We start from the raw sequence: 57,671 nt of genomic DNA, 5'->3' as shown, positions 1-57,671 counted from the left end.
GATTTAATTCCGCATTCAATTCATCCATCATCATTTCTATAGCGTCCTTTTTCGGGTGATTTTCAGACAAGTAAATAGGTTCGCCGTAAATAATCTTTGCTTTTTTCCGTTTAAATAGTTCCGTGAAATTATTTGGTCCAGTATAAGCAACAGGAACAATCGGAGCTTTCGAATGTGCCGCTATCGTTACTGCGCCTCTTTTTAATGGCGCTTCTTCACTTGTTCTCGTTCCACTAGGGAATATCCCAACTACTTTGTTATCCTTTAGTAATTTTCGAGGGATTTTTATCGAACTTGGACCAGGATTCTCCCGATCAACTGGAAAGGCATGTAAGTTTTCCATTAGCCATTTTGTAAAGCGCGTTTGGAATAATTCCTTCTTTGCCATATAATATATCTTGGTTGGTAATACCGATACGCCTAACCATAATATATCAACCCAACCTGTATGAGTGCATGCTATAATATATCCTCCGGACTGAGGTAAGTTTTCTTTTTGGTATACCTTGATTCTGCCAAATAAACTTAAAATGAACTTTAATAAATAAGCTGCGAAATAATACATGGCTTATTCCTCTTTTCTATATGAAGTCTACTTCTATTTTAGCATATAGTGTTAGGAACTGGTACTAATTAATTAATTTTATGACTAGATTTCTATCTCCTCCAATTTATTTTTAACATGAAAGTACTTTTTAGACTAGCGGATATGATTAATTTAGGTTATAAACTTTTTCAATTATGAAACACTTATAGTATAGTTATGGAAAAAGACTCGAAGATTGGAGCGTATCCATATGGCAACGATTGAAGACTTTCAAAAATTAGATATTCGTATTGGCACCGTCATTCATGCAGAGCCTTTTAAAGAAGCACGTAAACCTGCAATCAAGCTAGAAATTGATTTCGGAGCAGAAATTGGTACAAAAAATTCCTCTGCACAAATTACCGAACGGTATACTCCCGAGCAATTGATCGGCCGACAAGTCGTTGCAGTCGTGAATTTCCCACCAATGCGTATTGCCGGGTATAAGTCAGAAGTATTGGTTCTTGGTGGTGTTGCAGGGGAAAACGACGTCATCCTGCTTGCACCAGATGAGGCTGTGGAAAATGGTACACCCATGGGATAAAAGTCACTCTCCCCTCGGTTGATGTAGAGGGGAGAATCAGCTTAACAGCTTACATCTCATCCGGAGCCTTCACCCCTAACAATCGCAATCCTTCTTTTAAAACAATCGTTGTGGCTTTTACCAATGCAAGTCGGCTTTCTAGCTCTTCATCATCAGATAGAACTTTAACATTTCCGTAGTATTTATTAAATTCCTGCGATAGTTCAATGAGATATTTTGCGATTTGGGAAGGGGCATGGAATTCAAAGCTTCGTTCAATGACCGCCTGAAATTCCATTAACAGCTTTACAACAGACCAGCTATAGCCATCATTTAGCCCGGTTATTGCTACTGCTTCAAAACTATTTGCTTTTCTTAAGATCGAACAAGCTCTTGCATGTGTGTATTGCACATAAGGTCCAGTTGCTCCTTCAAATTTCAGCATATCTCCCAGTGAGAACTCGATATTATTTTGTCTATCATTCTTTAAGTCATGGAAAATAATCGCTCCAACTCCAACGGCTTCTGCTACAGCTGCTTTATTTTGTAAGCTTGGATTTTTATCTGCGATACTTTTTTCTGCCAGTTGAATTGCTTCTTGGATAACCTCTTCTAATAGAACGACCTTTCCTTTTCGAGTAGACATCTTTTTCCCATCTTTCAGAATAAAGCCGAATGGAATATGCACTAATTGCTTTGCCCAATTGTATCCAAGCTTCTGGAGTACTAAGAAAATTTGCGCGAAATGCAAGCTCTGCTCGTGACCAACCACATAATACGATTTTTCAAATTCATATTTTTCTTGCCTATAGATAGCAGCCGTTAAATCTCTCGTCGCATAAAGCGTTGCACCATCTGACTTCTTAATTAAACAAGGTGCTAAGTCATGCTCCGTTAAATCCACCACTTCTGCCCCATCGGATACTTGTAACAGATTGCTTTCCTGTAGAAGGCTAACGACTTGATCCATTTTGTCATTGTAAAAAGCTTCTCCGTGATACGAATCGAAATGAACACCTAATAAATCATAAATTTTGGCGAACTCTTTGAGAGATTCATCTCGAAACCACTTCCAAAGGGAGAGAGCCTCCTCATTTCCATCCTCTAATTTTTTGAACCAAGCTCTTGCATCATCTTCTAAGCTGGAATCGTTCTCTGCTTCCTTGTGAAACTGTACATAAAGCTTCAGCAGTTCTTGAATCGGTGCCTCTTTCACAAGCTCCTCATCGCCCCATAATTTATATGCCACGATGAGCTTCCCAAATTGTGTACCCCAATCACCAAGGTGATTAATTCGAATTGGATCATAACCGCATTTCTCCACTATATTTGCAAGTGAATTACCAATTACAGTAGATCGCAAATGCCCCATTGAAAATGGTTTAGCAATGTTTGGAGATGAGAAATCAATCGTAATATTCCCCCCTCGACCAAACTTCATCGAACCATAGCTTTCTCCTTTCTCTAAGATCGATGTTAAAACATGTTTACTGACCATTTCCTTATTTAAAAAGGCATTGATGTACGGACCATCTGCGACAACCTTTTCGAAAACAGGATGGTCTACTTTTCTCGCTAACTCCATCGCAATTTTGTTTGGAGCATTCCTCAACTTCTTAGCAAGAGTAAAACATGGAAAGGCTAAATCACCTTGCTCCTCAAACTTCGGCTTTTCGATTAAATTGACAACATCTTCCAGATTTAGTAAACCGTTTAATTGTAAGGTTATTTCCTCTGCATATGTTTTTACAACATCCACTACGCTCACCCTCCACTTTTTATAAATGCAAAAAATCCCGTCTCTTAATAGAGACGGGATTACCCGCGGTACCACTCTTATTGTTCATCATGAACCAGCTTCTGAATGAATAACGGTCATCACCCGACTACACCCTACTCTGTTACATTTCAGGCTGTTTCTCAGAAGTCCGCTTCATTATGATAGAACGATCGGGCTCACACCAATCCCCAACTCGCTTGCGTTACCATCATAACTACTCTCTTCATCATCGAATTCAATATAATTTTCGTTAGTATATATGATTTTCAACTGAAAATCAATATCCATTTTTTCAAAGGTTATTTTTTCATAAACATTTGTGTCCAGTAGTTACCAGATTTCACATAACCAACGCCGATATGTGTATAATCTTTACTTAAAATGTTCGCACGGTGTCCTGAACTGTTCATCCAAGCATTTACCACTTGCTGTGCAGTGCTTTGACCTCTTGCAATGTTTTCCCCAGCTGATTTATAGTTAATCCCGTAGTTTTTCATCATTGTAAACGGAGAACCATATGTAGGACTCGTATGACTAAAATATCCCTTGTCTTTCATATCCTGAGACTTATGCTTCGCAACTCTAGCAAGCTCCCAATCATACTTTAATGCAGGCAATCCAGCATTTGCTCTTTCCACATTAACGAGTCTGATCACTTCTTGTTCCACTTGATATTCACCATTTGTTGGAATCTGCAAGCTTTGCCCTGGATAAATCATATTTGGATTACTCAATTGTGTATTTGCTCCAATAATCTCACTAACTCCTGTTTGTGTTTTTAGAGCGATTTTCCACATCGTATCACCTGGAACGACGGTATAAGAACTAGCCGCAAACGTAGCTGTTGGTACTAGTAATGATAATGAAATAACTGATGCAATAACGAATTTGCTAATCTTTTTGAACATATTTACATCCTCCTCGTTTCTATGTTAATAGCATAATTAGTTTCATAGAAAAAGTCATTATAAAAAAATTGGATGCATTTTTACAGGAAGGTTACGGAAATATTACATCTCTATAAACAAAAAAGACCACACTCCAACTAGATTAAAATCTAATTGAAGTGTGGTCTTTATAAGATCCTACTTTTCCACGGTAATACCGCCATTATTAGTTGTTAGCTTAATAAGATTATCTCCATCACCGATAACTGTGTCCCAATTCGAATCTCCAAAGATCCTAACTTTTCCGTTATCAACCTTTACATCAAAGAGTACATTCGTCGGCTCATTTTCCGTTTGGATATTTATGCGCCCATTGCTTGTTCTAAATTCGATTGGACGGTCTAAATGTTCTGTAATGAGTGTAATTTTCCCGTTGCTTGTTCTTCCTATAAGCTTACCATCAACATTTTCTAACCGAATTTCACCGTTATCGGCTTCGCTCGTAACCACCGCACTCTTGATATCTTTCAATTCAATTCGTCCGTTATTCGTGGTTACTTGTAGTTCAGTTACATCTAAGTCACTCGCACTAGTCCGCCCATTGCTTGTTGTTAGACGCATTTCATTCGCTTCGAGTCCACGGGTATCGACACGACCGTTATCCGTATCGATTTGAATTGTCTCATACGCCTTTTCCGGCACATAAACAGTCAACGTTGGAGATGAAAGGGAAAAATCAAAGTTAAAAAATTTAAACCACTTTTCCTTTACAGTAACAGAAAGGGTATTCCCTTCTACATTTGCATTTACATCATACTTCTGCTCGTTTTTTCTGTTGCCTGTAAATTCAACGGTAGTCGTTTGATCGTCTGTTGGTAAAAGCTCTACCGTCGCATTATTCGTCTTAATAGCAATCTGTTCAAAAGCTTCATCATTTATTTCAATTGTTTCCGGTATAACATCTGATCCTACAGCCGACCTCACTGTGAAGATACTTCCGATTACGCCAATTAAGAGTAAAGCTAACGCAACAACAGCTATTTTTTTAATATTAAGCATCCTTCATACCTCCTTTAACAACACGCACATTAAATTTCAAATAACGAACAAATCCACTTGTTACAGCGCGAGTAGCAAAATACATTCCGATGGCAATAAATAGTCCAAGTCCAGTCAGTCCAATCGAGAAAAATAAATCAAAGAACTGGAATATTTCTGGATACATCACCGTGTTTATAATGACAAGTAATGGTGAAACAATAAAAGCGCCCGCAACAGTCCAGCCTGCAACGATCAGCGCTACTAGAGCAATAAATGGTCCCAATACAATTACCAGATTGAAAAATCCTAACCCGATCACAGCCCAAACCGCACGAAATATATTTGCCGTCGTTGCAGTTGCCTCTACTTTTTCCACATGGTAGGTGGCTATTAAATCTTTCGCAATTTGCGCCGGTGAACCAAGTGATTCTGCAATTTGTTCTTCGGTCTTTCCTTCCGCTAACCCCATTGCAAAATGCTCTTCAAAGTCTTGCAAAATATCTTGCTTTTCTTGGGAAGGAAGTTTATTTAAAGAAGCATCTAATTTGCTTAAAAATTGTTCTTTAGTCATCGATAACACCTTCCTTGATTAATTGATTAACTCCGTTCGTAAACTCTTGCCATTCCTCTAATAAGCTCTGATAATAGCTTCTCCCCACATCGGTTAGCTTATAATACTTACGTGGTGGTCCTTCCGTTGATTCCTTTAAATACGTTGTAAAGTATCCTTCTTTTGTTAACCTTCTTAACAACGGGTACACCGTTCCTTCTGATATATCAATCTGATCAGAAATTTTTTGCACCAGCTCATAACCATAACGATCTTTTTTATCAAGTAAAACCAATACACATAGCTCTAATACACCCTTTTTAAATTGTACGTTCATTGGTTATATGACACCTCGTTTCTTTCCACAGTACCGTTTAATGTATAGTACCAATCTTTAACTAGTACCTATCATAAAAAATATAACACACAGTACTGTTCATTGCAAGGTACTAAAATAATATATATGTAAAAAAATACAATATATGCCCACATAACAATGAGAACGCCTATTTTATCACTTTTCACTATGATAAAATAGGCGTTCCATTTAACAGCTACCCTTGAATGCCTCGTCGATTATACCCAATGAATCCAATAACAGTTAGTACAATCGCAATAACTACCAGAATTAAAACCCGCATATAGTCCATATCCATTGTAGGGATCTGTGGTATATGATGAAAGGCAGATAGATTGTTTGCCCACTCCGGGAATTCAAGCAATCCCCCAAGATAAATCACAACAAAACTATAAATGACATAGAGCCAGACAAACCCTGTTGCCTTTGGAGCAATGCCGATCAAGAATACTGCAACCCCCATCAAAATCCACATTGCTGGCAAATAAACAAGCGCTGAAGCAAACGTTGTGTCAAATGCTATTCCATCCTCCACAACCACCATCCCAACAGACCAAAGCCCAATCGCGACAAGCGCCTGCATAACAAAGCTTACAATCATACTAAGACAAACATAGCTTCCTAATAAGCGCGAACGTGAAACAGCACGACTATAATAATTTTCCGTCAGATGCTTATTCTCCTCACTTTTCAACTTCATCACTGCCATCACAACGGGAACCGTACTAATCAATGCCATAATTGCCATTAGCAGCACAATAAACTGTTCCATCATGGAAGTATCTCCGCTTTCAGCTAAGAAGGCTTGCACAAACTCATTATCGGTAAAATATACTTCTAAATCGCCTAAAATGGCGCCGAATGAAGCACTAAGCAGAAAAATACCAATTGCCCAAGCGATCAGGTTTGTTCGCTGTAGTCTAAAGGCCAGCCCCATTGTTGTTTGTAAAAAGGCAGACGCATTTCGTTTACCTGCTCGTTCTGGGATAAATCCAGATTCAAGATCACGAATCGCATTCAAATAAAAGGCTACCAGTCCTAAAACAATCGCAACAGCTAGCATGGCATAAACGGGCCACCAATAGTTTTCTACAAATACTTCCGTCCTTACTGTCCATCCAAGTGGAGATACAAGCGAAAGTGCCTCACTACTGACATCCCCACTTGCTCGTACGAGGTACGCCGCAATTAAAGTCCCAAACGAAAGCATCGTAGAACCTCTAGAAGTTTCAGAAAGCTGGGAGAATAGTGCAGTAAATCCTGCAAAAACAAGACCTGTCGCTCCTAGAATTGCTCCATACAAGTAGGCCCCTTCTGCACTCATTCCATCGATACCTAACAGAATGATGCCCGTTCCAATTAATACCGCTACTAAAACATTTGTTACAACTGCAACAATTGCCGCAGCATTCAAATAAGCTAAACGGCCAACTGGCAAGGAACGGATCAGCTCTACACGACCATCCTCCTCATCTGCCCGTGTACTTCGTCCGACGAGTAAAATATTCATGATTGCAACTGCAATCGCCGTAAAAAGTAACATTTCATGTGCAAATAAAGCCCCAATGGTTGCATAATCTTCATAACCAACTCCAAGCATTGCAATCATCGCTGGATTTTCCATTGTAAAAACAAAAGCAGCTCGAGCTTGTTCATCTGGGTAGATATCAGGATATGAAACAGCTGTCGCTAGCGTTACTGCAATTAATCCGACTAGCCATAAGAATAGCTTAAAACGATTTTGCCTCATCATTAATTTCGTTAAATAACCTGTTCCAGTAAAAAGCTTTTGAGACATTACCTGGACCCTCCTGTCCCTGAAGACGTTTGCTCCTCACCTTGATAATGGCGCATAAATAAGTCTTCTAAGGTTGGAGGTGCGCTTTCCAATTTAATAATCCCAAATTGACTAATATGACGGATTATGGCATCCATCTCCTCTGTATCAACTTGGAAGGATAGATTGTGCCCCTCTTTTTCCAGGTTATGAATCCCAACGAATTCATCCAAATTCGTAATCGTTTCCTTCGTTTGAATCGTTAAATTTGTCCGTGTAAGGTGCCGCAATTCATCTAATGTCCCTCGTTCAATTATTTGACCTTGCCGAATAATCCCAACTCGATCACATAATCTTTCTACTTCTGATAAAATATGACTCGAAAGCAGTACACTCTTCCCCGCATCTTTCGCTTCCTGCACACAATCTTGAAATATCCGCTCCATCAATGGATCAAGCCCTGATGTTGGCTCATCTAAAATATACAAATCCGCATCCGATGCAAATGCCGCAATCAACGCTACCTTCTGCCGGTTCCCTTTTGAATAGGTTCGGCTTTTTTTCGTTGGATCAAATTTAAACCGCTCAATCAGCTCTTCTCTTCTCCCTTGATTCGGAGCCCCGCGCATCTTCATAAAGAGATCAATTACTTCACCACCTGTTAAATTCGGCCATAGGTTTACATCTCCAGGAACGTACGCAATTTGCTTATGCAGCTCGACAGCATCTTTCCATACGTCTTTCCCAAAAATTTGTGCTTCCCCTGCTGTTGCCTTTAACATCCCAAGTAAAATTCGAATCGTCGTCGATTTCCCCGCACCATTAGGCCCAATAAATCCATATACTTCTCCTTTATTTAACTCCATATCTACCCCATCTAAGGCAGTAAATTTTCCAAATCGCTTCGTTAATCCCGTTGCTTTTAAAATTGGCATATTTCATTCTCCTCTTCTAGTTATGAAATATTTTAACTTATATAGTTCATAATATACATAAATAATCCATTACGCAACTAATTTATGAAAGATGTTTATTGTTTTATTACATAATTTTGATTACACTACTAATGAGGTGAACAACATGGACGGATTTGAACGCCGTAGAGAGCAGAAGAAAAAGGATATTATTGAAGCCGCAATCGCTTTATTTATAAAGTATGGGGTACAGAAAGTTTCTATAGCTGAAATCGCAAAGGAAGCTAGCGTTTCTCAGGTTACGATTTATAATTATTTTGAAAGTAAAAGCAACCTGGTTCAACACACGTTTCAGTATTATGTTGACCAAATATGGGATGAAATGAAGCATCTACTCACTAGTGAACTTCCCTATGAAGAGAAAATTAAACAATTGATTTCCTTTGAAAAAAATATGGCAAACAGTTCGACAAATAATCAATTTTACCAAGATCTTCTAAAGGATTATGCAACTGGACAAAGCTATGTGGAAGAGGTTTATATAAAAGAAGGATTACCACTCTTAATTGAATTTGTAAATGATGGAAAGAATCAAGGATTTATTGATCCATCTTTATCAAATGAAGCCATACTGTTTTATTTACAGATGTTTCAGGAGTATATGCAACGCGATGATATTGTCCATACACTACTCCCGATATCAGAGGATCTTACAAAGCTATTCTTTTACGGAATTGTTGGCGAGAGGAAAAACGATTATGAAAACACATAAAAAGCTCAGTGCATGCCCCTGAGCTTTTTAAAATTCAATAAGAAATGGATGCGTTTTTTCATCCAAGCAATATTCAATACGTTGTTTGAATTTATGCCAAGTCACCATGCCTAGAGCTTGTTCAATCGGGAAGAATCCTACTTCTAGGCTTTCTGGAGAGGTCGCTAATTTCCCACCGACTGGCTTTGCTAAAAAGAGCGTATTACAAATTGACTTTGTTACATTTTGAAAAATCCCACAGAATTTTATTATTTCTATATCAATCCCGGACTCCTCTTTTGTTTCTCGAATTGCAGCCACCTTTAAAGGTTCTCCTTCTTCAACTTGTCCACCAGGCATTTCCCAACCTCTTCTCGGCCCTTTAATTAATAAAATTTCCTGTTGATCATTGATTACAATTGTTGCTGCTGAAACGATATGCTTTGGTGGTGTATAAATAGATTGCTGTGTCTGTTCCAATATGCTCCCCCATTTTCGTTTATTACTATTTTCTAAGATTAACTCCACTAAACTAATAGTCCAATGGGCGTCCTGCATCTAAAACTCGCATTCGATATACATTCATCGCCGTTTCCGCCAGCTGATCCATCAGATTGTAATTGGCATAGGCACCGACAATTGCACCGAAGCCAGGAATTAATTGAAACATCTTAATTAAATCAATATGATCCCGATATTCTTGTTGGAAAACACGCCAGTCCATGTCAACAAGCTTTTCCTTTTGTTCATCCCAATTCTCTACAATAAATAATGTCTCTCTTCGCTTGTCTTCACTAGAGAATGCAAGCTGAAAAATATGGAGAAGAAATAAACGCTCCTCATATTTACTCGTATCAAATCCATAAACCGCTGCTGCCTCAAAAAGGAATTTCATTTTAATGGACAAGAGCAATGGAAAATCCGCAGCTCCAAGTAAAATTCCACCAGCCCCAGTGCCTGCCCCTTCAATTACTGCCGTTTTACGGTACGCAGTATGCTTTTCCTTTAAAAGCTCGTCCCGCTCATAAAGACCGCCAGTTATTGCAAGTTGCTTCTTCGTTGTCAAATTCGAACCGACTAATGTTGCCTTTACCATATGTTTAATACTATCTGTAACGATTAGATGTACTTTCTCTGGAATCCAACTATTTATTTTTTTTTGTGCTTGTTTCGATAATTTATTGAACATTCCAGACCGCTTCATTACTTTTAGACGCCATGTCTGGACCTCTTCGTATGCTTTCATTTCATAATCCTTTGTCATAAAACCATCCTCTTACACGTGTTATATATAATTATACGTACTTATGAGAAAATAGTTCCCTTTAGCTTCCCGAAAACTCCCGACTTTTACGTGCATATAGAAAAATCGTTACCATCACAATGAACTCAGCAAACGGTATCGAAAGCCATACACCATGAATCCCAAGAAATAGTGGCAGAATCAAGATAAAAATCATCATAAAAATAATTTCCCTTGAGGCAGTAATCCAAGTCGCCATTCGTATTTGTGCAATCGATTGGAAATAACTCATCATGACGAAGTTAATTCCCATAAAGAGATAAGCAATAAAGAATAGACGTACCCCAGTTATCGCAATATCCACAACTTCTTCTGAGAAATCACCAAAAATCCCGACGATCTGTCTTGCACCGATTTGACCAATAACAAATGCTACAAGCCCAGAAATACTAGCTACAACTAAAGCTATCTTCATTGTCTGACTTATTCTTTCTGGCATCTTTGCACCGTGATAATAACTGACGAGTGGTTGCACGGCTGCACCCATTCCTAGAAATAGCATGAGCATGACACTATGCACATAATTTAAGACAGAAAAAGCTGCAACTCCGGCCGTTCCAGCAATGCGTGCCAGCGTAACATTATAGGCGACCGTAAAGACAGAAATACCTACTTCTGCTAAAAAGCTTGGGAAACCCACTGTCATTGTATTTTTAATTAGTTTACGATCAAAACGAATCGAAACAAAACGTAAGTGATTATCTTTTCTAAAGAAGTGTGCCGCCATCACAAATAAACCAATTATTACTGAAATAATCGTTCCAAAAGCAACTGCCGCTACACCTAAATTTAATACATAGAGAATGTAATAGTTAATAGCTATATTGGAAACAGCCGTTACGACTAAAGCTACCATTGCTAAATTTGGATTTTGATCATTTCGAATAAAGGTGCTTAATGCATTTTCTACGGTAAAAACAAATCCAAATAAGAGCATCACTCTTAAATAATCATTAGCAAAAGGAAACGTTTCTTCGTTTGCCCCAAGCGCATACGTTAGGCTCTCTTGAAAAATAAAGGCGGTCAATCCAATAAGAAGCGTACATACAGCAATTAGAACAATGGAATGTGTAAAAATAAACTGTCCTTGTTTTACATTTCGCGCTCCCATTGCTTGTGAAAATAAAGTAGCACCACCTATTCCAATCCAAAGTGACATTGCAACAAAAATTGTATACACCGGCGAAGCAATTCCAACTCCAGCTAGCGCAACTGCTCCAAGACGATTTCCAACCATAATTCCATCAATAACTAAATTCAATGCCATAACTAGCATACCTATTAAAGATGGGATTAGGTATTTCATGAATATTTTGCCAACTGGTTCCGTATGTAAAAAATCCGTTTGCTTAGCTGTCATATTCCATCCCCTTCCGAATAGCGCGCAATTCCATCCCAGAAAATCTCCCATGATGGATTAACAACCTCACGCGCCCGTTCTACACCACCATAAACCAGTTCAACCGTTATCGCATTAAGTAAAGCGATAAACGCGATTGTAACATGCTCTGGTTTTCTATTCTTCAGCACATTATCATCTATTGCTTTTTTAAATAAGGATAAAAAAAGCTTCCTTTCTTCTGCATCATGTTGATAGATAGCATCATTTACTTTTTCATACAGATGCATTGGCGGATAATAGGACATACGTAACCAAAATTTCATATGCTCGCTATGTTCATACCTACTCATAAGATCCTCGATTAATTGATACAGTGTTTCCTTTAACGAGCTTGTACGAAGATGTTTTAATTTCGTATTTAAATCATGAATCTCTTGCTGCAATGTATTATCTAAAACTTGTAAAAACAGGTCATCCTTTCCACTAAAATGCGAATAGATGGACTGCTTTTTTATTCCTACTTTCTCGGCAATTTGCGATAAAGAAGTTCCCTCATAGCCTTGTGTCGCAAAATAGTGCATCGCAGCTTCTTTTATTTTTTCAGCAGACATCCTTTATCCCTCCTTCGACTCACGAACGGTCGTCAGTTAATTATTCTAGCAAGATTTCCTTTAAAACACAAGCCATAATGACTACACAAAAAAGCGGTCAAGTCATGTAATAACTTAACCGCCTACCTAAAAGTCTAACTAATAGATATTATTCTATTCGCGCTTTATTCTCCATGGTGTACCTAGCTTCGGCAATGCCCAGCGGTCTACACCATACCAACCAGCAACCTTCCAAGCCAACACTAATAGCATTGCAATCAGTAGCATCACTGGATTCGAACTAACTGTACCTGCGAGTAAGAAAGAAATGTTCATAAGTGCACCAAAAAACGCAGCAATTCCTGTTAAGAAACCAACAATTAATCCTAGTCCAACTAACAATTCTCCCCAAGCTACCATATAAGAAACTACTGTCGCATTCGGAATGACGAAACTCTCCAGGAACCAAGCATACCATCCTGCAACACCACCTTCTTCAGCTAGGGACATCACTCCTGTCATATAACCCTCAAGAGCAACACCTGCATTTGAACCTGTCCATGCATCATTTGTGACTTTTCCAAAGCCAGAAGTAACCCATGTGTAACCAATATAGATACGTAATATGAGCCAAATCCAAGCAGACTTCGTATTTGAAAATAACCACCGAGATAATGGATTTTCTTCAACATACACTTCTTTTCCATATTTTGCTTCTCTTAATTCGACCACTTCATCTCCTCCTAAAAATTTTAGACTTGCCTTTTTTATAATATCCCCAAACTACAATATTTGAAACTTAAATGCAGTATTTTATTAGAAAACTTTACATTCCCTAAATCATTTGATAATTATTCAATTGCAGGAAAAAGACTCTGGGGATTTATTACTCTTTACGAATTAGCAAAAAACTAACATCTATTACGACGATTGCATATACTAATCGATACAATCCTATTTCAAGACGATAAGGAAGCTAGAGTTTTAAAAAATACAATCCGAGAAAATAAAATTGAAGCCAGAGTCTTTTTTAATTATACTAAATGAAAGTGAAAGGAGATTTTACAATGGGACAAATAAACCTAGAATCAAAAGCATTTTCTATTTTAAAAGATAAAATTGAATTAATACGATCTGAGGATCGAGCTATATATTTAGTAGGACCTATCCAGCTTCCTGTGAATTTATATGGAGAAACTGTTATCTTTCAGTGGTACTGCTGGTTGAATTGCGAGGAAGTTACGGAGGATTACCAAAAAATAATGGATAAATTAGCTACCGCAAACCTAGCTGAATTCCAACAATCCAGCGTCCTTGTTTATGGTGATTTTGAGGGTGCAGACGATGCGCTAATCCGCATGCACTCCATTTGCCACACTGGTGATATTTTTGGCAGTAAACGCTGTGATTGTGGCTTCCAATTAAAAGAATCCTTGAAAAAAATTAAAGAGCACGGCACTGGGGCATTATTCTATTTAGCGAACCATGAAGGTAGAGGTATTGGTCTATTTAGTAAAGCAATGGCTTATGTTCTGCAGGAAAATGGTTATGACACGGTAGAAGCGAATGAACAGCTTGGATTTGTTAATGATTCAAGAAACTACGATGATGCTATTCGTGTTCTAAAAACATTACGTACAAAGCCAGTAACATTAATTACAAATAATCCATTAAAGTTAGAAGCATTGGAAAACGCTGGAATGCATGTATCTGGACGTACACCACTTTGGGGAGACGTTTCGGAGTACAATGAAAAGTACTTGCAAACAAAGGTTATAAAATCCGGACATCTCAAAGAAGAAAGGACTTGCTTGAATGACTAACGATGCATTTTATATGGATCTGGCCTTGAAAAATGCCCAAGCCATGAAAGGACAAACCGACCCAAATCCCCTTGTAGGTTCTGTCATCGTTAATGATAATCGTATCGTTGGTGTTGGAGCACACCTAAAGGCTGGCGAAGCCCACGCTGAAATAAACGCTTTGCGAATGGCTGGTGATCAGGCAAAAGGCGGCACTATTTATGTTACGCTTGAGCCTTGTTCCCATCATGGCAAAACTGGTCCATGTGCAGTCGCAATCGTCGAAGCTGGAATTAAGAAGGTCGTCATAGCAACACTTGACCCAAATCCGATTGTTGCTGGCAATGGTGTGAAAATTTTAGAAGATGCAGGAATCGAAGTCGTTACCGGTGTGATGAAGGACGAAGCACGTAAGATGAATGAGGTTTTTAATAAATTCATTGTAACGAAAAAACCGTTTGTCACATTAAAGGCTGGAATCACCTTGGATGGAAAAGTTGCTTCCCATACATTCAGCAGTAAATGGATAACATCCGAGGAAGCAAGATATGATGTTCATCAGCTGCGAAGCGAAAACATGGCTATCCTTGTTGGAATTAATACCGTACTTAAGGATGACCCTGCACTAACTGCCCGGATTCCAAATGGAAGAAACCCCATCCGTATCGTTATGGATTCCAGCTTAAGAATTCCACTGGAAGCTCAGGTTATCACGGACAAACAAGCAGAAACAATTATCTTTACTAGCCAGAGCTATGACAAAGAGAAACGCAAAGTGTTAGAGGACTTAAATATAATTGTTATAGAAACAAGTGGCACCGAACATGTAAATCCACTGGACGTTGTAACGATGCTTGGTGAAAAAGGGGTCTCTTCTCTATTTATTGAGGGCGGCGGCAATATAAATGCAGCATTTCTGGAGAATAAGCTTGTCGACAAAGTAATCCTCTATTTTGCACCAAAGTTAATTGGCGGTAAAAATGCGCCAACCTTTTTAGAAGGAACAGGGGTCGATCAAATGACCGATGCTGTTGACTTAATCGATACAGACATTCAGCGGATTGGACAGGATTTTAAATTTATCGGTTACCCGTACTACGATAATAAATAGCTAAGGAATGATAAGGTGAAATTTGGTTTTGATATTGATGATACACTCATTAATTTACGGGAGCATGCCTTCCATCTCTATAATAAAAAATTGAAACAAACGGTCGAACTTGATGTATTCCAAAACATTTCACGTGTAGAAATCCATGAAGCATTTGGATTAACGGACGATGAAGGAAAAGAAATGTGGAACAGCTCCTTGGAGGAAATCTACTATACGTCATGTCCGATTTTCCCTGGTGCTGTGAAAGCCCTGCAGGCACTTGTCAATGCTGGTCATGAAGTTTACTATATTACCGCAAGACCAAAAGAACATGGCGAACGAACGAAAGCCTGGATGAAACAGCAAGGATTCCCTGTTGATGACAAGCGATTTTTCTATGGCATGCAAGATGAAGAAAAGCTGGATATTATCAAGGAGCTTGAGCTAGATTATTACGTAGATGATAAACCAGCCGTTCTTGATACATTAGTTAACGGCTCTACAAAGGTCTATGTAAAGGATCAAAGCTATAATCGCCATCTGCAGGATATCCCTAGGATAGTTGATTGGACAGCTTTCATAAATACAATACTGAATAACAACGAATGAACAGGCTGAGTATAGTAGCCTGTTTCTTTCTTTTCTCATAGATTTAATCTTGCGTTTCATTTCTAATTTACCATATGCGATATATTACATATTCCAAAATGAGGTATTTTCATGTATACTCAATAATATGCTATTTAATTTTTTCTGGAAGGTGTGAACTGCATTGCCAATACCAACTGATCATTTAAAACCTGTTCGTCTATCCGCTAAGGAAAACGCATTCAATCAACTTCAACAATGGATTATAGACGGTACCTTACTTCCAGGGGAAAAATTAAACGACACGGAACTTGCTAAAGCATTAGGTGTCAGTAGGACCCCTATTCGAGAGTCCTTACAGTTGCTGGAATCACAAGGCTTTGTAAAAATGTATCCCGGAAAGGCAACCCAGGTTACCGAGATAGAAAAGGAATCAATTAAAGATATCCTTCCACCCTTAGCAGTATTACAGTCATTATCAGCAGAATTAGCAGTTGCTAATTTGTCTCATGAAACGTTGGAATTACTAAAGAAAACAAATCAACAATTTTCCGACGCAATTAAGTCAGAAAATTATTATTCTGCCTTAAAAGTCGATGAACAATTTCATAAAATTATTGTTGATACAACAGGCAATACCTATATTCAAGGAATGCTTGATTCGTTACAAGCACATGTACGAAGACTATTTTTCCATAATTCCATTATACTTACTGACAAGTCGATTGATGACCATTGGAGAATCATTGAACTAATGGAGGCAAAAGATACAGAAACACTTGCTACCGTCATGAAAAAGAATTGGCTCCGCACAATGGATGCTTTTTAGTTATACTACCCACATTCAGAGCTGCTCATCTCTATGGCGAGCAGCTTTTGCTTTAATGCGAGCACACACTACTAAAGCGAACAGCTGTTCATCTTAACCCAGCACCACTTACATCACTCCGAGCACCTCCGGCCACCAGTACAAAACCAGGTCTACATAGAAAAACCCGATCCCCACTTGAGTGGGATTCGGGTTTTTCGTTTCATTTAGACTTCCTGTGTTGAACCTACATTTTGTACTCTAGCAATAACACCTGTAATGATAATAACAATTGCCGCTGGGAGCAACCAGCCCATCCCTTCATTGTAGAACGGTAGAACTCTTTCATAGAAGGATATTACCGGAATCATCCAGCTGAAATAGTCTATACCTAGTGAACCACAAAGTGCCATTAAGCCATCAAAGATGCTGATTAAGAACGTGACTGCAGTAGTAGCAACATATACCATACGTGCATGGTTAAATAGTGGAGAAACAAATGTTAATAGCATTAATACGATTGCTAACGGATATAAGAACATTAAAACTGGGATCGAGAATGTAATAATATTCGCTAATCCAAAGTTTGCAATAATAAACGTTAATGTACTAAAAAATATAACCAACACTTTGTAGCTAATCTTTGGAAATAATGTGTTGAAATATTCTGCGTTCGCTGTTATCAAACCAATTGCTGTTGTCAAACAAGCAAGGATAATCATCACTGCTAGCATGACAGACCCAAACGCTCCGAAATAATAAGATGCAGCACCACTTAGTACTGGACCACCGGTATCAAATATACCTAATGTCTCTGTACTCGTTGCTCCTAGAACCGCGATCCCAACATAAATAATTCCTAGTAGTGAAATCGCAATAATTCCCGTTTTTGCTGTCGCAGAAAGGATTCCACTTTTTGATTTTACTCCCAACGCACGAATAGCATTAATTACGATAATTCCAAATACAAGTGAAGCTAAAGCATCCATTGTGTTATATCCTTCTAAGAAGCCTTTAGCAAATGCGCCACTTTGATAAGCTTCCTGCGGGGGCTGCAATGCTCCCATTGGATTGAATATAACAACCAGAAGAAGAATAACAATCAATGCAACTAGTGCAGGTGACAATATTTTTCCTACATTATCAACAATTTTCCCCGGAAACAACGAAAACAAAAGTGTTATCGCAAAAAATAGAAGTGTGAAAATAAGTAAACCAGACTGCTGTGCACCCTCACTTATAAATGGTGCAATTCCAACCTCATAAGCTACAGTTCCTGTTCTTGGGGCTGCAAAGAACGGCCCAATCGTTAAATAAAGCAATGACGTGAAAAAGATTCCATATACCGGATGGACCCTGCTAGATAACTCCTGCAGGTTATTACTACCAGAGAATCCCATTGCTAGTATCCCAAGCAAAGGCAACCCTACGCCTGTAACTAAGAATCCGATGACTGCAGGCCAAAGGCTTGTCCCCGCATACTGTCCTAATTGAGCTGGGAAAATTAAGTTTCCCGCTCCAAAAAATAGTGCAAACAACATAAAACCAATTGCTAAATATGATGAAAAAGATATTTTATTATCCATCAATAGTTCCCCCTTAGTTGCAAATTAAGCTCGTACATTATATTAAATCTTTCGACAATTTAAGTGAGCTAAGTTCATTTGATTGATGTTGATAATCATACTATTTCCCTAACAAAAATGCAATATATTACAGAATTTATTTTAATATTTTTCAAAAATGAAAACAGATTAACTACAATTGATTTTATGATACGACAAATGTTTCATCTCTAGACAGATTCATTAAAAGATTATAGAATTTACTCAACAATTCAACTTACTAGTAAAGAAGGTTATATCAATGGAATTTTCGAATCGGTTAAAAGGGTTACCTGCTCAATTTTTTGCAACCCTTGTACAAAAAGTTACAGCAGCATATGCAGAAGGTCGAGATGTTATTAATCTGGGACAGGGAAATCCCGACCAACCAACCCCTTCTCACATTGTTAAAGCATTACAGCAATCTTCAGCAGAACCGAATACACATAAATACTCCCCATTCCGTGGAACAACAGAGTTAAAACAAGCTGCGGCGGATTTTTATAAAAGAGAATACAATGTCGACTTGGATCCAGAATCGGAAGTGGCTGTCTTATTTGGAACGAAGATTGGATTAGTAGAATTACCACTCGCTTTAATGAATGACAAAGAATTACTATTACTACCTGATCCTGGCTATCCAGATTATCTATCTGGTGTCGGATTAGCAAATGTACGTCATGAAGTAATGCCATTGCTCCGTGAAAATAATTTCTTACCGGACTATGATAAGCTCAGTTCTAAGCAATTAGAAGAAGCAAAACTACTCTATTTAAATTATCCCAATAATCCTACTGGTGCTACTGCCTCGAAATCATTTTTCGAAGAAACGGTTAAGCTAGGTAAAGAACATTCCATTGGAATCGTACATGACTTTGCTTATGGAGCGATTGGTTTCGACGGCAATAAGCCGGTTAGCTTTATGGAGGCAGATGGAGCAAAGGATATTGGAATTGAACTCTATACATTATCAAAAACGTATAATATGGCTGGCTGGCGTGTTGGATTTGCAGTAGGTAATAGAGAAATAATAGAGGCCATTAATCTATTACAAGATCACTTATTTGTTAGTATTTTCCCCGCTGTACAGCATGCTGCAGCAATCGCGTTATCAGATGACCAAGCGTGTGTTGATGCACTAGTCTCCCTTTATGAAGGTCGTAGAAATGTATTAATAGCTGAATGTGAACGAATTGGTTGGGAAGTTGCGGCTCCAAAAGGCTCCTTCTTTGCCTGGCTACCAGTTCCGAAGGGCTTTACAAGTGAGGTGTTCGCCGATTTTCTATTAGAAAAGGCAGATGTTGCAGTTGCTGCTGGTAATGGCTTCGGATCATTCGGTGAGGGATATATTCGGATTGGCTTACTCGTTGATGAAGAGCGTATCAAGGAAGCAGTTAAGCGAATTGAAAAACTAAATATTTTCTCCTAAACAAGCTGTATAGGTTAGGCGATCTTAAAATCATAGCTCGGTTAAGGTCGCCTTTTTATAATGTACCATTATTACAAACAACAGGTCTATGCCAATCCTTACTCCGAAAAGACTAACTTACGGTTTTTTTCAATAACGTATATGTTGCTACCTCTCCATGTTTGACAGGATAAAATTGATTCCCACCTGTTTCCTCGTCATACTTCCGATGAAAGCTCATCCCCTCAACAGCGGTAAGAACGAGATCTACTGTAATAACAGGATTCTCCCCTTTTACAAGATGACCACCGAATACATTTCCTTCTTGATCACACATCGTACCATGAAAGTGGATATCAAATTCACCATCACGCCGACATACAACTCCTGTTCCTTGCAAGAATTCAATTGGGCCTTGCCTTACCTGTATCTCTCCATAGCCAGCACCAACTTTTGATTGACTATTTGGTACTAAATATAAATAACCTGCTTGCTTGAAACTACCAAAACAACTATTAATTACAGCAGCTTCCATATCATTTTCATGACACAACTGCTCAATACCTGTTAAAAGATCTGTTCCAGCTAATAACCTCGCTGCAAGAACTGTTCCTGTTTTCCCTTTTGCATAATGTGCACGACACAATGTCATGATTCATCTCTCCTCACCACTAAACAGAAAATTACAATTATCATAATAATAAGGGGAATCATAAAAGAATTGCAACAATAAATAAAATAAGTATTGACTGAATTACAATTATACGTTAATTTATATAAATAGAATCGAATAGCTGACATCTCTTATCAAGAGTAGCTGAGGGACTGGCCCGATGAAGCTCGGCAACCTTTTATGTGAAAAACATAGAAAGGTGCTAAATCCTGCAAAACGTAACGTTTTGAAAGATGAGAGAGGACCTCTGTAGTAACTACAAGCCTCTCTTTCTTAATTAAAGAGGGGCTTTTCTATTACTAGTAATACTACAGGGGGTAATAAAATGAAAAATTTAGGGTTAGTTTTATCAATTATTTTACTAGCTGGAATACTTGTAGCTTGTGGCGATAATGCTTCTGGCAACACTACTACACTCAACGAGGATAAAATAGTAGTTGGGGTTACTGCTGGTCCACATGAACAAATTGTGGAAGCTGCTGCTGAGGTTGCTGCAGAAAACGGACTTGAGGTGGAACTAAAAGTATTCTCTGACTATGTATTACCAAACACCGCATTATCCGAAGGTGATTTGGATGTGAATAGCTATCAGCATGAGCCATTCCTAGATCAATTTAATGATGACCATGGTACTGATTTAGTACCTGTTGGTAAAACTATTTTGAACCCAATGGGTGTTTATTCAGAAACATACGAAAGCATGGATGATCTACCTGATGGAGCAACATTTGGTCTACCAAATGATCCAACAAACGGTGGTCGTGCGCTATTTATTTTAGAAGAAGCGGGAATTATTTCATTGGAAGAAGGCAAGAAAGAGACTGCTTCCATCCATGATGTCATAGATAATCCGAAGAACTTGGAATTTATTGAGTTAGACGCTGCACAAATTCCAAAGCAACTCAGTGAAGTCGATGCAGCAGCAATTAATACGAATTTCGCTTTAGGCGCAGGAATCAATCCAAAAGAAGATTCTATTCTTTTAGAATCCACCAACTCACCATATGTAAACTTTATCGTCGTACGTGCCGAAAATGAAAATGACCTCGCCGTTGAAAAATTCATTGAAGCATACCAATCCGATGAAGTGAAAGCATTTATTGAAGAAGAATTTCAAGGTTCTGTAATTCCAAGCTGGGATGAATGATATATAATTACCTCTATAAGGAAAAAGAGAATGTTGCGACTACTGGAGCAGCATTCTTTTTCGAAAGGACTGTAGGTTAGATGATTAAATTAGAGAACATCACGAAAGTTTTCCCATCTAAAAATGGGAACGTAACAGCTGTAAATAATGTTAACCTTCATGTGAAAAAGGGAGAAATCCACGGTGTTATTGGCTATAGTGGAGCTGGAAAAAGCACATTAATTAGACTTGTCAATTTACTCGAAAAGCCGACTAGTGGAAGCGTGTCAATCAACGGAACTGAATTGACCACCCTATCACCAGAAAAACTGCGACAAACACGACAAAAGGTCGGGATGATTTTTCAGCACTTCAATCTATTAAAAACTGCTACTGTTTATGACAATATTGCAACTCCGTTAAAACTTCTCGGTTATGATAAACAAGAAGTGAAAAAACGTGTTGAAAAATACTTAAAGATTGTTGATTTGTCCGATAAGCAAAACAGCTACCCGTCCCAACTATCTGGTGGACAAAAACAACGGGTAGCCATTGCTAGAGCATTATCACAAGAACCAGAAATACTGCTCAGCGATGAAGCGACAAGTGCACTTGATCCGGAAACAACAAATTCGATTCTCGACCTCCTTCTAAAGATTAATGAAGAGCTCGGGATTACAATTTTACTCATTACCCATGAAATGAATGTCATACAGAAAATTTGTGATTATGTGTACGTACTTGAAAATGGTGAAATCATCGAACAAAGCTCTGCAATTGAGCTGTTCACAAATCCTCGTAAACATACGACGAAGAAATTCTTAGATACCATTTCCCAACGTAAATTATCAGTATCACTTATTTCCCAATTAAAGTTGAATGGTACCGTAACTAGACTTACATTTATTGGTGAGAACACGGGTCAGCCTTTACTTTCACAGGTAAGCCAAAAGTTTGGCGTGGAGCCAAATATACTCACTGCAAACATTATGGAGCTAAAAAACGACATTGTTGGAAATTTAGTCATCCATCTCGTTGGTGAACAAGAACAAATCCATGCATCCTTGGAATTCCTAAACAATCAAGGTGTCACAACAGAAGAAGTGGAGGGAGAATAACATGGAAGCATTTATCCAAAATTGGTTACCTATTATCGGGGAGTCTGTTATTGAAACATTCCAGATGGTAATCATTTCGCTATTTTTTGCAATATTAATTGGAGTTCCATTAGGAATTCTCGTAGTACTTACACGTCCCGGTCAAGCACTGGCAAATAAAGTCATCTACCAACTACTCAATTTAGTAATAAATGTAGTCCGTTCGATTCCATTTATTATTCTATTGTTCTTTATTTTACCATTTACAAAATTCCTGGTAGGAACAACGATTGGTGTTCAAGGTGTCATCGTCCCGCTCGTTATTTACACCGCACCATATATTGCTAGATTATTAGAAACTTCTTTGCTAGAGGTTGATAATGGTGTAATTGAAGCTTATAAAGCAATGGGAGTTAAAACAAGACAAATTATCTGGAATGTGATGCTGCGAGAAGCACGCCCATCGATTATTTTAGGCTTAACGATCGCAACGGTCAGTCTAATTGGAGCTACCGCAATGGCTGGTCTCGTCGGAGCAGGCGGACTTGGAGACCTTGCATATCGTTTTGGACATTTACGATATGAAGTAGATGTCATGTATGCTACTGTCTTTATTCTAATTATACTCGTTCAAGGAATACAATCCCTTGGAAACAGGCTGGCAGCACGTTTGAAAAAAGACTAGTATAGGAGGTTTTTTGCATGTCAAATGAGCTTTATATTGAAAAGGATGGTGCGATTGCATCCATTATCATCAACCGACCTGAAAAAAAGAACTGTTTTTCACTCGCTATGTTTCGACGATTAGAAGAATTACTGGATGAACTCAAACTGGATAACGCTATAAAGCTTCTTATTGTCCGTGGTGTTGATGAAACAGCCTTCTCTGCAGGTGCTGATATTACGGAGTTTCTAGAAGTTCGTTTGCATGCGGAAAAGGCAAAATCATATAATGATTTTGCACTTGGGGCAATTGAAAAGTTATATCGTTTTCCTAGGCCGACAATTGCTATGATCCAAACCCTTGCTATTGGCGGTGGACTAGAGCTTGCTAATGCATGCGATTTCCGATTTGCAACATCAGAAAGCAAATTAGGAATCACTGCTGCAAACATCGGCATTGTTTATAATCTGACAAGTACGAAACGACTATTTAATTTAATTGGTCCTTCGAAAACAAAAGAATTGCTGTATACAGCAAAGCTGATTACCGCAGAAGAAGGAAAAGAAATTGGCTTAATTGACTATGTATGTACTCATGAAAAAATTGAGGAGGACGTATTGACATTTGCCAAACAAATCCTAAAAAAATCTCCGGTAGCAAACTCCGGCATTAAGCGAGTCATTCAAGCTATTATCGATGGAGAAAATGCAGAAACGGATGCTATTTCAGATCTCATACTCGAATCATATAGCTCGGATGATTATACGGAAGGTATCCAAGCATTCTTAGAAAAAAGAAAGCCAAATTTCTTATAAAGGTGTGAGCACGCATGACAACAGGACAAAAGAATGATTCATTTATCGAAAACATCGTTTCATCTGAAGTATTCCCTTTCAGTGCAGAGGAATTAGAAGCTGCTGCAAAAGAAAAAATTGATACTGCTGCATTCGGGTACACTCGTTCTGGAGCAGGTGGTGAGGAAACATTAAGAAAAAACATCGCTAGCTTTGACAAATATTCAATAGTACCTAAATATTTGAATGATGTGTCCGTCGTAGATACGAGCATCGAACTATTTGGCCGTACATATGCACACCCATTTCTACTTGCACCTGTTGGAATGCTAAAAATAACACATGAGGATGCTGAAATTGCCGTATCAAAAGCTGCCGCAAAATACCACGTTCCATATATCCAAAGCACAGTATCTAGCTACTCTATTGAGGAAGTAGCTGTAGCCTCTGGCAATAGTCCAAAATGGTTTCAACTCTATTGGTCAAATAACGAAAACATCTCCTACAGCATGGTTAAACGTGCGGAAGAAGCAGGCTATGAAGCGATTGTCTTGACGATTGACACATTTATGTTTGGCTGGCGAGAAGAGGATATGCGAAACCGTTTCTCACCTCTTAGAGAAGGTTATGGAAAGGCAAATTATATAACGGATAACGTCTTCCTATCTACACTTGCACATGATGATCACGACTCTGTTATTCAAGAGATATTACAAAATATTTATCATCCCACACTCAATTGGAAGCATGTAGCCGAGTTGAAAAAGCGCACATCCCTTCCAATTTTATTAAAAGGTGTCTTACATCCATCTGATGCTCGACTTGCGATCGAAAGTGGTGTTGACGGTATTATTGTTTCCAATCACGGTGGTCGTCAGCTGGACGGAGTTATCTCCAGTATCGATGCGCTTCCAGCGGTTGCAAAAGAAGTAGGTAGAGAAATCCCTGTTTTGCTTGATAGTGGAATTCGTCGCGGGGCTGATGTTGTCAAAGCACTCGCCTTAGGTGCCGATGCGGTATTATACGGAAGACCTTACGTATATGGGCTAGCCATCGCTGGACAAACTGGTGTCGAAAAAGTACTCGAAAACTTCATTCAAGAAACAAAGGTCTCACTCGCACTTTCTGGAGCAGCTAATGTACAGGCAGCTCGTAATATTCATATCGTAAAAAGCTAGCAACGACAGAAAAACAAACTTAAGGAGTGGCATCCAATGGAACAAGCATTAAAAGGCATGAAAGTAGTTGACTTATCTCAGGTTTTAGCAGGACCATATTGCACAATGGTATTAGGTGACATGGGTGCCGATGTTATAAAGGTAGAGAAGTATCCAGTTGGCGATGACACACGCTCAATGGGACCATATATCAATGAAGAAAGTTATATGTACATGATGGTCAACCGAAATAAAAGAGGCATGTGTGTAAATTTAAAAACCGAAGCAGGACTAAATGTTTTATACGATCTCATTAAGGATGCAGACGTGTTTGTTGAAAACTATCGTCCCGGTGTAACGAAAAAACTTAGCATTGATTATGATACATTAAAAGAGATTAATCCAAATCTTATCTACTGTTCCATCTCTGGTTATGGACAAACTGGCCCGTATCGCAATAAGGGCGGATTTGATATTATGGCTCAGGGTCTTTCTGGTTTAATCGATATGACTGGCGAAAAGTCAGGAAATCCTGCTAAGGTTGGAATTGCGATTCATGATATTGCTGCAGCTGAAACCGCCATTCAATCGATACTCACCGCCTACATTCACCGTTTAAAAGGTGGTAAAGGTCAGTACATTGACATTTCACTCGTCGACTCGGGACTTGCCTGGACGGTTTGGGAGGCTGCTGCTTACTTTGGTAAAGGTGAGGTTGCACGTCGGAACGGAACCGCACACCGCGTATCTGCGCCTTATCAAGGCTTTAAGACGAAAGATGGATTTATCTTAATCGGAGCTGGAAACCAAAAGCTATGGGAAAATTTATGTCGTCATGTTTTGAAAAAGCCAGAATGGATAGAAGAACAACGCTTTTTAACGAACAGCATACGTGCAGAAAATGTAGCAGAGCTCGAAGCGGAAATGGAACAGGTTCTAACGACCGAATCGAGTGACTATTGGCTAGACCTGTTAGATACACACGGTATTCCATCTGGACCAATCTTATCCTATGATCAAACATTAAATAACGAACAGATCAAGTCACGTGACATGATTTTGGATTACGAACATCCCATTGGTGGTTCCATGAAAACACTTGGATTCCCTGCCAAATTTTCCGAAACACCTGGACAACTTGTGAAGCCTGCTCCACTTCTTGGTCAGCATAATAAAGAAATCTTAACAGAGCTTGGATACACAGCTGAAACGGTCGAGCAATTGGTTGATGATGCAGTACTAAACAATAACTCCGTCAACGTGGAAGCATAAAGCTAATCCATCGCTTGCTAGATTATTTGGATCGTGTTCTAGGTATAGCGAGACATAGTAAAACGAAAACCGGGCACCTAAGCCCGGTTTCTCTATACCTTTTTAATTTTCCAGATTTCTGTTGCATACTCCTGAACTGTCTGATCACTAGAAAATTTCCCTGAGTAGGCAATATTTGTGACACTCATATTCAACCACGTATTCCGGTTCCGGTAGGCCCGTTCAATAAGCTCATGTGCCTCTAAGTATGGTTCAAAGTCCTTAAGCACAAAATACGGATCATTGTGGTATAGAATATTGTAATAAATATCCTTAAATTCGATATTATGCACACCGAACTCTCCTTGATTCAACTGATCTAAAACTCGTTTGATCCGATCGTCCGTATTATATAGATCTCTTGCATGATAGCCACCATGCTGATAATAATGCAGCACTTCATCGGCTGTCAGTCCAAAAATGAACATATTCTGATCACCGACTAAATCATGGATTTCAATGTTCGCTCCGTCCATCGTGCCAAGTGTCAAGGCGCCGTTCATCATCATCTTCATGTTCCCAGTTCCAGATGCTTCCTTACTCGCAGTTGAAATCTGTTCACTAATATCAGCAGCTGGGATAATCTTTTCCGCTAAGCTAACATTATAGTTCTCCAAGAAAATAACTTTTAATCGATCCCTTACGTCTGGGTCATAATTAACGATTGATGCTACCGTATTAATTAATTTTATAACTTCCTTCGCCAAATGGTAGCTTGGAGCTGCTTTTGCCCCAAAAATAAATGTTCGCGGCGTAATATCCTGATTCGGGTTATCTTTCAGTTCATTATATAAATAAATAACATGGAAAATATTTAACAGCTGACGCTTATATTCGTGAAGCCTTTTGATTTGTACATCGAAAATCGATCGCTCATCCACCGTTATTCCTAAATGCTGATGAATATAATTCGCTAACACTTTCTTATTCTCGTGCTTTACCTGATCGAATTTATCCACCAAAGCACTATCATTCGAGTACTTTAACAAGCTGATCAGCTGCTTCGGTCGTTTCACCCATTGTGGACCAATAACGTCTGTTATCAAATCGGCAAGCTTGGGATTCGCCTGCAATAACCAACGACGATGCGTAATGCCATTCGTCTTATTGTTAAACTTCTCTGGGTACAAGGTATAGAAATTTCGCATTTCCTTTTTCTTTAAAATCTCCGTATGAATGCGTGCTACACCATTGACGCTAAAACTGCCAACAATTGCAAGTCGTGCCATATGGACGCGCCCATGCGCAATTACCGCTAATTCAGAAATAGAATCCCTTAACTCTTCATGGTCAAACCAGATTCCTTTACAAAACCTTTCATTGATTTCATCGATAATCATATAAATTCGTGGTAAGAGATTTTGCATCATCTCTTCCGACCACGTTTCTAAAGCCTCACTCAATGTCGTATGATTCGTATAAGCAAACACATTTGTTGTTACCGCCCACGCATTATCCCAGCTAAATCCCTCATCATCCATTAAAATTCGCATTAATTCTGGAATCGCTAAGCTTGGGTGCGTATCATTTATTTGGATGACCACTTTTTCCGCTAAACGACTAAGTGGCAAGTGATGATTTTGTTTAAAGTGCTTTAAGATGTTCTGAATACTGGATGACACTAGAAAATATTGTTGCTTTAAACGTAGCTCTTTCCCCTCATAACTAGAATCATCTGGATATAAAAATCCTGAAATTTGTTCAATGGAATGCTGATGATCTAGATCATGATAATATTCCTTGCTCGCTTCCAGTAAACCATCACCATTATTTTGATGAATAACTTCTGCACTCCACAATCGTAGCGTATTAACTGTATCATTTTCATAACCAACGATTGGAATATCGTACGGAACAGCCATCACCTTATCTGTGTTTCGGTATTCAAATTCAAGTGAGCCATCATTTTTCTTAAACATATGTACATCACCATGGAATTGAATAACAACCGCTTCTTCCTCATTCCTCGTTTCCCACGGATATGGGTTTTTCAACCAATAGTCTGGCAGTTCAACCTGGTTCCCATGGATAATCCGCTGTTCAAATAATCCATACCGATAACGAATCCCGTAACCATGACCTGGAAAGTTTAACGATGCCAATGAATCTAAGAAACATGCAGCAAGACGACCTAAGCCGCCATTTCCTAATGCAGCATCATGCTCTTCTGAAAAAATATCTTCTGGCTCAAAGCCAAGCTCTCGCAAAGCTTCCTTCGCTGTATCAAGCATGCCGCAATTTAAGAGATTACTTGCAAGCATTCTGCCAATCAAAAATTCCATTGATAAATAATAGACTTCTTTATTCTTGCCGTCTCGATAGTTTTTGCGCGTCTGAAACCACTGCTGTTTTATCTCTTCATTGACAATCGATGCAAGCACATAATAGATATCCTTGGATGTCGCTTCCTTAACTTCTCTTCCCTTATCGGAAATAAGCTTCCTTAAAATTTCCTGTTTCAATGTATCTACCGTTAACTGCGTCAAGGAAACATCCCCCTATCCCAAAATTGATTCCGGCACGAGATTCGCATAAATTTCAGCATATTGATGTGCTGATTCTTTCCAGCTGAATTGACTTTTATTTACGTTTTTCAATAAATTCTGCCACTCTGTTGTATTCCCATAAATGGTTAACGAGTAGTGTAAAACATTTAAAAGGTCATGTGCATTATAATTCATAAAGCTAAAACCATTTCCTTCACCAGTCCATTCATTATAAGATGAAACCGAGTCCTTAAGTCCACCAGTCTCTCTAACTATTGGAACTGTCTTATACTGCAAAGCGATCAGCTGTGATAACCCACATGGTTCAAATTTAGATGGCATCATAAAAAAGTCCGCACTCGCATAAAGTCTTCGAGCAAGCCCTTCATCAAAGGATAGAATCGCTTTTACTTTATCCGGGTAACGATTAGCCAGATCTGCAAAATAGATTTCAAATTCTGGATCTCCAGTTCCTAATACGACAAAATGCACATCCTCCTCCAAAAATTCATCTAAAATATGCTGGACAAGATAAAGCCCCTTTTGTTCTACTAGCCTGGTAATAATAATGTACAATGGGGTACCATCTTTATAGGGAAGGCTGATTTCTTCTTCGAGTTTGATTCGATTTTGTCTTTTCTTTGATCGTGCTGATCGATAATTCACAAACAGATTCGGATCTGTTGATGGATTGTATTCTTTTGTATCAATCCCATTGAGTACACCAATAAGATCATCTGACCTTTCCTGCAGTATCGTGTGAATACCTTCACCATAGTAAGGATCCTTAATCTCCTCTGCATAGCTTGGACTCACGGTCGTAATTTTATCCGCATGGAACAAGGCGCTCTTTAGACAATTGAGCATTCCATCCCATTCCATCCCAGCGATATGCTCTCTCCTAAGATTGAAGAAATCATCAAATATATGTAGAGGCATAACGCCTTGATATTTGAGGTTGTGAATCGTAAAGATTGTTTTCATCTCTTCAATTGGCTTCATAATATTGGCAAGTGCCACAGTAATTCCCGCCTGCCAATCATGTGCATGAAGCACTTCTGGACGATAATCAAGATGCCTTAACGATTCTATAACAGCATGACTAAAGAAAACAAATCGCTCTCCATCATCGTAATAGCCGTAAATTCCCTTCCTTGTAAAATAATAGTCATTGGCGATAAAATAATACGTAATTTGATCATACTCTAACTTAAATAGTTGGGCTTCTTGTTTTCGCCAGCCTAATTGCACGTCAAAGGTTGTCAGATACTCCATTTGGTCTTTCCATATATCATCCATTTCATCATATAATGGTAATATCACTCGGACCTCTTGCTTTGCCTCCCTTTTCAGCGCTTGTGGAAGTGATCCCATCACATCTGCTAATCCTCCAGTTTTAATAAATGGGGTACATTCAGAGGCAACAAATAAAATATTGCTCATTTTTCTCACCTTCCTTTTATTTTTAAAAATTTCTTTACGTAAAAATAGCCCTAACTCTTATCCAATCGATAAGATAGCTACAGGACAATCGGTATGTCCTGTAGACGTCGCTTACCGGGTGCTTACGCTTTTGCCTACGTCCAGCTCCAGCACCCAGCGACTAGCGAGACTTCCCTCACCTCCGTACGATAAGTCAACATCGACTCCCTACGGTCGCCGTGTTTCCTTTATCTCCTACGGTTCAGTCCAGTCCGTACGTCGCTTACCGGGTGCTTACGCTTTTGCCTTTTAAATAACCTGTCTTTTGGCAACGACATATGGTTTTTCTTTGGAGCCAATTATTTTTTGGCCTTTTGATACATGGACGTCCTTATCAAGGATGACATTCTCTAGGTGAACACCTTCCTCAATCGTGCATCGTTGCATAATGATCGAGTTTTTCACCGTAGCACCTGGATGAACGGAAACCCCACGAAATAGAATACTTTCCTCCACTCTTCCATCCACTACACATCCATTGGCTAACAAGGAATGTTTTACCTCAGAGCCTTTACGATATTTGACCGGTGGATTACTTGAGATTTTTGTCCGGATTAAATTATTTCCAAAAAATAAATCACGATAATTATCCTCTTCTAATAAATTCATATTCTGTCGATAAAAACTCTCGATTGAGTTAATAAAAGCACTATATCCGGAATGCTCATATCGCTGTATCTTTAAATCAGCAAGCTTATCCTTCACACCGCATACAAAGAAATTATCTTTGTGGTAAGCAATACATTCATCTACTAATTTCATTAATAAATCTTTGTTAATAATATAGACGCCCGTAAATAGTTCTGAATTGGATTGATCATTCGTAATTTCCGTTACCTGCCCTTTTTGATTTGCTTCAACACGAAAGTATGGGTAATGCTCAGGTAATAATTGTTTTACATCCGTAGTAATTAAAGTCACATCTGCTTCTTGCTCCAAATGATACTTAAATGCATCTTTATAGTCGGAATTTGACACAAACTGGCTACCACTGATTAATACATAGTCAGATTGACTACGATGGAAATAGTCACGATTATTATGAAAGAATCGCAAATCCCCTTGTGATCTGTCAGAAGGGTCATTCCAGTCTGGTGGAAGGATAAATAATCCTCCATTTCTTCGATCCAAATCCCAATTTTCCCCTGTACCTAAGTGGTCTAATAAAGAGCGGTATTTATTGCGTGCAAAAATGGCGACCTCATTAATATTCGAATTCACCATATTAGACAATGTAAAATCAATCATCCGGTAACGTCCGCCAAAAGGAATTGATGCGCTATTCCGAAAATATGTCAACTCATTAAATACATGGTATTCATGATCCAAATTAATTAGTCCAATCATCTTTTTCATTTACTTTCTCCCCCAGCTGGTGTCAGCATGCCACCTAAAGTTTCCTGGTTAATTACAAATGGTTCTTGAAATTCATCTATTTCTATTGTAGTTCCTTCTGGAACAACCGTATTTTCCATAACAATGACACGATTGAGCTTACAATTCTCACCAATTCTTACTCCCGGATGGATAATGGATTGACGAACCGTACTCCCTTGCTCCACTCGCACATTTTTAAACAAAATGGAGTTTTCTATAGTTCCGTGAATAAAGCATCCAGAATTAATCAGCGAATTGCTAACAGTTGCTGTTCGACCTATATATTGTGGTGGTAAATTCGAATCTTGCGTATAAACCCTCCATTTTTTATGGTTGGATATGAGGCCAAGATTTTCATCAAGCAGGTCCATATTTGCTTCCCAATAACTTTGTATCGTGCCTACATCCTTCCAATAGCCGTTAAATCGGTATGCAAATAAACGCTGTGTATCATCGAGCATAGCTGGAATAAGATCCTTTCCGAAGTCATGGCTGGACACTTTGTTTTGCGCATCCTCTAGTAAATATGCCTTCAATTTACTCCATGTAAATATATAAATGCCCATCGATGCTAGGTTACTTTGTGGGTTCTTCGGCTTTTCTTCAAACTCAAAAATTCGAAGATTATCTGAAACATTTAGAATTCCAAATCGAGATGCATCATCCCATGGAACTTCAATAACTGAAATAGTCGCATCTGCATTCGTTTCTTTATGCTGTTCAAGCATTTTCTGATAATCCATTTGATAAATATGATCACCCGAAATGACAAGCACATATTCCGGATCAAATTGATTAATAAAATGTATATTTTGGTAAATTGCATCCGCCGTTCCTGAATACCAGTCACCACCAGTTTTTGCGGTATACGGAGAAAGTACGGTTACACCACTTTGTTTATCTATATCCCACGGCTTTCCATTACCAATATGCTTATTCAGTTCGAGCGGCGAATACTGTGTCAACACTCCTAATGTTGAAATACCTGAATTGGTACAATTACTCAAGGTGAAATCAATGATACGGTACTTCCCACCAAAAGGGACAGCAGGTTTTGCAAGATGATGCGTTAATTCCCCTAAACGTTTCCCTTCTCCTCCAGCCAATAACATTCCAACACATTCTTTCATTACAACGCCTCCTCGACAACCTGATTATATTTGAATATTGCGACAGCCAATGGCGGAACTTTTATCTTGATATGCTGTGGTAACCCATGCCACTTTTCTGGAAAACTAAAATGCTTATCCTCGTTCAACTGGTTTGATCCACCAAATTCTTCTTGATCAGAATTAAATACTTCCTGATAGGTTCCTGGAAGTGGAACACCAACCTTATAGTCGTAGCAAATTGCAGGGGTAAAGTTGCAGACGATAATTAGTTCTTGATCTTGCTTCTTCCCCTTTCGCCTGAACGCAACAATGCTCTGGTCTACATTATGCGGATCAACCCATTCAAACCCATTTGGATCATGATCCAGTTCATAAAGCTCAGGATAACGTTTATAAAACTGATTTAATGCTTTTACATATTGGAAAATCCCTTGATGGAGTGGATAATCTAATAAATGCCAGTCTAATTGCTCTTTATCCTTCCATTCCGCATATTGGGCTAGCTCTCCCCCCATAAATAGGAGTTTTTTTCCTGGGTGTGCCATCATGTATCCATATAACAGCCTCAAGTTAGCAAATTGCTGCCACATGTCTCCTGGCATTTTATCCAGTAATGATTTTTTTCCATGAACAACCTCATCGTGTGAGAGCGGTAAAAGGAAGTTCTCAGAATGCGTGTACATAAATGAAAATGTAAGCAAATTATGGTGCCACTTCCGATGAATCGGATCTTTTTTCATATACATTAACATGTCATTCATCCAGCCCATATTCCACTTAAAGTTAAAGCCGAGCCCACCTGAATATGTCGGTGCTGTTACAAGGGGCAAGTCCGAGCTGTCTTCAGCCATCATTAATGTTTGTGGCTCATAAGAGAAAATAACCTCATTCAATTTGCGAATAAACGCATATGCTTCTAAGTTTTCTTCACCACCGTAAGAATTCTCTATTCGTTCCTCTCCATCCTGTCGATCAAAATTTAAATACAACATACTTGCAACTGCATCGACACGGATCCCATCGATATGGTATTCCTCCAACCAAAATAATGCATTAGAAACGAGAAAACTCTGAACCTCGGGACGCCCAAAATCAAATGCCAATGTACCCCAAGTCTTTTTCTCAGCCTTCAGCGGATCTGCATATTCATATAGCGGTTCTCCATCAAACCTCCGTAAGGCAAAATCATCCTTACAAAAGTGACCTGGAACCCAATCCATAATGATGCCAATCTGATGTTTGTGGCACTCATCCACAAAATACTTAAAGTCATTACGGGAGCCATAACGGGAGGTAACCGCGTAATAGCCTGTAATTTGATAGCCCCAAGACAAATCAAATGGGTGCTCTGCAAGTGGTAATAATTCAATATGGGTATAGCCAAGCGACTTAACATAAGGGATCAATTCCGTAGCCAGCTCTATGTACGTATAAAATTCACCGGAATCTTGCTTTTTCCACGAACCAAGATGTACTTCATATATCGAAATAGGAGATGTGTATGGATCAAAGGATTGCTTGTTTTGCTTCCACGCGTTATCATTCCACGTATAATTGGATTCTTTTTCTGGAGTTAATGATGCTGTATTTGGTCGAAGTTCAGATTGAAATGCGTAAGGATCTGATTTTAATAAAGTTCGGTTATCTGATGTAATGATTTCATATTTATAAGGTAAGTCGCCTTTAACGTCGGTGAAAAAGCCTACCCAAACCCCTTGCTCTGTCAACCGTTTTAATGGGTGGCTTTCTCCATTCCATTGATTAAAGTCTCCAACGATATGAATTCGCTTCGCGTTTGGCGCCCATACAGCAAATCGATATCCCTCTTCCCCTTCCCATTCAATGAAATGGCAGCCCATCATTTTATAACTTTCATAATTTGTACCTTGGTGAAATAAATAGATATCCTGTTTTGAAATGTTGTAGTTCAAAAAAGGGCCTCCTTCTTAGAAAACTCGATCTTCATATATCTAATAATAAATTAGTTTTTTTATAACAATAATCATCATTATAGATACAATCCTATGATATTTCAAGATAGTTATCAGAAAATTCCTTCGACACTTTCCATATAAAAATGTCACATCCTGTCGAAGCAACGTGAATATGTCTATCTACGTATGTTTATGTATAATTGTGGTAAAGTTAGTAAAGAATTCTTTAGAATTACTTGATTAAAGGTAAATTCCCGAAAAAGTGGATATAACATATACTAATAGAAGTGAAATGCATTGGAAGAGGAGATGCTTTTTGTGAAAAAACAAGTTGCTTGGATTGATAACATTCGTACGCTGACCATCAGCGATAAACATATACGATCTTTATTTAACAATGACATGAAAGAACTTTACTTGTTTTGGGAAGCAGAAAATAAAGTTTTTACAATAAAGCAAATAAGAAATATAAACGAATCCACTGTACAATTAGATCTTGCTGAGGAAATTCCCCTTGGTGAGGAGCTATTTCTTCACTGTGGAGAAACAGAAATACCTGTTTATCCTCGAGCAATTGTACGAACAGAATGGTTTGACAAGCACTATGCTGCGATTGATCAACCATTAGGAGCCATTTGCGGTCCAGTCTCCACTGTATTTTCTGTTTGGGCGCCCACAGCCACCTCCGTCAAAGTCATTTTAAATAAAGACACCCACCTTTTAAACAAGCTGGATAAAGGCGTTTGGAAGTTGGAACTGAAGGGTGACTGGCATGGGCAACCATACGAATATGAAGTTACTGTTAATGGAACTAATGAGCGAGTCAATGATCCATATGCTAAAGCAATGCTTGCCAATAGTAAAAAAGCAGTTGTCGTTGACTTTTCAAGGACAGAACAGCCGATAAACAATAAGCGTCCGACAATCCAACAATTACAGGACGCCATTATTTATGAGCTGCATATTAGAGATGCAACCATCGATCAAGAAAGTGGGGTTCAAAATCGCGGGAAGTTTTTAGGCTTAGCGGAAATAGGAACTATTACCCAAAATGGGTTCTCTACAGGGTTGTCTTATCTAAAAGAATTAGGTTGTACACATGTACAACTGTTACCAGTTAACGACTTCGCACGTGTCGATGAGCTCCACCCTGATGATGCATATAATTGGGGATATGATCCTTTATTTTTTCAAACGCCTGAAGGCAGCTATTCCGTTTTACCAGACAGACCGATCGCACGAATCAATGAACTAAAAGCAATGATTCAAGCAATTCACCAGGAAGGAATCGCTGTTATTCTAGATGTTGTATTTAACCACGTCTTTGTTTTGGAAGAGTCGCCATTCGAACAGCTTGTTCCTGGCTATTACTTCCGCTATCACCCCGACGGTAGCTTAAGCAATGGTACTGGAGTAGGTAACGATATTGCCTCGGAAAGAAGCATGGTACGTAAATTTATCTTGGATACAATTGATTTCATGCTTTCAGAATATCAGGTGGACGGCTTCCGCTTTGACCTAATGGGTGTAATGGATATCGAGACAATGCAGCAAATTGAAAAGCGATGTCAGGAAGAAGAAACTTTAGTTATGCTACTCGGAGAAGGATGGGATTTGCCAACTGCGCTTGATAGCAGCTTAAAGGCAACCAGTAATAATGCGAACCAGTTAAAAGGAATTCGCTTTTTCAATGATTATTTTCGAGATTCATTGAAAGGAAATCTATTTGAACAGCAGGATAATGGTTATATCAATGGTGCGGGACGATTTCTAGAAAGAATGCCTCATTTGCTATCCGGTGCTGCTCTAGATGCAAACAATCATGCTTCTATTTCTGACGTTAACCAAACCATTAACTATGTAGAATGCCATGATAACCACACACTATGGGACCGTTTGCGTTTAACAAATCCTGACCTTGATGATCATGCTCGTAAAAAGATGCATCAATTAGCTACAGGCATTACTCTATTAAGTCAGGGGGTTCCATTTATTCACGCTGGTCAAGAATGGTACCGGAGCAAACAAGGTGACGAAAACAGCTATATTTCTGGTGATTCAATTAATATGCTCGATTGGAAGAAGAGGGAGCAGGAACAGGAAAACATTGCATTTGTTAAAGCTTTGATTGCGTTAAGAAAAAGATATTCCGTTTTTCGGATGACGTCTCAAAGAGAAATTCAACAACGCTTCCATGTTCTCGAAGCACCTTATCCTGTTTTTGGCTTCACCCTTTTAGGGGATAAAGAAGACTTCTCTATTTACATTAATCCAACGAGGGAGAAATTTGATCTCCAGCTTCCCTCGTCTGGAAAATGGAAAAGAGCGGTATCCAATATCGCTTCCGAAAAGGATGACATCATCGGCGAATTTACAAGTATTCATGCTTATGAAATTATTGTTTTTCAAAAAACACGAAATAGAACAACAAAAGAAGTCGCAGTTGTATTGCCAAGCAATGCATAATCATGTTGCAAACTGCCAACTTTTTTCAATGACTTTGGGCATGACACTTCTCATCATGCCCTTTCTCCATTTTGATAAGAAAGGATGAGCAAACCATGGTCACATTAAACATACTCGATTATGCACTCATTGATGAAGGTGCAAATGCAAGTGAAGCGTTAAAACAAACGACCGAGCTCGCACAACTAGCAGACAAGCTCGGCTATAAGCGTTTCTTAGTACCAGAGCAGCATCAAGCACTCTCCATCGCTAGCAGCGCACCAGAAATGCTTATGATGCATTTAGCTACTTCTACCACTACCATTCGAATTGGTGCTGCTGGAGTCATGCTGCCACATTATAGCCCATACAAAATTGCAGAAACCTTTCGAATGCTTGAGGCAGTTCATCCCGGACGCATTGATCTTGGGATTGGCAACAGCTCTGGTGGCAGGCTTGTAAACCATGCTTTGAATGAGGAAAAAGATGAACGTCTGAGCTATGAGCAGCAAGTAATAGACATACAAAAATATCTAACCGATGCTCCAGATTCCGAGCATCGTTTTCACCAATTAGTTGCAACTCCTGTTATCCAAACCTTCCCTGAAATTTGGATGCTCGGTTCCGGTGGCAAGAGTACAAAGATTGCTGCAGAACATGGCACTGCCTATACGTATGCGCATTTCTTTAAGCCATCGGAGGTTGGCAGAGAGATTATTTCTACTTATCGCAAGAACTTTAAACCTTCCTCTTTTCATGACAAGCCGACTGTTTCAATTGCTGTTTTCACAATTATTGGCGAAACAAAAGAAGAAGCAGAAGCTTTCGCCGGGGCTTTCGAGCTTTGGATGGCGTCACTTGAAACTGCAAAGAACCCACCTTATTTCCCCTCGGTTCAAACGGCACAAAAGCGACGTTATAGCTCATTTGAGAAACAAAAAATTGATCAGATCCGAAAGGGAGTAATTGTTGGAAATGCTCATTATGTTAAAGAGGAAATTATTAAATTAGCAGAATTTTATCAAGCAGATGAAGTAACGATTGTCCCGCATCTTCCAGGAGCTGCGAATCGAAGAAAAGCCATTCAACTATTAGCAAAGGCATTCGGACTTTAAAACTATCCGCTTGCAAATGATTTTTATAACAAAAGCGGAAGCGCCTGGTTAGCGACGTACGGAGGTGAGGGAAGTCTCGCTAGTCGTTGGGCGCTGGAGCTGGACGTGGCTGTTTAGGTTACTATGTTATCTACAGCATTCAAATTTTATAGTTTCCTGTTATAAAAGAAGGTGAACGATTCAAGAGTTGTCTCTTAATCGTCCACCTTCTATACATTTCAATAGAATTACTTTTTAAACCGTCTCTTAATAAATAGCCAAACCAACACAATGAATAATACTGCAAGCACAGCATAAACAATATTGGAATAGATATCCATATAGCCAACAATAGTTTCCCACGAATCGCCAACTGCAGCACCAATATTTACAAGAACAATGTTCCAAATAAACGTTCCAACCGTAGTTAATGCAAGAAATACCCAAAAGTTCATACGCGCCATTCCTGCAGGAAGGGAGATTAAACTTCTAATTAGAGGGATAAATCGACAGAAGAAGACGGTCCATACGCCATACTTTGCAAACCAATCATTTGCTTTATGGATATCCTCCCGAGTCAGTCGCAAAATATGGCCCCATCTGTCTACAATTTTTTCTATTCGATCTACGTTAATGACAAACCCTACTCCATAAAGGACAATCGCTCCTGCTACAGACCCGACAGTAGATGCAATTACCACTCCAAGAATCGTCAAATCAGAGTGTGTCGTCATAAACCCACCAAATGTTAAAATAACCTCAGATGGAATTGGGGGGAATAGATTCTCCACCATAATTAATAAAAAAATACCGATATAGCCAAATTGCTCCATCATACTTGTAATCCAGTTTTCCATTACGTCATTCTCCCATGTTTCAATATGCACTCATGAACCAATTTTTTGCTGTATTAGCTCCTTTTATCTTGAAGCTTCGCAGTGGACATCCAATATAAGATTCCACCTAACATCCAAAACGGTTCCCAAAAAATTAAACGCCAAAACATTGCATAACCACTTAACTCAAAGTCTAGTACATTTAAACCAGCCAAAGAAATGGTAATCAAATTTAATAATCCATATAAAAACAGACCAACTGCGACAATTCGAGTTAGTAAAAATAACATCTTTTTCAGTTTTTTATTTTTCCATTGATATAATAGCAATGCAAGTAACAAACAGCCCAGCAATTTCCCAAATCCAGTTTACCAGACTACATGTACAAAGTTAGGATCTCTCTCCAGCGCCATTTGATATATTTGACCGCCTAATGAGCGAACACCAACCATCCCACCAGCAGCCCAGTAAAAGCTCATCAGTGCAAAAATAATTGTCCAGCTAATTCCACTATATATAAAGCTTTTCTGCCTTTGTGACATTTCAACAGCTCCCTGTTTCACGATCACATATTAAAATAATTATATCACAGTGAGAATATATATATGTTAATTCTTTATAACACTTTCGTACTGGAAGTACACTTCAGAAATACAATCAAGAACAAAAGACTGTAGGAAAAGTAACAATATCTCTTTTCCTACAGCCACATAAACCCTTAAATTTTTAATTCTTGCGCCGCTCTACCAAATTAATTCCTACTCCCATACAAATGACACCAATTAAAAGCATGAGCACCATTGGTAATGCAACCTCATTCCAGCCTTGATGATAAAAGGCAACATCTATCATCGCTTCCATCGCATGTGTCAACGGGAATAAATCAGCGATGAACAAGAGGACTGTATTACTTATTGTTCCCGGCGGCATATAAACTCCACTGATAACAGGAATAATTGGTACAACAGAAGGATATATCATATAAAATTGCTCTGGCGTTTTCACAAAGCCTGTTATTAACATCGCCATACTAACAATACTCAGTGCATAAATTGCAGCTATTACAAGGAGTATAGCGAAATTATTACCTAAATCATAATTCATCACATATTGAAAAATAACAAGCACAACAGCGATTTGAACAAAACCGATCACGAAACTATAGAGTAGGTGACCCGTATACATTCCTGTCTTACTTACAGGTGATAAAATCATTCGATTCCAAACTCCACTCACCTTATCTGACAAGACACCATTCACTTTAAACCCAATTGTGAACATAGCCATAAAAAGCGTAAACCCAAACAGTAACTGAATCCCCATATCATAATTGGATACTTCACCACCACTTAGTGATTTGGTTTGAATTTGAAATGGCGGATTCTCCAAATAGCTTTCCACATCATTTCGAATCTGGTCTATCCCCTGTGAACCCGCTGCTGCTTCAATTTGCGCTTCCTCTATAAATACCTTCTGAACGTATTGATCAATCAGTGGTAGGGTTGGGATATCATAGGCTGTAATGACTCGATAATCATTCTCCATCAAGTTAATGGCTACGTCTCTTTTTCCTTCCGCTACATCTGTACGTGCAGTTTCTTCATCTGTTTTTACAAAGTTAAATGACTCATTACCATTTAGTAATGGCTCCCATTTATCCACGACTTCATCAGAATTTGCTTCACTGCTAAATATAGCAATGGTCGTTTGAGGCACCATATTACTGCTCGTAAAAATAAGCGTTAATGCAATACTTCCTATCAGAAAAAGAATAACCATCAATGGCTTGCGCTTATCCTTCCTCCATTGCGACTTAAATACTGGGAACATTATGCTCTCCCCCTTCTAGGAAATAGAAATATTCCAATGAGAAGACAACCAATGAAAAAAACAAATAACTTAACCATCGGAATCATTAAAGTCTGAAGGTCGCCAAACTGTGTCCACTGCATAAAGACGGACAAGCTTAACCCATTCGGTGTCCATTCCCCTATTTTTTGCAGCCATTCTGGCAGCCCATGTATTGGGAATAAATTTCCGCCAACTGCAGCAAGCAACATAATGACTAAATTAAACGCTCCATTAGCCGCATCTGTATTATTTAAATTTAATGTGAATGTTGTAAACACTGCAGATAGTCCAGCTACTGCTAAGGAGAAGAACGTAATAATTACGATTACTCCAATCCAAAATGCCATTGATTTTCCTTCAAACACATCCAACAGCAAATGACATACACTAAACACAATCATTAGCTGTAACCATGCGAAGCAAAACGTAGAAATCGTCTTTCCCATTAAAAAGGAAATTGGATTTGTATTCGTTAATATAATTCGGTTAAATACGCGCTCTCTTTTTTCCGTGGTCGTCTTCATTGCAACCGTTGAAGCTATAAATAGCGCAAACAAAAAGCTCATTGCAACTGTAAAATATTGAGAAATACCAAACGACTCGGCACCATCAACTACCTCTCTACCTCCTTCAGGTAATATGTGCTCTATTAATTCACCATCCGTTACACCTTGAAGTGCAAATTGAAAGTTAAGGGTATCGAGATAATTCGAGATGATACTATGAATGGTATCCGATTCTGTAGATTGCTCTTCTATCTGAAGTACAAGAGCAGTTTCTGCAGACTGATCAAGCATGATCTTACGTAGGACATCATTCGTAAACCCTTCTGGAATCTTAACGAATGCATCCAGCTCCCCATTCGCTACCTGTTCCTTAGCATCTTGCTCACTTATTTGCTTTGTCGTGATCCATCCACTTAATTCCGGATCACTGAAAAAAGAAGTCATTAAACCACTTGGTGAAATAGTGGATGCCTGCTCGATCATCGCTCCCTTTTCTACTTCTGATAAATCCATTTCTGAAACTGTTTCCGTAAACTGCTCCAGTCCAAGGGACTCATCATCCTCCATAACAATTCCTAAATCAATATCTAATGTCTCTGCATCCTCACCAAACAAGTCGGAGAAGGCAAAGTTCAACACAACAATCAATAAGATAGGTGCTAGTAAAGAAATAAGCACTTCTTTACGATCTCTCCAAAAGACAAGTAAATCTTTTCTTAAAAATGAACGCATCTTCCGTTACCTCCTCCTAATCTCTTAATGTTCGACCGGTTAAATGCAAGAAAACATCCTCAAGGCTTGGTGTTTCCATTTGATAATTCGTTAGCTGGATCCCTTCACTTTCTGCCGCACGCACTAAATCTCCAAGTATGTTAGTTCCTTTTTTGGAGATAATCCGGATTCCTTCACTTGTTTCATCTACACGCCGAATGTGTTCAATTGATTGGATTTTCTCAATCAATCCGTCACTTGTTTCACTTAAATTTACTTGAATCGTGTCTTCACTCGAGAGAATACTTAGTAGCTCTGCTTTACTTCCTGAAGCTACTACTTTGCCATGATCCATAATATAAACTCGTTTACATAGCTGCTCTACCTCTTCCATGTAATGACTCGTATAAAGTATCGTTGTACCATTCTCTTCATTCAATTTACGAACCGTCTCGAGAATATGGTTTCTCGATTGGGGATCAATTCCAACAGTCGGCTCATCCAAAATAAGGATTTTCGGATTGTGTAATAATGCAGCTGCAATATTTACCCTTCTTTTCATCCCACCAGAGAATGTTTTTACAAGCTCCTTTTGCCGCTCCGTTAATCCAACCATATCCAGTACATCCTGAATTCGCTGTTCGAGTACATTCTTTTTCACCTTGTAAATCTCTCCGAAAAACTTCAAGTTCTCATAAGCGGAAAGCTCTTCGTATAATGCAATTTCCTGTGGTACAACACCAAGGACCTTTCGAATTTCAGCGGGATTTTTTATCGTACTTTTACCATCTAATTTCACATCACCTGATGTTGGCTTAAGCAAGGAGGATATTATTGAAATCGTAGTTGATTTTCCAGCACCATTTGGGCCGAGCAATCCAACCGATTCCCCTTCATCTAAATAAATATCAATTTCATCTACTGCTTTCTTGCCCTTATATGTTTTACTTAACTTTACCGTTTCGATCATACGGACACACTCCCTTAACTGGTTGTAATTACAGCATACAAAAATAAAGACAGCATCACTACTGTCTTTAGTCATTACCATGTTTAATTGAAATTACTTTAGTCATTTTATTTTTTGAGATCCTCAAACAAGGTTATGTCGAATGGCATAAATAGCTAACTGTGTCCGATCCCGCAGCCCTAATTTATTTAAAATTTGACTTGTATTATTTTTCACCGTTCCTATCGATAATCCAAGTCGTTCCGCAATTTCGCTATTATTAAGCCCTTCTCCAATGCACGTTAAAATCGCACGCTCTCGAGGTGTTAAGGATGGATCGACCTTCTTCTCCTCTTGCTTGTTAAGCAATAATGGCATAACCTTGGCAGCAACCTGATCCTCTACAGTCAATCCACCTTGTAATGCACTACGAATCGACCGGATTAATGAATCTGTATCGGCATTTTTTAGGATATATCCACTAACCCCAATCTTTAATGCATCCATGACATATTGATTATTATCAAATGTCGTCAAAATTAAAATTTTAGACCCTGGCCAACGGCTCTGAATCGTTCTTGCAGCTTCGATACCATCCATCTCAGGCATGCGGATGTCTAAAATAATCACATCAAATGACTGCTGCTCACAAAGCTGGATCGCTTCCTTGCCATTGCTAGCTTCTCCTGTTACTTTTATTTCCTCATCCGTCTCCATCATCATTTTTAGCCCTTGCCTTACCATCACTTGATCTTCAGCCAGTAGTATCCGAATCATATTCTTCCCCCAGCTCTGCTAATTTTATTAACCCACGAACAATAAATTGTCCATCTGTTTTCTGTACATGTAGCTCGCCACCAATTTTCTCAATCCTTTCCCGCATGGAACCTAGACCAAACCCTTCCTGAAATCGATTATCATTTTTTACAGGGTTGTTAATCTCAAACCGAAAAACACTCCCACCAGGGGCTTCAAACATAACTTCTGCTTCTCTTGCATTACTATGCTTCATGATATTCGTCAATGCTTCTTGCACAGAACGGTAGACGACAAATGACTGTTCTCCCGTAAGTGGTGCCGCAAATGCACCATGTTTTACTGAAAAATGGATGCGAATAAAGCTTTCCGTTTCCAATTTACGAATCAAACGTAAAACTCCGGCCAGCCCGCCGACATCATTGCTTTTTAACATTTTCACTGCATTTCGCGTCTCTTCCAAGCTTTGATTCGCAAGCTCCTTCAACGATTCAACCTGCGCTCTATTATCTTCGGCTGCCTGTAATCGGAATACTTCAAGCTGCATAAGGAGGGCAGTAAGCTTATGACCAACAGAGTCATGGATTTCATGACCAATCAGCGCACGCTCTTCCTGCCTTGCTATTTCTTCATCCGATGAAAGCCGTCTCTTTACACTTCGATACTCGCTAAGCAAAGCATCATTCCGAGCACTCAGATCATCATTATGATACTTAGTTTGCTGATAAATAAAGCTTGCAGTCAATAGAAATATAAAGTATATCGCTATAAAGCCTATTGTAAAAAGCTCTGCATTCCATAGAATTACGATTACTCCTACTATACTAACTGATGCAACAACGCTCACTTGCCGAATATTCAAGTGATAACAGGCTTCACCAATAAGCATGGAAAGAATCAGCAACAGAAACGGATTAAAACCGTCCCCCTGTGCTGGATATAACGTAATAATCGCAATACATGTATTGAGGCTAAGCAGGATCATCGTAATAACTGGCTTGCTTATTACTAACGGCATGATAAAAAAGATTATAAAATATACCGCAACGCCAAAGAGTCGCCATAGCATTTCAATCATACTGACGGAGAGATATGTAAAAGCAAACACCCATGGAATAATATTAAACAATAGCCATATCCAATATAGTTTCATCTGCATGACCCTTTCCTGTTTCTGAGGTTATCGTATCAAATGGAGAATTAGATAACAAATGTGAAACAGAAAAGAATAGAAATTAAAATAGGGATATGAAATCCGTTACGATTTATATCCCCAAAGGTTGTAAATATTGCCCTCATTTTTTATAAAAAGGGCACTCACTCGTTCTTTGCAATTGTAGACAGTAAAGGCTCACAAACATCCTTTACTCCTACCAAACCTAAAATCAATGTAAAACTTTTTTGAATTGCCAGGTGACCATTTGTTGGGTCAAACCACTCCTCCAACGTATGTGCTCCTCCAGCATTTCCACCTGTCCCAGTAGTTATCGCGGGAACTCCCAAGCTCATCGGATAATTCGCATCCGTACTACTTGGCTGTCCAAGTTCCGGGTCACCGCCTGCTGATTCAATTGCACCCCAAGCCGCCTGCACAATGACTGCATCAGATGGCTGACTAGCAGGTGGACGATTACCAAATCGATCAATTTCTACTGTAAGGTCCTCACTTCCCCACCGATTATTCTCTTCAACACATGCATTTCGTACAATCTCTAAGAACGCCTTATCTAATTTATCTAGCTCTTGCTGATCATTTGAACGCAAGTCAACGAGCATACTAGCTTCCTGGGCAATTGCATTTACAGATGTACCTCCACGAACCTCTCCAACTGTAAAGGTTGTTTTAGGATTAGCTTTCGTTTCCAGTTGTGCTATTGCCGCAATAGCCCTGCCCAGTCCATGTGTTGCACTAGGTGAACCGAAATCTACGAAACTATGTCCACCAGAACCTTTGTATGTAATCTGATAGCGATAGCTTCCAGTACCTAAATACGTAATAACATTCATATTCGGACCATCAATGGAAATATAACCGTCTACCGCATTTTCTTGAAAAAATGCTTTTACACCTCGGAGATCGCCAACGCCTTCCTCTCCAACCGTACCACCTATGATAATATCTCCGATTGTAGAAATGGTAGACTCATTAAGTGCACGAATGATTGCCAATACTTCAGCCAGTCCCCTCGTATCGTCCCCAATTCCTGGTGCATATAATTTCCCATCTTTTTCGGTTACCGTTGTATCTGTACTCTCTGGAAAGACAGTGTCTAGATGGGCGGAAACAAACAACTTCGGTCCATTTCCAGTTCCAGGTCGGACTCCAAATACATTTCCTTCTTTATCCATTTTGATATCTTTTAGTCCAAGATTCTGTAAGCGTTGCTTAAAATTTTGAGCTCGAATCTCTTCTTGAAATGGTGGTGCAGGTATCTCTGTCAGCTGAATTTGTTCAGAAATCGTATTTTCATGATCCGATTCTATGAATTTATATGTTCGATTTACTCTTTCATCAGCCATTATTTTTTCATAAGTAGATTGGACTTTCTGCGATAACATATTATTTCCTCCTTTAAATATCTTGCTGTCTTTTTCAACTTGAACAAAGTACAGAAACCTTGACCATTTTTTAAATTAAAGACAATCAATTAAACTCTTTGGGGCAAATTTATAAACAACTTTAATTCAGGATAAGATTAAAGTCTTTGTTCGATCCATATTCCTTCACCTCATTTACTAGGTATAAATAAATCATCAACTGTAACCTCTAACTGTTTTGCAATATCAAATGCTAGCTGTAAACTAGGATCATATTTATTGTTTTCAATTGCATTAATCGTTTGTCTGGAAACCCTACATAGCTTAGCTATTTCCTCTTGAGATAGTTTTTTTGCTTTTCTTAGTTGTCGAATGTTATTTTCCATATTAATTCCCGTATTTCCTTTTGTTATATAGTAGTGTTACAAAGTATACGATAGAAGTAGTTACTAGCAAAATAAACGGATTCATTCCCTCTGCTGCCTGATCTTTTACACTGACCGTATAGATAGACTTACCAATTTCTATTAGTAAAACTCCTACTATAACTGCGAATGTGTAAGACATAGCTTTTTGCTTTGATAAAATTTTTCCGTTCGTCCCCTTGCATTGCTAACGAATAGAGTAGCATACCAATTAGGAAAAACATCAATAGTAAAAAGCCAAAGAATAGTATTAAAATAAGCCAATCCATTATTATCGCCACCTTGATCCATTAAATGTAAAAAGTATTTGACATTTATAATTATAAAACTTTTCAAACATATATCAAATACTTTTCACATATTTTTGAAAAGCAAATGGACTTTAATAATCTCCTCTTGAATATGCTTGTGATAAGGAATAACTTAAGATACAATAAACCAGAGTTTTGAATTATACGATAATTTAAAATATAGATGTGAAAGGGAAATACAAATGACTAAATTAGCGACCAAAGCACCTCAATTCATTATCACTCCGCAAAATGCTCTCGTAGATGAACCTTTACAAATCCGTTTATCAGGATGTAATCCAAAGCAAACTGTGAAGATACAGGCAAGAATTATGGACGGGAATCGTATTCCATTTGAATCCTATGCATTTTTTAAAACGGATGAACAAGGTATCGTCGATCTAAGTAAACAAAAACCTATAAGCGGTACTTACGAGACAATCGATTCCATGGGGTTATTTTGGTCCATGAAATCGGATGATCCGAAAAAACATACATTATTTACAAAGACCAAACCTACTCCTATAACGGTGACAATCACCGCTGAATTAAATGAGAATATTATTGCAAGTATGGATGTTATTCGCTCTTTTACAGCACCTCACGTATCTAAAACACAGGTTGACGAGCAAGGAATGATTGGTTCACTTTATCAACCAACTGGTCCTGATTCCCTTCCGGGAGTACTTATACTAGGTGGATCAGATGGTGGTATGCGGGAAAGCGCAGCTGCCCTGCTTGCCTCTCATGGTTATGCTGCTTTTTCATTAGCATATTTTGGTATAGAGGATATTCCAGGAGATTTGGTTAACATTCCGCTTGAATACTTCGAAACGGCGATACACTGGTTACAACAGCAGCCTCAAGTCCAAGCAAATCAAATTGCTGTTATCGGCTTCTCTCGAGGTGGAGAGCTTGCATTACAATTAGGGACAATGTTCCCTGAAATTAAAGCAGTAATTGCTGGTTCGCCAAGCTGTGTTCGTTATGCTGGTTTACGAAACTTTATGGGGGTACCTGATCCCGCTTGGACCTATGAAAATAAGCCATTAGATTATTTGCAGCCGAAGAATAGTGTTTCTTCTTTTTTTAGCTATTTTTCCAAGTTATTCACTCGTAAACCAATATCCAATCTCTCTGTATTTCATAAATCCTTGAAGAATAAAGAACAGCTCGATGCGGCGCAAATTCCGGTTGAGAGAATCCAGGCACCTATTATGCTCATATCGGGTGGAGATGATCAATTATGGCCTTCTTCTCTTTTTTCCAATATGATTATGGAGCGTCTTCAGGAGAAAAACCATCCGTATCCAAATGTTCATCTGCACTATAAAGATGCAGGTCATTTTCTCTGTTTCCCATTTACTTTTCCTTCTATGCCACCAGAGGTTTTGCTATCAAATGGACCGTTTACCCTAACATTTGGCGGCAGTGCTGCTGCAAATGCTCAAGCTGCTGTTGACTCTTGGCCAAAAATCTTAGCATTTTTGAAAAACTCCTTAAGCTAGATTAGTGTAACCTATTTTTATCAGGAATCCTAACGACACAGCTACAAGTCTATTACAAAATTATCGATAAAAAATGGCCTAGTCGAGGAACTAAATTGATCTATTAAATTCGATTAACCAACAATCTCGTAGCTCACCTTCATGAAATTCATGCTTTGGTAAGACTCTAATCTTTTTGAATCCGCATTTTTCATAACATCTTATAGCTCTTAAATTTGTTCTTTGAGGATCCATTATAACTCTATGAGCCTGCTTCTTCTCAAGTAAATAGTCTACCATTGAAAGTACAAGTAATGTTCCAATTCCTTTATTCCAATATTCAGGTTCACCAATAAACTGATCCATTCCATAAGTAATTTCTTCCTGACTATAATCATGTATTGTACTCGTTTTATTATTTACTTGATAAAATTGTATATAACCAATAGCTATTACTTCATATACAACAATGCATCTATCAACACCGTCATGCCGATTATAAAAATCTTTATTGACTTTCTCTAGATCAAAGGGCTTGTCCCTCCCTTCATAAAATTCAAGCACAGCAGGGTTGGAAAGCCATCTAACCAATAAATAATTATCGTTTTCTTGTAATGGTCGAACCATTATATTCTCTTTTTCAAAAATCATAGTTTCACCCTCCTTTATTTGAATTATGAATATTTATGCTATACTAATTATAATTGAAAACATAGAAAAGCGGTGAATAAGATGAAGAGAATCCAGTCTGTTGCTTTGATCGGATTAGGTGCAATCGGTGCTGCCTATGGAAGCAAGTTACATACATTATTAGGGGATGCTTTTACAGTTATCGCAAACAAAGAAAGAATTAATCGCTACACTGCTAGCGGCTTGGATGTAGACGGCACGATGTTTCATTTCAATTATAAAACTTCTGAGGCAAATGCTGAACCTGCAGATCTCGTTATTTTTGCAGTAAAAAATGACCATCTCGAGCAGGCTCTTACTGATATGGAACACCATATTGGCCCAAATACAATTATTCTATCACTTCTAAACGGAATATCTAGTGAAGAGGAAATCTATAATAATACTAGAAATGAGCATATCCTATACAGCATGTGCGTTGGCATTGATGCAGTAAGAAGGGATAATCGTATTCGCTTTTCTAGTATCGGAAAAATCTGTTTCGGTGAAAAAGATCAAAGCCATTCAGAGGATGTACTTGCAGTCAAAGATTTGTTTGAACGCGCTCGTATTCCATATGAAATACCAGAAGATATTCGGCATACAATTTGGGCAAAATTCATGTTTAACGTTGGTATTAACCAAATTTCTGCCGTATTACGTGCACCTTATAAATATTTTCAGGAGGTACCTTCACTGCACAAGTGGATGGAACAGGCGATGTACGAGGTCGTTGCCATCTCCCAAGAGGTGGGTGTAAACCTTACAGAAGCAGATGTCCATAGCTATCGAACAATTTTAATGAAGTTATCTCCTGATGGGCAAACCTCCATGCTTCAGGATATTGTAGAAGAACGCAAAACGGAAGTCGAGTATTTCGCTGGGAAAGTATGTGAGCTTGGTAGAAAGTATGGCATTCCAACGCCAGTTAACGACCAGCTTTATCAGTTGATTCCAATCATTGAGGATATAGCAAGTTTGAAATAACTCTTGTTAAATGTAGAAGGAAGTAGCAACTAATCAAACGTTTGATTAGTTGCTACTAGCTTTATACCCAATCCATTTGGAAAAGGAGCACCCAAGCATGACGCAATACATTTATATCGCTTCACCAATGAGATTACCTGTTGGTACGTTCGGCTTAAATCCAATCTCCCCAGAACCACCAAACGTATTTGAAAGCGAGTTGGATTTTACACATTTACATTTTGAAAATAATTATGATAGTGAAAGCAAGGAACGTTTTTCCTACAGCCCTCACTTCTCATACAAACATCAAGTAGCAACTACGAATAACTCGCTCCCATTAAAGCACGGGTGGATATCTACCAAGCAAGGGAATGGAAAAGAGCTTGAAAAGAAGTGCTTAGCATTGCTCTATTCGTATTTGGAGAAAGCTGTTGGAACTGCATATGTCGTAGAATATTTCACCAGTATAAACGGAGAAGAGCATCTGCCAATTTCTGTGAAGCGTAAGATGCGCTGGGACGATATCAAGAAGCCTGATGACCTTATTTTAGATGATCGTGAATTCTGGGAGATTACGCTTTATTAGCAGTAAATTTACCACCCCCTTTTGACATTCTCAAATAGAAGTTTTATAATAAATATGATACGTTAACAACTAATTTAAGGAGGATGGTTAAAAAATGCATTCGATCAGATTACGTTCCCTAACTTTGAACTAAGTAATTTAATATGTTCAAAGGCTCTGTTTGTATAGACAGGGTAAAGGGATTAGTCTGTCCTTTTTTAATCATCTTCATTTTGCATAATATATAAGATGTAGAAAGGTAGGTTTATTCTGCCTTTCTTTATTTTTGTACGTTTTCTTTCATTTGAGAAGTTGGTATAAGCTACGATTCATCTGTAGATTAAACTGGGTATTCGCGGCCAAGGTGAGCGAATACTTAGCGCACTTTCGTAGTAAGAAAGTTTTTTTCTTATACCCTTCAACAATAGAAAGGATAATTTCGTGACAGCTATCTTAGCTTAACTCCTAACTGAATAAGGATGGGGCTTCTTCCCTTTACTCTAAATCACAGGCAGTCTGCCTGTGATTTTTTATTGGAATTATAGGAGGTAAGGCATAATGGAAAAAGTATGTTTAGAACTAGAAAATATAGAGCTCACCTTTTTTGACAAAGTCATCTTAGATATTCCACGATTGGCAGTTCACCAATTTGATCGAATTGGCATCGTTGGTAAAAACGGAGCTGGAAAAAGCTCATTATTAAAGCTTCTTCACGGACAAATTCAACCGGATAGAGGAATTGTGCATCACTTTGCGGATTTTGCCTATTTTGACCAATTGGCAAAGCCAGTTGAAAAGGAAACGGACTATGAACTATTAGGCAAACTAGCCGTTCCTTCAACTGATATTAGTTACTTAAGCGGTGGTGAACAGACTCGGATGAAGCTTGCCCAGCTGTTCTCCACGTATCACGAAGGACTATTAATTGACGAGCCAACTACGCATCTTGACACAACTGGAACAACTTTCTTTATCGATGAACTAACGTATTATTACGGAGCACTTGTACTTGTAAGCCACGACCGCTTTGTTTTAGATAAGCTTGTAACAAAAATTTGGGAAATTGAAGACGGAAAAGTAACCGAGTATACAGGAAATTATTCGGATTATGTAGCGCAAAAAGAGCTCCAGCGTAAGCAGCAACAAGAGCAGCACGAAAAATATGTGAAAGAGAAAAATCGTCTCTTAAAAGCTGCTGAAGAAAAGATGAAGAAGGCAGAAAAAATAACTGATGTTAATAAGCGAATGTCCAAAAAGGACACAAAAGCAATGGCAAATCGAATGTTCGAGACAAAATCAAAAGGAACCAGTCAAAAAGCGGTTCAACGGGCTGCGAAAGGAATCGAGCAACGCGTGGAACAGCTTGATGCAGTGGACGCTCCAGCAAAGGAACGTGCCCTACATTTTCATCAAGCAGCCGCAATCAAGCTTCATAACAAGTTTCCGATTATGGCAGATCGATTAACGTTGGAAGTTGGAAATAACACGATTCTTAAAGAAGCGAGCTTTCAATTCCCATTAGGCAGTACAATCGCAATCACCGGAAAGAATGGCTCTGGAAAAACAACTTTACTCCAACACATTCTTCAGCATGGCGAGGGAATAAGTCTTTCTCCGAAAGCTGTAATTGGAGCTTACCAGCAAATGAGCTACCAATTTAAAAAGGATGAAACAGTGCTAGCATACATGAAGGAGAGAAGTGATTACGATGAAAGCAAGATTCGTGCAGTCCTTCATGCTATGAACTTTACAGGCAATGATCTGAAAAAGAAAACATCCGCGTTAAGTGGTGGTGAAGCCATTCGACTGCTATTATGTCAGCTTTTCTTAGGCAGATACAATATACTCATTATGGATGAGCCAACCAATTTCCTGGATGTTTTTTGCATTGAAGCATTAGAGCGCTTTTTAAAAGCCTATGATGGAACAGTTATCCTCGTCTCACATGATCGTACGTTTACAGAGCGAGTTGCAGACACAGTCTACATCCTGAAAGACCAGCAGCTGAAATTAACTGAGCTTTAACGTAAACTAATCGAAAACGCAACATATCAAAAAGAGCTAAGAAAATTCTTAGCTCTTTTTCTAATTTAATTGCCAGCTCGATAAACGAGAAAGCGTTCATACGGATTCGTTTCATATAATCCAGGCAGTCTAATTTCCTGTTCCAGCTCAAATATCGTCTTATCCTCTAAAAAATACACATAGTCTTCATGTGCGTAATATAGAATCAGTTCTACCTCTCGATTGGATTCCTCAATAGAACGCAAAATCCGATTAATCACCTTTTGAAAAATTTGAACAGAAAATGGATTAAAGAAGTAAAATCGATTATCGTGCGGATCGATAACATATTCCTCTGCCAAGCAGCAGATAAATTCAATCGTATCCTTCCCGCTATTCGTATGCTGTAAATAGTTTCTTAGGTTAACAATGGAGTCCTGATAAAAATTTTCATCCATCTCAATTCCCTTCACAGACGATCGATAAAAATGATGGATATAAAAGTTCAACCTCCCTTTCCCACACCCATAATCTACGAACTGATCTTGTTCACTTACCACATAATGCTTAAACAACGTTTCTAGTGCGTGATACGGTGTCGGTTCATACGGATTATACTGAATCGAGTCAGGAAAAGATAACTTCTTCTCCGGTCCCGTCCGCACATGTAATAATTTATCAAATTTATAATCTATCATAGGATCTTCCTTTTTTATGAATTATGTACGCTTAATAGAACAGCATTATCAATGCAATCAAAGCGGGAAAACAATGGAATCACAAGCATGAGGGCAACTGTTCCTGTGTTACTCATAAACCACCGACAATGCCTACAATAAGGAGCAAATAGAAAAATAATTTTGTCTCGCTCTTTCCCGACCAACGCAATAACATAGCGCCAAGCCATTTGTGCAAGTCCTGTTCGTAACAGCCCTGCTCCAACGATAAATAGCCCAGCCACCAAAATAACAACATTATTTGAAAAACCAGATAGCGCTTCTACAGGGGTAAGAATTCCTGTAATAACCATCGAAAGCAGCGCCAATAGTGCTACAAAATCAGCCCGTATTCTGCTGCTCATAAATAATATTATTGTCATAATCAATATGATGAATGTAAGTGCTAATTGCATCCTGTCCGTCTCCCCCTGGAATCACTTCATTATTATCATGTCAGATTCAATGAGAAAAAACAATTATGGTTAATAGAAGACTATATTTTCTTTAGCTATTCAACTATGAATCACATTAGATAGTACGAACTGCATCTTGAGACAAGCTTCCAACTCCTCTACCTATCATACATAGAATTCTTATGGAATGGTAATCCTATATATATGAATAAATGGAATTATGAACTTTCCTTATTTAGGGTTTCATTATTTTTCAAAACGGGTATAATAATTCGTATGCTTAATTACATATATGTCAAATCTAATTTTTAGGGGGAAGCATGAAACGTATCTCAAAAGTTTTCTACATAGCTGTAGCATTGGTTGTTATTTCTGTTGTTCTTGGAGCAGTTTTTCCTGCCCAGTCTGAACTAGTGACAAATAATGTTAAAAATTTTGTTTCTACAACATTTGGTTGGTATTATATGCTGCTCATGTCAGCACTCGTTATTTTTGCAATCATTATTGCATTTAGCCCATATGGGAGAATTCGTCTTGGAAAGGATCATGAAAAACCTGACTTTTCTACAGGGTCTTGGATTGCGATGCTATTCTCTGCAGGCATGGGGATTGGACTTGTCTTTTACGGGTCTGCAGAACCATTATTCCACTATATTGTGGATGCACCAGAAGCAGAGCTTGGCTCTACAGAGGCGTTTAAAGAAGGTCTAGCCTATTCATACTTTCATTGGGGGCTTCATGTCTGGGCAATGTATGGTGTCGTCGCACTTTCTCTTGCCTTTTTCCAATTTCGAAAAGGGATGCCTGGATTAATTTCTTCAACTCTAAGGCCTTTATTTGGAGACCGTATGAGTGGTCCACTAGGTACATTAATCGATGTTCTAGCTGTTTTTGCTACCGTATTCGGTGTTGCAACCTCGCTTGGCTTCGGTGCAGTTCAAATTAACGCTGGACTATCTCATTTATTCGGCGTTGAAATTGGGTTTATCCCACAGTTAATTATTGTTTTAATCGTAACCGTATTATTCATTATGTCAGCCTGGTCTGGATTAAGTAAGGGAATCAAATATTTGTCAAATTTAAATATGTTCCTTGCTTTAGTACTCTTTATTTTAGTAGTCATTCTCGGACCTACACTACTCATTCTAAATATGTTTACAGAAACATTTGGTCTCTACATACAAAAAATCGTTCACATGAGCTTCAACACAGCTCCACTTGGAGGAGATAACCGTGGTTGGCTAGATTCATGGACTATCTTCTACTGGGCATGGTGGATCTCTTGGGCTCCATTTGTAGGAATGTTTATTGCACGAATTTCTCGAGGGCGGACTGTCCGTCAATTTCTTATCGGCGTTATGGTCATCCCTACGTTAGTTGTTTCTGTCTGGTTTGCAGCATTCGGAACTTCAGCGGGGAATGTTCAAGATAACGGAACAAATATCGCACAATTTGATACAGAGTTGGTATTGTTTAACATGTTTGATCAGTTACCACTATCGTTCTTTTTATCTATCCTGGCGATATTATTAATTGCATCATTCTTTATTACATCAGCAGATTCAGCAACCTTTGTTTTGGGAATGCAATCAACACGCGGTTCCTTAACACCGCCAAATAATGTAAAAATCATCTGGGGTGTTTCCCAATCAACAGTAGCATTAATTTTACTCTATGTTGGTGGTCTAACAGCATTGCAAAACACCATTATTATCGCTGCATTGCCGTTCTCCTTTGTCATGATTCTGATGGGAATTGCATTGTACAAAGCGCTTAATACGGAAATGAAATTGATGACTAAAAAGAAGGCATTACAGAAGAAATAAAAAAGAAATCCCCTTTAGGTGTGAATAACACTTAAAAGGGGATTTTAACATTACTAATAGATTTATTTACTTTCAAATGAACTATTTAAGAATGAGTCGCGTTGGTGTCGCTCCAAAGCCAAATTAATTAGCTCATCAATTAGCTGACTATACGGTATACCACTTAACTCCCATAATTTTGGATACATACTTATTTTTGTAAAGCCTGGTATTGTATTTATCTCATTGATAATAATTTCATTGTTTTTTGTTAAGAAAACATCTACCCTTGCCATTCCTTCACAGTTTAATGCTTTAAATGCTTTTATCGCTACTTCTTGTATTTGCTTTGTTACATCTTCACTGAGCTTAGCGGGAATTTCAAGTGCTGCTCCGTTTTCATCAATGTATTTAGCTTCATACGAATAAAAGTCAGCTGTTGCGACAATTTCTCCAGGAATGGATGCAATTGGATTTTCATTTCCTAAAACCGAACACTCAATTTCCCTACCTTGAATTGCTTCCTCAATCAATATTTTGTGGTCATAGTTAAAAGCACTTTCAATGCCTTTTTCAAATTCCTCCTGCGTATGTACTTTACTTACACCAACAGATGACCCTTGATTCGCTGGTTTAATAAACAAAGGGAGATTTAACTGTTGTTTAATTTCATCAAATGAAATACTGCTTTTTGAAGCCCTTGTCCTTGTATACGTATAAGAATTAGCAACCTTTAACCCTGCATCTCTTAGTAGGCGCTTGGCGATGTCTTTATCCATACTTATTGCTGAACCCAGCACATTTGAACCAACAAAAGGAATATTGGCCATTCGCAACATCCCTTGAACACTTCCATCCTCTCCTAATGTTCCATGGAGAATGGGAAATATTACATCTAATTGACCTAATGCTTCCATTCCCTCTGTATTTACAAGTTGGTTTTCAGTTTCACCTGGTACAACGGCAATTCCTTTATTCGTTTTATTTAATGCTATTAATTTGGGATCCTCTGAATTCAATAGGAAATGTGAAGCATCATTCAAATGCCATTTCCCTGATTTATCAATTCCAATTAATACAACATCGTACTTCGAAGGATCAATTGCTTCCATCACGTTTTTTGCTGATTGCAGAGAAACCTCATGCTCAGCTGACTTTCCTCCAAATAATAATCCTATCTTTTTCTTCACTATAAGTTCCCTCCAAAATATTCTCTTTAGTTGATATTTATTTCCATATGATTGTTGTTATGTAAACACATTTGAAAAATGAATTTATCTAGTTAATTGTATCATCCAATCTATGCTCTTACAAAACCTCTTCGAAAAAAATATTTTGAGGTATTCTTCATTCCTTACTTAAAGTGTGGACAAGTATAGGTAGTTGATGGGTACTGTTTTGATGAATATATTTGATGAAATAGTTCATGTTAAAACTGGGAGGTGCAATTAATGGGTAGAGATCGTCAAGAAAAGAAGTTACGAGAAAGTGGACGTGTGGAATCAGACAGAGATGTTGGTCTTCGCTATAAAGGAGCAACAAAAATGTCAAGTCCTGAAGAAGCGAGAAGATTAAATGATGGAAGAAAGTAGAATAAGATGAAGAAATCCCAGTATATGCAATCATATACTGGGATTTCTATTTGCCTGGCGGCGTCCTACTCTTGCAGGGACAAAGTCCCAACTACCATCGGCGCTGAAGAGCTTAACTTCTGTGTTCGG

At 38.5% G+C, this 57,671-nt stretch carries 55 protein-coding genes, 1 rRNA gene, 1 riboswitch and 1 other annotated feature (1 of these 58 running past the window's edge); of the genes, 21 read left to right on the top strand and 35 right to left on the bottom strand.

What is annotated here, in order from left to right; genetic code table 11:
* A protein-coding gene (locus tag F1560_RS17810) for a lysophospholipid acyltransferase family protein (RefSeq protein WP_149475995.1) crosses the window boundary here: on the bottom strand, nucleotides 1-565 show its 5' portion. It extends 26 nt beyond the left edge of the window; the window shows 565 of its 591 coding nt (coding positions 1-565); its start codon is at nucleotides 563-565; its stop codon lies off the left edge, out of view.
* Between the two features lie 232 nt (nucleotides 566-797).
* Here F1560_RS17810 and csaA point away from each other — a divergent pair, with 232 nt between their 5' ends.
* Nucleotides 798-1,130 (top strand): chaperone CsaA, encoded by a 333-nt coding sequence (gene csaA / locus F1560_RS17805; protein WP_149475994.1) that lies wholly within the window; start codon nucleotides 798-800, stop codon nucleotides 1,128-1,130.
* Between the two features lie 49 nt (nucleotides 1,131-1,179).
* Here the strand turns inward: csaA and argS are convergent, their stop codons facing one another.
* From argS to F1560_RS17770, 7 genes are all read right to left on the bottom strand, one after another.
* Nucleotides 1,180-2,868 (bottom strand): arginine--tRNA ligase, encoded by a 1,689-nt coding sequence (gene argS, locus F1560_RS17800; RefSeq protein ID WP_149475993.1) that lies wholly within the window; start codon nucleotides 2,866-2,868, stop codon nucleotides 1,180-1,182.
* Between the two features lie 46 nt (nucleotides 2,869-2,914).
* Nucleotides 2,915-3,128: a binding site (T-box leader), on the bottom strand.
* 60 nt (nucleotides 3,129-3,188) lie between these two features.
* The gene (gene safA / locus F1560_RS17795) at nucleotides 3,189-3,797 is read right to left on the bottom strand and encodes a SafA/ExsA family spore coat assembly protein (protein WP_149475992.1); all 609 of its coding nucleotides are present in this window, start codon (nucleotides 3,795-3,797) and stop codon (nucleotides 3,189-3,191) included.
* 177 nt (nucleotides 3,798-3,974) lie between these two features.
* The gene (locus tag F1560_RS17790; protein ID WP_149475991.1) at nucleotides 3,975-4,835 is read right to left on the bottom strand and encodes a DUF4097 family beta strand repeat-containing protein; all 861 of its coding nucleotides are present in this window, start codon (nucleotides 4,833-4,835) and stop codon (nucleotides 3,975-3,977) included.
* The gene (locus F1560_RS17785) at nucleotides 4,828-5,388 is read right to left on the bottom strand and encodes an HAAS signaling domain-containing protein (RefSeq protein WP_149475990.1); all 561 of its coding nucleotides are present in this window, start codon (nucleotides 5,386-5,388) and stop codon (nucleotides 4,828-4,830) included. Before F1560_RS17785 ends, F1560_RS17790 begins: the two co-directional genes overlap by 8 nt.
* Nucleotides 5,381-5,704 (bottom strand): PadR family transcriptional regulator, encoded by a 324-nt coding sequence (locus tag F1560_RS17780; protein WP_149475989.1) that lies wholly within the window; start codon nucleotides 5,702-5,704, stop codon nucleotides 5,381-5,383. Before F1560_RS17780 ends, F1560_RS17785 begins: the two co-directional genes overlap by 8 nt.
* A gap of 217 nt (nucleotides 5,705-5,921) precedes the next feature.
* A complete protein-coding gene (locus F1560_RS17775; RefSeq protein WP_149475988.1) occupies nucleotides 5,922-7,523 on the bottom strand; it encodes an ABC transporter permease in 1,602 nt (533 codons plus the stop codon).
* Nucleotides 7,523-8,437: an ABC transporter ATP-binding protein gene (locus F1560_RS17770; protein ID WP_149475987.1), complete on the bottom strand. Its 915-nt coding sequence runs from the start codon at nucleotides 8,435-8,437 to the stop codon at nucleotides 7,523-7,525. The genes F1560_RS17775 and F1560_RS17770 overlap by 1 nt, the downstream gene beginning before the upstream one ends.
* Before the next feature lie 145 nt (nucleotides 8,438-8,582).
* On the opposite strand from F1560_RS17770, the gene F1560_RS17765 reads away from it, so the two are divergent.
* Entirely contained in the window at nucleotides 8,583-9,188 is a 606-nt protein-coding gene (locus F1560_RS17765) for a TetR/AcrR family transcriptional regulator (protein ID WP_149475986.1), read from the top strand.
* Between the two features lie 27 nt (nucleotides 9,189-9,215).
* Here F1560_RS17765 and F1560_RS17760 read toward each other — a convergent pair whose 3' ends face one another.
* The 5 genes from F1560_RS17760 to F1560_RS17740 form a co-directional block, all read right to left on the bottom strand.
* Nucleotides 9,216-9,647 carry an NUDIX hydrolase gene (locus tag F1560_RS17760; RefSeq protein WP_149475985.1) on the bottom strand — a complete coding sequence of 144 codons (432 nt, stop codon included), beginning with the start codon at nucleotides 9,645-9,647 and terminating at the stop codon, nucleotides 9,216-9,218.
* A gap of 52 nt (nucleotides 9,648-9,699) precedes the next feature.
* Entirely contained in the window at nucleotides 9,700-10,431 is a 732-nt protein-coding gene (locus F1560_RS17755; RefSeq protein ID WP_149475984.1) for an EcsC family protein, read from the bottom strand.
* A gap of 61 nt (nucleotides 10,432-10,492) precedes the next feature.
* Entirely contained in the window at nucleotides 10,493-11,830 is a 1,338-nt protein-coding gene (locus tag F1560_RS17750; RefSeq protein WP_149475983.1) for an MATE family efflux transporter, read from the bottom strand.
* Complete coding sequence (locus F1560_RS17745) at nucleotides 11,827-12,423, bottom strand: TetR/AcrR family transcriptional regulator (protein WP_149475982.1); 597 nt, start codon at nucleotides 12,421-12,423, stop codon at nucleotides 11,827-11,829. The genes F1560_RS17750 and F1560_RS17745 overlap by 4 nt, the downstream gene beginning before the upstream one ends.
* 153 nt (nucleotides 12,424-12,576) lie before the next feature.
* Nucleotides 12,577-13,134 (bottom strand): DoxX family protein, encoded by a 558-nt coding sequence (locus F1560_RS17740; protein WP_149475981.1) that lies wholly within the window; start codon nucleotides 13,132-13,134, stop codon nucleotides 12,577-12,579.
* Nucleotides 13,135-13,469: 335 nt separating this feature from the next.
* Between F1560_RS17740 and F1560_RS17735 the strand changes: the two genes are divergently transcribed.
* The 4 genes from F1560_RS17735 to F1560_RS17720 all read left to right on the top strand — a co-directional run bounded on the left by F1560_RS17735 (nucleotide 13,470) and on the right by F1560_RS17720 (nucleotide 16,714).
* Nucleotides 13,470-14,225: a GTP cyclohydrolase II gene (locus tag F1560_RS17735; protein WP_149475980.1), complete on the top strand. Its 756-nt coding sequence runs from the start codon at nucleotides 13,470-13,472 to the stop codon at nucleotides 14,223-14,225.
* Nucleotides 14,218-15,315: a bifunctional diaminohydroxyphosphoribosylaminopyrimidine deaminase/5-amino-6-(5-phosphoribosylamino)uracil reductase RibD gene (gene ribD, locus F1560_RS17730; protein WP_149475979.1), complete on the top strand. Its 1,098-nt coding sequence runs from the start codon at nucleotides 14,218-14,220 to the stop codon at nucleotides 15,313-15,315. Before F1560_RS17735 ends, ribD begins: the two co-directional genes overlap by 8 nt.
* 15 nt (nucleotides 15,316-15,330) lie before the next feature.
* Entirely contained in the window at nucleotides 15,331-15,906 is a 576-nt protein-coding gene (locus F1560_RS17725) for a 5' nucleotidase, NT5C type (RefSeq protein WP_149475978.1), read from the top strand.
* Between the two features lie 163 nt (nucleotides 15,907-16,069).
* Nucleotides 16,070-16,714 carry a GntR family transcriptional regulator gene (locus F1560_RS17720; protein ID WP_149475977.1) on the top strand — a complete coding sequence of 215 codons (645 nt, stop codon included), beginning with the start codon at nucleotides 16,070-16,072 and terminating at the stop codon, nucleotides 16,712-16,714.
* Nucleotides 16,715-16,920: 206 nt separating this feature from the next.
* Here the strand turns inward: F1560_RS17720 and brnQ are convergent, their stop codons facing one another.
* Nucleotides 16,921-18,279, bottom strand: coding sequence for a branched-chain amino acid transport system II carrier protein (brnQ, locus tag F1560_RS17715; protein WP_149475976.1), 1,359 nt, complete (start codon nucleotides 18,277-18,279; stop codon nucleotides 16,921-16,923).
* A gap of 280 nt (nucleotides 18,280-18,559) precedes the next feature.
* Between brnQ and F1560_RS17710 the strand changes: the two genes are divergently transcribed.
* Nucleotides 18,560-19,726 (top strand): pyridoxal phosphate-dependent aminotransferase, encoded by a 1,167-nt coding sequence (locus tag F1560_RS17710; protein ID WP_149475975.1) that lies wholly within the window; start codon nucleotides 18,560-18,562, stop codon nucleotides 19,724-19,726.
* A gap of 112 nt (nucleotides 19,727-19,838) precedes the next feature.
* Here the strand turns inward: F1560_RS17710 and F1560_RS17705 are convergent, their stop codons facing one another.
* Nucleotides 19,839-20,357, bottom strand: a complete 519-nt coding sequence (locus F1560_RS17705; protein ID WP_149475974.1) for a PPC domain-containing DNA-binding protein — start codon at nucleotides 20,355-20,357, stop codon at nucleotides 19,839-19,841.
* Between the two features lie 149 nt (nucleotides 20,358-20,506).
* Nucleotides 20,507-20,618, top strand: a riboswitch (SAM riboswitch).
* Nucleotides 20,619-20,703: 85 nt separating this feature from the next.
* On the opposite strand from F1560_RS17705, the gene F1560_RS17700 reads away from it, so the two are divergent.
* The 6 genes from F1560_RS17700 (at nucleotide 20,704) to F1560_RS17675 (ending at nucleotide 26,488) form a co-directional block, all read left to right on the top strand.
* Entirely contained in the window at nucleotides 20,704-21,525 is an 822-nt protein-coding gene (locus tag F1560_RS17700; RefSeq protein WP_149475973.1) for a MetQ/NlpA family ABC transporter substrate-binding protein, read from the top strand.
* Nucleotides 21,526-21,605: 80 nt separating this feature from the next.
* Complete coding sequence (locus tag F1560_RS17695; RefSeq protein WP_149475972.1) at nucleotides 21,606-22,622, top strand: methionine ABC transporter ATP-binding protein; 1,017 nt, start codon at nucleotides 21,606-21,608, stop codon at nucleotides 22,620-22,622.
* A gap of 1 nt (nucleotide 22,623) precedes the next feature.
* Nucleotides 22,624-23,286, top strand: a complete 663-nt coding sequence (locus tag F1560_RS17690) for a methionine ABC transporter permease (RefSeq protein WP_149475971.1) — start codon at nucleotides 22,624-22,626, stop codon at nucleotides 23,284-23,286.
* A 17-nt stretch (nucleotides 23,287-23,303) separates the two neighbouring features.
* Entirely contained in the window at nucleotides 23,304-24,080 is a 777-nt protein-coding gene (locus tag F1560_RS17685) for an enoyl-CoA hydratase/isomerase family protein (RefSeq protein ID WP_149475970.1), read from the top strand.
* A gap of 14 nt (nucleotides 24,081-24,094) precedes the next feature.
* Nucleotides 24,095-25,237, top strand: a complete 1,143-nt coding sequence (locus tag F1560_RS17680) for an alpha-hydroxy-acid oxidizing protein (protein WP_149475969.1) — start codon at nucleotides 24,095-24,097, stop codon at nucleotides 25,235-25,237.
* A 36-nt stretch (nucleotides 25,238-25,273) separates the two neighbouring features.
* On the top strand, nucleotides 25,274-26,488 hold the full coding sequence (locus F1560_RS17675) for a CaiB/BaiF CoA transferase family protein (RefSeq protein ID WP_149475968.1): 1,215 nt from the start codon (nucleotides 25,274-25,276) through the stop codon (nucleotides 26,486-26,488).
* A 92-nt stretch (nucleotides 26,489-26,580) separates the two neighbouring features.
* Here F1560_RS17675 and F1560_RS17670 read toward each other — a convergent pair whose 3' ends face one another.
* The 5 genes from F1560_RS17670 to glgB all read right to left on the bottom strand — a co-directional run bounded on the left by F1560_RS17670 (nucleotide 26,581) and on the right by glgB (nucleotide 34,915).
* A complete protein-coding gene (locus F1560_RS17670; protein ID WP_149475967.1) occupies nucleotides 26,581-29,013 on the bottom strand; it encodes a glycogen/starch/alpha-glucan phosphorylase in 2,433 nt (810 codons plus the stop codon).
* A 12-nt stretch (nucleotides 29,014-29,025) separates the two neighbouring features.
* A complete protein-coding gene (gene glgA / locus F1560_RS17665; protein WP_149475966.1) occupies nucleotides 29,026-30,456 on the bottom strand; it encodes a glycogen synthase GlgA in 1,431 nt (476 codons plus the stop codon).
* Nucleotides 30,457-30,744: 288 nt separating this feature from the next.
* Nucleotides 30,745-31,851 (bottom strand): glucose-1-phosphate adenylyltransferase subunit GlgD, encoded by a 1,107-nt coding sequence (gene glgD, locus F1560_RS17660; protein ID WP_149475965.1) that lies wholly within the window; start codon nucleotides 31,849-31,851, stop codon nucleotides 30,745-30,747.
* The gene (locus F1560_RS17655; protein WP_149475964.1) at nucleotides 31,848-33,002 is read right to left on the bottom strand and encodes a glucose-1-phosphate adenylyltransferase; all 1,155 of its coding nucleotides are present in this window, start codon (nucleotides 33,000-33,002) and stop codon (nucleotides 31,848-31,850) included. The genes glgD and F1560_RS17655 overlap by 4 nt, the downstream gene beginning before the upstream one ends.
* Complete coding sequence (glgB, locus tag F1560_RS17650; RefSeq protein ID WP_149475963.1) at nucleotides 33,002-34,915, bottom strand: 1,4-alpha-glucan branching protein GlgB; 1,914 nt, start codon at nucleotides 34,913-34,915, stop codon at nucleotides 33,002-33,004. Before glgB ends, F1560_RS17655 begins: the two co-directional genes overlap by 1 nt.
* A gap of 321 nt (nucleotides 34,916-35,236) precedes the next feature.
* On the opposite strand from glgB, the gene pulA reads away from it, so the two are divergent.
* Nucleotides 35,237-37,384, top strand: a complete 2,148-nt coding sequence (gene pulA, locus F1560_RS17645) for a type I pullulanase (protein ID WP_149475962.1) — start codon at nucleotides 35,237-35,239, stop codon at nucleotides 37,382-37,384.
* Nucleotides 37,385-37,479: 95 nt separating this feature from the next.
* The gene (locus tag F1560_RS17640; protein ID WP_149475961.1) at nucleotides 37,480-38,478 is read left to right on the top strand and encodes an LLM class flavin-dependent oxidoreductase; all 999 of its coding nucleotides are present in this window, start codon (nucleotides 37,480-37,482) and stop codon (nucleotides 38,476-38,478) included.
* Between the two features lie 227 nt (nucleotides 38,479-38,705).
* On the opposite strand, the gene F1560_RS17635 is transcribed toward F1560_RS17640, so the two are convergent.
* The 10 genes from F1560_RS17635 to F1560_RS17595 form a co-directional block, all read right to left on the bottom strand.
* The gene (locus F1560_RS17635) at nucleotides 38,706-39,314 is read right to left on the bottom strand and encodes a DedA family protein (protein ID WP_149475960.1); all 609 of its coding nucleotides are present in this window, start codon (nucleotides 39,312-39,314) and stop codon (nucleotides 38,706-38,708) included.
* Between the two features lie 53 nt (nucleotides 39,315-39,367).
* Nucleotides 39,368-39,646 (bottom strand): hypothetical protein, encoded by a 279-nt coding sequence (locus tag F1560_RS22490; RefSeq protein WP_245347850.1) that lies wholly within the window; start codon nucleotides 39,644-39,646, stop codon nucleotides 39,368-39,370.
* Between the two features lie 15 nt (nucleotides 39,647-39,661).
* Nucleotides 39,662-39,835 carry a hypothetical protein gene (locus F1560_RS22485; protein WP_245347851.1) on the bottom strand — a complete coding sequence of 58 codons (174 nt, stop codon included), beginning with the start codon at nucleotides 39,833-39,835 and terminating at the stop codon, nucleotides 39,662-39,664.
* A 184-nt stretch (nucleotides 39,836-40,019) separates the two neighbouring features.
* A complete protein-coding gene (locus tag F1560_RS17625) occupies nucleotides 40,020-41,123 on the bottom strand; it encodes an ABC transporter permease (protein ID WP_149475959.1) in 1,104 nt (367 codons plus the stop codon).
* Nucleotides 41,123-42,382 (bottom strand): ABC transporter permease, encoded by a 1,260-nt coding sequence (locus F1560_RS17620; RefSeq protein WP_149475958.1) that lies wholly within the window; start codon nucleotides 42,380-42,382, stop codon nucleotides 41,123-41,125. Before F1560_RS17620 ends, F1560_RS17625 begins: the two co-directional genes overlap by 1 nt.
* A 16-nt stretch (nucleotides 42,383-42,398) precedes the next feature.
* Complete coding sequence (locus F1560_RS17615) at nucleotides 42,399-43,331, bottom strand: ABC transporter ATP-binding protein (RefSeq protein WP_149475957.1); 933 nt, start codon at nucleotides 43,329-43,331, stop codon at nucleotides 42,399-42,401.
* Between the two features lie 123 nt (nucleotides 43,332-43,454).
* The gene (locus tag F1560_RS17610) at nucleotides 43,455-44,087 is read right to left on the bottom strand and encodes a response regulator transcription factor (RefSeq protein WP_149475956.1); all 633 of its coding nucleotides are present in this window, start codon (nucleotides 44,085-44,087) and stop codon (nucleotides 43,455-43,457) included.
* Nucleotides 44,065-45,219: a sensor histidine kinase gene (locus F1560_RS17605; RefSeq protein ID WP_149475955.1), complete on the bottom strand. Its 1,155-nt coding sequence runs from the start codon at nucleotides 45,217-45,219 to the stop codon at nucleotides 44,065-44,067. The genes F1560_RS17610 and F1560_RS17605 overlap by 23 nt, the downstream gene beginning before the upstream one ends.
* A gap of 164 nt (nucleotides 45,220-45,383) precedes the next feature.
* Nucleotides 45,384-46,625: a M20/M25/M40 family metallo-hydrolase gene (locus F1560_RS17600; RefSeq protein ID WP_149475954.1), complete on the bottom strand. Its 1,242-nt coding sequence runs from the start codon at nucleotides 46,623-46,625 to the stop codon at nucleotides 45,384-45,386.
* A 170-nt stretch (nucleotides 46,626-46,795) separates the two neighbouring features.
* Nucleotides 46,796-46,990, bottom strand: a complete 195-nt coding sequence (locus tag F1560_RS17595) for a helix-turn-helix transcriptional regulator (protein WP_149475953.1) — start codon at nucleotides 46,988-46,990, stop codon at nucleotides 46,796-46,798.
* 532 nt (nucleotides 46,991-47,522) lie between these two features.
* Here F1560_RS17595 and F1560_RS17590 point away from each other — a divergent pair.
* Nucleotides 47,523-48,827 carry an acyl-CoA thioesterase/bile acid-CoA:amino acid N-acyltransferase family protein gene (locus F1560_RS17590; protein ID WP_149475952.1) on the top strand — a complete coding sequence of 435 codons (1,305 nt, stop codon included), beginning with the start codon at nucleotides 47,523-47,525 and terminating at the stop codon, nucleotides 48,825-48,827.
* Nucleotides 48,828-48,917: 90 nt separating this feature from the next.
* Here F1560_RS17590 and F1560_RS17585 read toward each other — a convergent pair whose 3' ends face one another.
* Entirely contained in the window at nucleotides 48,918-49,457 is a 540-nt protein-coding gene (locus F1560_RS17585) for a GNAT family N-acetyltransferase (RefSeq protein WP_149475951.1), read from the bottom strand.
* Nucleotides 49,458-49,538: 81 nt separating this feature from the next.
* Between F1560_RS17585 and F1560_RS17580 the strand changes: the two genes are divergently transcribed.
* The 3 genes from F1560_RS17580 (at nucleotide 49,539) to F1560_RS17570 (ending at nucleotide 53,034) form a co-directional block, all read left to right on the top strand.
* Complete coding sequence (locus F1560_RS17580) at nucleotides 49,539-50,462, top strand: ketopantoate reductase family protein (RefSeq protein WP_149475950.1); 924 nt, start codon at nucleotides 49,539-49,541, stop codon at nucleotides 50,460-50,462.
* 97 nt (nucleotides 50,463-50,559) lie between these two features.
* Entirely contained in the window at nucleotides 50,560-51,030 is a 471-nt protein-coding gene (locus F1560_RS17575) for a hypothetical protein (RefSeq protein WP_149475949.1), read from the top strand.
* A 537-nt stretch (nucleotides 51,031-51,567) separates the two neighbouring features.
* Nucleotides 51,568-53,034: an Msr family ABC-F type ribosomal protection protein gene (locus F1560_RS17570; protein WP_149475948.1), complete on the top strand. Its 1,467-nt coding sequence runs from the start codon at nucleotides 51,568-51,570 to the stop codon at nucleotides 53,032-53,034.
* 65 nt (nucleotides 53,035-53,099) lie between these two features.
* On the opposite strand, the gene F1560_RS17565 is transcribed toward F1560_RS17570, so the two are convergent.
* A complete protein-coding gene (locus tag F1560_RS17565; RefSeq protein WP_149475947.1) occupies nucleotides 53,100-53,711 on the bottom strand; it encodes an SAM-dependent methyltransferase in 612 nt (203 codons plus the stop codon).
* A 14-nt stretch (nucleotides 53,712-53,725) separates the two neighbouring features.
* The gene (locus F1560_RS17560) at nucleotides 53,726-54,145 is read right to left on the bottom strand and encodes an SLC13 family permease (protein WP_245347852.1); all 420 of its coding nucleotides are present in this window, start codon (nucleotides 54,143-54,145) and stop codon (nucleotides 53,726-53,728) included.
* 320 nt (nucleotides 54,146-54,465) lie between these two features.
* On the opposite strand from F1560_RS17560, the gene F1560_RS17555 reads away from it, so the two are divergent.
* Nucleotides 54,466-55,971, top strand: a complete 1,506-nt coding sequence (locus tag F1560_RS17555) for a glycine betaine uptake BCCT transporter (protein ID WP_149475946.1) — start codon at nucleotides 54,466-54,468, stop codon at nucleotides 55,969-55,971.
* A 62-nt stretch (nucleotides 55,972-56,033) separates the two neighbouring features.
* On the opposite strand, the gene ddlA is transcribed toward F1560_RS17555, so the two are convergent.
* The gene (gene ddlA, locus F1560_RS17550) at nucleotides 56,034-57,143 is read right to left on the bottom strand and encodes a D-alanine--D-alanine ligase (protein ID WP_149475945.1); all 1,110 of its coding nucleotides are present in this window, start codon (nucleotides 57,141-57,143) and stop codon (nucleotides 56,034-56,036) included.
* Nucleotides 57,144-57,401: 258 nt separating this feature from the next.
* On the opposite strand from ddlA, the gene F1560_RS17545 reads away from it, so the two are divergent.
* Complete coding sequence (locus F1560_RS17545) at nucleotides 57,402-57,542, top strand: YpzI family protein (protein ID WP_095311915.1); 141 nt, start codon at nucleotides 57,402-57,404, stop codon at nucleotides 57,540-57,542.
* Nucleotides 57,543-57,594: 52 nt separating this feature from the next.
* Here the strand turns inward: F1560_RS17545 and rrf are convergent.
* Nucleotides 57,595-57,671: ribosomal RNA gene (gene rrf, locus F1560_RS22795) — 5S ribosomal RNA — on the bottom strand; the annotation flags it as partial.

It is taken from the genome of Oceanobacillus polygoni (genome assembly GCF_008304605.1).
In the GTDB taxonomy this organism is placed as follows: domain Bacteria; phylum Bacillota; class Bacilli; order Bacillales; family Amphibacillaceae; genus Oceanobacillus; species Oceanobacillus polygoni.
The sequence above is the reverse complement of the archived record's forward strand: the minus strand, read 5'-3'. Positions and strand labels throughout refer to the sequence as shown.

Coding starts and splice junctions, on each gene's coding strand:
- F1560_RS17770 (WP_149475987.1), bottom strand. CDS start 8,437: ATGCCAATTTTAAAAGCAACGGGATTAACGAAGCGATTTGGAAAATTT.
- F1560_RS17700 (WP_149475973.1), top strand. CDS start 20,704: ATGAAAAATTTAGGGTTAGTTTTATCAATTATTTTACTAGCTGGAATA.
- glgA (WP_149475966.1), bottom strand. CDS start 30,456: ATGAGCAATATTTTATTTGTTGCCTCTGAATGTACCCCATTTATTAAA.
- F1560_RS17655 (WP_149475964.1), bottom strand. CDS start 33,002: ATGAAAGAATGTGTTGGAATGTTATTGGCTGGAGGAGAAGGGAAACGT.
- F1560_RS17575 (WP_149475949.1), top strand. CDS start 50,560: ATGACGCAATACATTTATATCGCTTCACCAATGAGATTACCTGTTGGT.
- F1560_RS17565 (WP_149475947.1), bottom strand. CDS start 53,711: ATGATAGATTATAAATTTGATAAATTATTACATGTGCGGACGGGACCG.
- brnQ (WP_149475976.1), bottom strand. CDS start 18,279: ATGGATAATAAAATATCTTTTTCATCATATTTAGCAATTGGTTTTATG.
- F1560_RS17785 (WP_149475990.1), bottom strand. CDS start 5,388: ATGACTAAAGAACAATTTTTAAGCAAATTAGATGCTTCTTTAAATAAA.
- F1560_RS17735 (WP_149475980.1), top strand. CDS start 13,470: ATGGGACAAATAAACCTAGAATCAAAAGCATTTTCTATTTTAAAAGAT.
- F1560_RS17685 (WP_149475970.1), top strand. CDS start 23,304: ATGTCAAATGAGCTTTATATTGAAAAGGATGGTGCGATTGCATCCATT.
- F1560_RS17610 (WP_149475956.1), bottom strand. CDS start 44,087: ATGATTCGGATACTACTGGCTGAAGATCAAGTGATGGTAAGGCAAGGG.
- F1560_RS17560 (WP_245347852.1), bottom strand. CDS start 54,145: ATGCAATTAGCACTTACATTCATCATATTGATTATGACAATAATATTA.
- F1560_RS17765 (WP_149475986.1), top strand. CDS start 8,583: ATGGACGGATTTGAACGCCGTAGAGAGCAGAAGAAAAAGGATATTATT.
- F1560_RS17605 (WP_149475955.1), bottom strand. CDS start 45,219: ATGAAACTATATTGGATATGGCTATTGTTTAATATTATTCCATGGGTG.
- F1560_RS17625 (WP_149475959.1), bottom strand. CDS start 41,123: ATGTTCCCAGTATTTAAGTCGCAATGGAGGAAGGATAAGCGCAAGCCA.
- F1560_RS22485 (WP_245347851.1), bottom strand. CDS start 39,835: ATGTCACAAAGGCAGAAAAGCTTTATATATAGTGGAATTAGCTGGACA.
- safA (WP_149475992.1), bottom strand. CDS start 3,797: ATGTTCAAAAAGATTAGCAAATTCGTTATTGCATCAGTTATTTCATTA.
- F1560_RS17775 (WP_149475988.1), bottom strand. CDS start 7,523: ATGTCTCAAAAGCTTTTTACTGGAACAGGTTATTTAACGAAATTAATG.
- ribD (WP_149475979.1), top strand. CDS start 14,218: ATGACTAACGATGCATTTTATATGGATCTGGCCTTGAAAAATGCCCAA.
- F1560_RS17595 (WP_149475953.1), bottom strand. CDS start 46,990: ATGGAAAATAACATTCGACAACTAAGAAAAGCAAAAAAACTATCTCAA.
- F1560_RS17635 (WP_149475960.1), bottom strand. CDS start 39,314: ATGGAAAACTGGATTACAAGTATGATGGAGCAATTTGGCTATATCGGT.
- F1560_RS17600 (WP_149475954.1), bottom strand. CDS start 46,625: ATGTTATCGCAGAAAGTCCAATCTACTTATGAAAAAATAATGGCTGAT.
- F1560_RS17620 (WP_149475958.1), bottom strand. CDS start 42,382: ATGCGTTCATTTTTAAGAAAAGATTTACTTGTCTTTTGGAGAGATCGT.
- F1560_RS17705 (WP_149475974.1), bottom strand. CDS start 20,357: ATGACATTGTGTCGTGCACATTATGCAAAAGGGAAAACAGGAACAGTT.
- F1560_RS17750 (WP_149475983.1), bottom strand. CDS start 11,830: ATGACAGCTAAGCAAACGGATTTTTTACATACGGAACCAGTTGGCAAA.
- F1560_RS17710 (WP_149475975.1), top strand. CDS start 18,560: ATGGAATTTTCGAATCGGTTAAAAGGGTTACCTGCTCAATTTTTTGCA.
- F1560_RS17695 (WP_149475972.1), top strand. CDS start 21,606: ATGATTAAATTAGAGAACATCACGAAAGTTTTCCCATCTAAAAATGGG.
- F1560_RS17780 (WP_149475989.1), bottom strand. CDS start 5,704: ATGAACGTACAATTTAAAAAGGGTGTATTAGAGCTATGTGTATTGGTT.
- F1560_RS17675 (WP_149475968.1), top strand. CDS start 25,274: ATGGAACAAGCATTAAAAGGCATGAAAGTAGTTGACTTATCTCAGGTT.
- F1560_RS17615 (WP_149475957.1), bottom strand. CDS start 43,331: ATGATCGAAACGGTAAAGTTAAGTAAAACATATAAGGGCAAGAAAGCA.
- F1560_RS17545 (WP_095311915.1), top strand. CDS start 57,402: ATGGGTAGAGATCGTCAAGAAAAGAAGTTACGAGAAAGTGGACGTGTG.
- F1560_RS17790 (WP_149475991.1), bottom strand. CDS start 4,835: ATGCTTAATATTAAAAAAATAGCTGTTGTTGCGTTAGCTTTACTCTTA.
- F1560_RS17590 (WP_149475952.1), top strand. CDS start 47,523: ATGACTAAATTAGCGACCAAAGCACCTCAATTCATTATCACTCCGCAA.
- F1560_RS17640 (WP_149475961.1), top strand. CDS start 37,480: ATGGTCACATTAAACATACTCGATTATGCACTCATTGATGAAGGTGCA.
- csaA (WP_149475994.1), top strand. CDS start 798: ATGGCAACGATTGAAGACTTTCAAAAATTAGATATTCGTATTGGCACC.
- F1560_RS17680 (WP_149475969.1), top strand. CDS start 24,095: ATGACAACAGGACAAAAGAATGATTCATTTATCGAAAACATCGTTTCA.
- F1560_RS17580 (WP_149475950.1), top strand. CDS start 49,539: ATGAAGAGAATCCAGTCTGTTGCTTTGATCGGATTAGGTGCAATCGGT.
- F1560_RS17755 (WP_149475984.1), bottom strand. CDS start 10,431: ATGACAAAGGATTATGAAATGAAAGCATACGAAGAGGTCCAGACATGG.
- F1560_RS17585 (WP_149475951.1), bottom strand. CDS start 49,457: ATGATTTTTGAAAAAGAGAATATAATGGTTCGACCATTACAAGAAAAC.
- F1560_RS17745 (WP_149475982.1), bottom strand. CDS start 12,423: ATGTCTGCTGAAAAAATAAAAGAAGCTGCGATGCACTATTTTGCGACA.
- F1560_RS17690 (WP_149475971.1), top strand. CDS start 22,624: ATGGAAGCATTTATCCAAAATTGGTTACCTATTATCGGGGAGTCTGTT.
- F1560_RS17555 (WP_149475946.1), top strand. CDS start 54,466: ATGAAACGTATCTCAAAAGTTTTCTACATAGCTGTAGCATTGGTTGTT.
- glgD (WP_149475965.1), bottom strand. CDS start 31,851: ATGAAAAAGATGATTGGACTAATTAATTTGGATCATGAATACCATGTA.
- F1560_RS17570 (WP_149475948.1), top strand. CDS start 51,568: ATGGAAAAAGTATGTTTAGAACTAGAAAATATAGAGCTCACCTTTTTT.